The organism is Agrobacterium burrii (assembly GCF_017313405.1).
GTDB classification, from domain to species: Bacteria; Pseudomonadota; Alphaproteobacteria; order Rhizobiales; family Rhizobiaceae; genus Agrobacterium; species Agrobacterium burrii.
Map to the genome: position 1 here is coordinate 110,210 of NZ_JAFLNA010000016.1, position 49,332 is coordinate 159,541.

Below are 49,332 nucleotides of genomic sequence, written 5' to 3' on the forward strand. Positions count from 1 at the left end.
GGCATCGATAAAAAGCGCTTTTTCATTGCCGGCCATTCCAATGGCGGCACGCTGACGCTGCTCGCCGCCATGAGCCGTAAATTCCGTGCGGCGGCCCCCATGTCGGCGGGCGTCAATTCATGGCGATATTTCAATCGCTATTCGGACGAGATCTGTTTCGACGAAACCGACGAGCGTGAATTCATCATGCGCTCCTCGGTCTGTTTCGGCCCCAGCCTCAAATGCCCGGCGCTCTTGCTGCGCGGCGATGAGGAGCGGCCTTTCGATGCCGACCACCAGCTTTTTGTGGATCGTGCCCTGATGTCCGGGTTCAAGGTTGATAAAAAACTGCTGCCCGGCACCCACAATGGCGTGGTCCCGGGCGCGGTAGCGGAAAGCATCCGTTTTTTCAATCAGTTCGCATAAAAGGGCCGAAAACCACCGCTGCAGCTTTCGGCCTTCCTGCGAAATCAGACGCTCTTCTTGAAATAACCAAGCAGCCGCATGGCGTTGGCAGTCACCAGCACCGTCGCGCCGGTGTCGGCAAACACCGCCAGCCACAGGCCGGACAGGCCGGTGACGGTCGTGACCAGAAACACCGCCTTGAGGCCGAGCGAGATCGCCACGTTCTGGCGGATATTGCTCATGGTGGCGCGTGAGAGGCCGATGAGGCGGGCGGCATCGCCGACATTGTTTCGCATCAGCGCCGCATCCGCCGCTTCCATGGCCACGTCAGTGCCCGAGCCGATGGCGACGCCGACGCTGGCGGCGGCCAGCGCCGGTGCATCGTTGATGCCGTCACCCACCATCACCACGGTCTTTTTGGCGGCCAGCTTGCGGATTTCCTCGACCTTGTTTTGCGGCAAGAGTTCGCCGCGTGCTTCAAGACCCAGCTTGTTGCCGATGGCCTTGGCCGTGCGGGCATTGTCGCCCGACAGCATCAGCGAAGAAATACCCATCTCTTTCAGCGCCTTGATGCCTTCAGCCGCGTCCTTGCGCGGCTCGTCGCGCATGGCGAAGAGGCCGGTTGCCGCACCGCTGGCCATGACGACGGCCACCGTCTTGCCTTCGCTCTCAAGCGCAGTAATGCGGTCGGCCAGCTCTGGCGAGAGGGTGCCGACATCGGTTGCGAAGCGAGGCGCGCCGATGAACAGGCGCTTGCCGTCAACGATGCCTTGCATGCCACGGCCGGAAATCGCCTTGATCTCCGAACCGGGCAGGGGCTTCACGCCGGCCTTCTCGGCATGGTTGACGATGGCTCTGGCCAGCGGATGGCTCGATTCATGCTCGATGGTTGCGGCTTGCGCGATGAGGCCGGCCTCGTTGCCGTCAAGCGCTACCACGTCTGTCACGACAGGTTCGCCGAGCGTCAGCGTGCCGGTCTTGTCGAAGGCGACGGTTTCCGTGCGCGCCAGCATTTCGATAACCGCGCCGCCCTTCACCAGCATGCCGTGGCGTGCCGCAGCCGAAAGGCTGGAGGCGATGGCGGCGGGAACGGAGATGACCAGCGCACAGGGGCAGCCGATCAGAAGCAGGGCCAGACCGCGATAGATCCAGGTATCCCAGTCGCCCAGACCGACAAGCGGCGGCACGATGATGGTGAGCGCCGAAATCGCCACGATCAGCGGCATGTAATATCGCGAGAAATTCTGGATGAAGCGTTCGGTCGGCGCGCGCGCATCCTGCGCTTCCTCGACGAGCGTGATGATGCGGGCGATGGTGTTGTCTTCCGGCGCGCGGTCAACGCGGATGCGCAGCGAACCGTCATGGTTGATCGAACCGGCAAACACGCGGGCGCCTTTTTCCTTGGCGACGGGAATGCTCTCGCCGGTCATCGGCGATTCATCGACGCTCGATTCGCCGTCCATCACCACGCCATCGGCGGCGATTCTATCACCCGGCCGCGCCACGACCACCTGGCCGATGCGGACCTGATCGGCGGCGACCTGACGGAGCGCGCCGTTTTCTTCCACCAGCGCCGTTTTCGGCAGCAATGAGCCAAGCGCCTTGATGCCGGAACGCGCCCGCGCGGCCGCAAAGCCTTCAAGCAGTTCGCCGATGGAAAACAGCAGCACGACGATCGCCGCTTCTTCCGCCTCGCCGATGAAGATCGCGCCGATGGCGGCAATGGTCATCAGCATCTCGATGGTGAAGATCGCGCCGAAACGGGCGGCGTTGAAGGCATTGCGCGCAATCGGAAACAGCGTCACCAGCGTGGCGATGATGAAGGCGTAACCGCCCCAGGCCGGGAAGGTGAGTTCCGCCGCATAGGCGACAGCGACCAGAATGGTGCCGGTGAAGGTGTTGCGGGCCTTTGCCGTGCGCCACCATGCGCCCTTTTCGTCCGCGCCATGGGCGTGTCCGACTTCTGCGCTTGGGGTCACTGCCGCGGGCTGCGCCTTTTCATGCGAATGCTTGGCGTGATCATGGTCATGGCCGCCGCAATTGGCGTGGTCATGATCCGCGTGATCGTGCCCCGAATGGTCATGGCCCGAGTGATCATGATTACCGTTGCAGGACCCGTGGTCGTGCCCGTCATCTTCCACCTTGTCCCGCGCCGATTTGTCTTGCGGCAGCAAGGCGGGTTTGAAGCCGAGCTTGCGCAGCGTATCCTCGATTTTTGCGGTCGGGGTTGTGTTCTCGGCAAGCGACAGGTTCAATCTTTCGCGCGCAACCGACACCTTGACGTCGGCAACACCGGGCAGGCGGGAAAGTGCGGTTTCGATCTTTGCGGCGCAGCTGCCGCAATCCATGCCGCCGACCAAGAAGGTCAGGGCATTGTTCTGCTCGATGCTCGGTGCTGCTTCGGCAGGGTGATGACCGCCGCAGGATGAATGGTCGTGGTCATGCCCATGGTCGTGAGGTTCCGCCGCGATCTTTTCGCGCGGAGTTTTCTCCTGCGGCAGCAAAGCGGGTTTGAAGCCGAGCTTGCGCAGAGTATCCTCGATTTTTGCAACCGACGTTTTGTCTTCCGCCAGCGAAAGGTTCAGCCTTTCGCGTGCAACGGATACCTTGACGTCGGCAACGCCTGGCAGGCGGGAGAGCGCGGTTTCGATCTTCGCCGCACAGCTGCCGCAATCCATGCCGCCGACCGTGAAGGTCAGGTCTCCTGCTTCCCCGTTCAAACTGCCGCGTGTCGAAATATTCATGGTTCTCGCTCCTGAATTCCACTCGACAGCCAATCTGGCACCTCTAGCAACTAGAGGTTCAAGAGCAAAAATGCAGATTTCCGATTTTTTTTGAAAGATACACACCAGCTTCGCGCCAGCCGCGCGGTTCATCATGCAGCCATATTGGATTCCATGAAGCGGTTCAGATGACAGCACTCCTTTTGAAACACTGCAGCCGGGCGGCCTCTCTGGCGGGCCTTGCGGCTCTGCCGCTCCTGAGCGGCTGCCTTTTCGTGACGGATACGACCCGGATGGACCCGGATGTTTTCGTGCGGGAAACGGCGCCGGTCTTCAACTTCAATTCCGTCAGCTCCAACCGCCAGCCGGAATTGCCGCCGCAGCCGGGCCAGCTTTCGACGCGTCCGCCGGACCTGTTCAGAACCCGCTTCCATCAGGAATATGGCCCGCCGGTGCGCGGGCAGGGGCTAAGCGCGCCGCAGGTGCAGGGTCAGGCCGCACCGCTCTCCCCGGATCGCATGGTGACCTATGGCCTGCCGGTTTCCAATCCGCTGCATCGGGTCATGTATGGCCCGATCCGCGACGAAGACCGTTCACTTCCCGCCATTCCCTATGGCCGCATTGACCCGCGTTATCTGCGGCAGGAAGTGAGCTATCAGACGGCGGAAGCGCCGGGCACCATCATCGTGGATACCAAACAGCATTTCCTCTATCTGGTGCAGCCGGGCGGCAAGGCGATCCGTTACGGCGTCGGTCTCGGACGTGATGGTTATGCATGGTCGGGCCGCGGCAAGATCCAGTGGAAGGCGAAATGGCCGCGCTGGACGCCTCCGGACGAAATGGTCAAGCGCCAGCCGGAGCTCACCTCCATCTCGGCGGCCAATGGCGGCATGACGCCGGGTCTCAACAATCCGCTCGGCGCGCGTGCGCTTTATATTTTCAAGGATGGCAAGGACACGCTTTACCGCGTGCACGGCACGCCCGACTGGCAGTCCGTCGGCAAGGCGACGTCGTCCGGCTGCGTGCGCATGCTCAATCAGGATGTCATCGACCTTTACGAGCGTGTGCCGAAAGGCGCGCAGATTGTGGTTATCTGACCACGCTCGAAAAGAAAGAGATGTGGGCAACATTCCGCCAGCAGCTTGTGACTGGCTTTTAGCGGTCGGTTAACTATTTTCGCAATACGCATGAAACGGAACAAATGACGTACAACGGCGATATAGCCGTTCGAATGTGGGACAAACCGGCCTTATGACAAGCACCGACACAGATCTTTCCAGACGCACCTTTCTTTCCCTTCTCGGCATCTCCTCTGCTTCGCTTCTGGCGGGCTGCGCCTCATCCGGCACGGGAGACGCCATCCGCCAGCAGGCGAGCGCCATCGGCAGCGATTTCCGCCAGATGTTCTCGCCCGGCGTCAGCGATGCGGAACTGGCCGTCATGTACGGTTCGGTTGAAGACGGCGGTTATGTCATTCCCGCCGTACCCTATCAGAAAATCGACCGGCGTTATTATCGCCAGCGGGTTGTCGACCCGACCGGCGAACGCCCCGGCACCGTCGTCGTGGATACGCGCTCGCGCTTCCTCTACGTTGTGGAGCAGGGTGGCAGTGCCATGCGTTACGGCGTCGGCATCGGCCGCGATGGTTTCGCCTGGTCGGGCGAAGGTGTCATCCAGTGGCGTCAGAAATGGCCGAAATGGACCCCGCCGGACGAAATGGTCGCCCGCCAGCCGGAACTGGTCAAATATTCGTCCAAGAATGGCGGCATGCCGCCGGGCCTGAAGAACCCGCTCGGCGCACGCGCCCTCTATATCTTCCAGAACGGCAAGGACACGCTTTACCGCCTGCACGGCTCGCCGGAATGGAACTCCATCGGCAAGGCCGTCTCCTCCGGCTGCGTGCGCCTGATGAACCAGGACGTCATCGACCTTTACGACCGCGTGCCGCAGAAGGCGCGTGTGGTGGTCTGGCAGTAAGCTGAAGTCTATTCGCATTAATGAAGGCGGCCTCGTGCCGCCTTTAGTTTTTTCAGGGTTACGTGCGGGCAAGGCTGTCCTTCAACGCATTCACCCGGTCCCGCAACTGCGCCAGTTCCTCCAGCCCGCAGCCGGTGGCGCCGCCGATGGCCGCCATGATCTTCACGCCCTCTTTTTTGAGGTCGGCGCCCTTTTGCGTTAAGGCCACCAGCACCTGCCGCTCGTCCACCGTGCCGCGCTTGCGGGTGATCAGTCCGGCATGTTCGAGCCTTTTCAGCAGCGGTGACAGCGTGCCGGAATCCAGCCCCAGCATTTCGCCAAGCGCCTTGACGGTGGAAGTCTGTTTTTCCCAGAGCGCCATCATGACCAGATATTGCGGATAGGTCAGGCCAATCGGGTCGAGCAGCGGCTTATAGGCGCGTGTGAAGGCGTGCGCTGCGCCGTAAAGGGCAAAGCATATCTGCTGGTCCAGCCTCAACAGGCTTTCCATCTTCGTGTCATTGCCCTCTGCGCCCATAGTCCTGCTCCAAAATAAAACCGGTGAGGGAACAATCGGCCCCCGCTTTCGGTTCCTGCCACATGGATGTGCGGCGAAATTTCGTGAAAACTATCGCAAAAAACAAAATTTCATTCAATGCGCAAAATCATATTGCGCACAATTTAATTGTTCGCTATAAAACATCCAACACCAACCCGAAGGGAGTAAATGCCATGCCTATTCTCTACACGACCAAAGCATCCGCCACCGGTGGCCGTGCAGGTAACGCCAAGTCGGAAGACGGCGTTCTCGACGTCACGCTGACCGTTCCGAAGGAACTGGGCGGTGACGGTGCCCGCGGCACCAATCCAGAGCAGCTTTTCGCCGCCGGTTATTCGGCCTGCTTCCTCGGCGCGCTGAAGGCGGTCGCCGGCAAGCAGAAGGTAAAGATCCCCGAAGACACCACTGTGACGGCAACCGTCGGTATCGGCCCGCGCGAAGATGGCACCGGCTTCGGCATCGAAGTGTCGCTGAAGGTCAATATTCCCGGCCTGGACCGCGAAAAGGCAGAAGAGCTGGTCGCTGCCGCCCATATCGTTTGCCCTTATAGCCACGCCATGCGCACCTCCACGGAAGTGCCGGTTTCGGTGGCCTGATATTGTAGACTTAAAAAAAGAGGCCGGGGTTCATCCCTCGGCCTTCTTGTTTGTGGAAATAAATATGCTATATTCTTTCTGAAGAAAGGATGTGCGCCATGAATATTCACGCCAAGACTGCCATGGATCCTGCAGCACAGGGCCGGGTCGTCACCAAGGCCGTTATCGCCGCTGCCGAGCGGCTGGGCCTGAATGCCGCCCGCATGGCGGATATTCTCGGCGTTTCCGCCCCCACCGTCTCGCGCATGAAAAGACTGGATTTCCTGCTGGAGCCGGGCGCCAAATCCTTCGAGCTGGCGGTGCTGCTGATCCGGGTTTTTCGTTCGCTGGACGCGATTGCCGGCGGTGACGAGGCCGTTGCGAAAAACTGGCTGCGCAATCACAACGCGGCGCTGAACGCCGTGCCTGCCGAAAAACTCACCACCATTGCCGGATTGATCGATGTCCTCTCCTATCTGGACGCCCGACGCGCTCCTGTCTGAAAAACGCGCCACATCGGGAAAATACTGGCGGCTGGTGGAAGCGCAGCATCAGGTTTCCACCATGAAGCTGGTGGACACGGTGGAAGAGCAATCGCTGCTGGAAGATATTCTCGAGACGAGCAAGCGGCCGTTTCCGCCTGAATGCGCCGGTTTCGACTATCTTCTCGCCACGCCGTTCCGCTATGGCGCGGCCTATCCCTATGGTTCGCGTTTTCGCCGCGCAGGTTTCACCGAAGGTGTTTATTACGCCGCCGCCAGGGTGGAGACGGCGCTTGCCGAAATGGCCTTTTACCGGCTGCTGTTTTATGCCGAATCGCCGGGCACACCGCTGCCCGCCAATCCCGCCGAATATTCCGCCTTCGCCGCCCGTGTCGCCACCGATGCCGCACTTGACCTGACAAAACCGGAGCTCAGCCGTAACGAGGCGCTGTGGACCGATCTCACGAATTACGAGCCGTGCCAGGCGTTGGCAGAGCAGGCGCGCGAGGCAAAGGTTGAAGCCATCCTTTACCGCTCGGTTCGAGATCCCGCAGGTGGGATGAACATCGCAATCCTGTCGCCAAAGGCCTTTGCAGCCAAAACGCCGGTAGAGCGGATGAGCTGGCGAATTCACCTGTCGAAAACCGGGGTGCAGGCGTTGTGCGAATTCCCGATGCGCCGCACGGGGTTTTTGGCCTCGGATTTTGCCAATGACCCGCGTCTGGCCGGCCTGCTGGGGTAACGGCTGCTGGTTGAGCAGACGCTGCCGCTTCTTTCTTCTCCCCGCCGGGGAGAAGGTGGCCCGAAGGGGCGGATGAGGGGGCAAGTTCTCCGAATATCTCTACCCTTGCCCCCCCTCATCCCGCTGCCGCGACCTTCTCCCCGGCGGGGAGAAGAAACAAGCGGCATCCGCTCGGCTTTTTCAGGCCCGACGGTAAGCCTGAGCCCCGCTACTGCTTGCCCACACGGGCGCGCAGTTCTTCCACATGCGCTGCAATTTCCGGGGTCACCGCATCGCCAAAATCTTCCATTTCGAACAGCGGACGGATTTCGATTTCGCTGCGCTCCAGCATCGGGTTGGGGCAGCGTTTCACCCACGCCACCGCTTCATCCATGTCCTTCACATTCCACAGCCAGAAGCCGGCAACCAGTTCGTTGGTGTTCGGGAACGGGCCGTCAACCACGGTGCGGCTGTCGCCGTCGAAAACGATTCTCTTGCCCTTGGAGGAGGGATGCAGGCCATCACCGGATTGCATGATGCCGGCATTCACCAGTTCCTCGTTGAATTTTCCCATCGCCTCCATGAGTTCAGTCGTGGGCATGACGCCATCTTCGCTGCTTTTGGTGGCTTTTACAAAAACGATTGCACGCATGATCTTTCCTCCTAGATTGCGTTTTCCGGGTAGTTTCGTCTTCCAGCACGACGGCCCGATGACATTCTGGCCGATAAAAGTGGCATTATGCCGTCAGCCTTTCAGCCGAGATCGATAAGATCGCGGCGCAGCCGGTCGGGGTCGCCGCTGCCAATTTTCGCTTCGATTTCCGCATGGGTCTGTTTCCAGATGGGAAAAGCGGCGGCAAGCACGGCCATGCCATCCGCCGTCAACCGCAGGCGTTTACCGCGCCTGTCTTTCGGGTCCTGCTCGATGCTGACCAGCCCGCGCCGTTCCAGCGGCTTCAGCGCCGCCGTCAGCGTCGTGCGATCCATGGCCAGAAGATTGGCGACCGGCCCCATCGGCGGCGGCTCAGGCCGGTTGAGCGACATCAGCAGGGAAAACTGGCCATTATTGATGCCAACAGGCTTCAGCGCATTGTCGAACAACCGCGCCAAAGCCCGTGCGGCGCGCTGCGCATGCAGGCAGAGACAGGCGTCCCGCACGAAAAGAGTTGTCGAAAAAGGAATCAGGCCAGCGTTTGACATGCGATAAATATGTTGATATCAACCTAATTAGTCAAGCGGAACTTGATGCCCCGCTGATGGTTTAACTGACTTTCAATGCAGAAATAGGCGGCGCCCTCCGGTGGAGCGGAGTGGCGCCGTGGTGAAAGACGGATCCAAGGAGGAAAGATCATGTCTCATCCTGTTGTTTCGAATGAAGAGTGGCTTGCGGCTCGCCGCGATCTGCTGGTGAAGGAAAAGGAACTGACCCGCGCCCGTGACCGGCTGAACGAGGCGCGACGCGCATTGCCCTGGGAAGAGGTGACGAAAGACTATATTTTCGATGCGCCTTCCGGCCCGAAATCGCTGCAGGAACTGTTCGGCGATTGCAGCCAGCTCATCGTTTATCACTTCATGCTGGCGCCCGACTGGGAAGAGGGCTGCACCGGCTGTTCCTTTTTCGCCGACCATGTCGATGGCGCGATGATCCATCTCAAACATGGCGATGCCGGTTTCGTCGCGGTTTCCCGCGCGCCGCTTGAAAAGATCGAAGCCTATAGAAACCGCATGGGCTGGAAGTTCCCTTGGGTTTCCGCATCAGGCAGCGATTTCAACTATGATTATCAGGCTTCCTTCCGCGATGAGGATATCAAGGGCGGGGCGATCACCTATAATTATCGTGAAATCGAACCGATGGGCGACCTGAAGGACCTGCACGGCGTCAGCATTTTCGCCAAGGGCGAAGATGGCAAGATTTATCACACTTACTCGGCTTATGCCCGCGGCATGGAACAGGCGCTCGGTACGCTGATGCTGCTCGATCTGGTGCCAAAGGGCCGTAATGAAGATGGTGTAATGGATTGGGTGCGCCGACACGATCAATATGAGGACGCGCCGAAAGCTGCAGCCTGCTGCCACTGAAACGCACAGACGAGGAGGAGACAACAATGGAAATGGAAAGCGCCAAGCCGCAGAAGGAACATGAATTCCTGTCGAGAATTGTCGGTAACTGGGTCATGACCGCCAGTTCCGGCCATGGGGATTATGATGCCGACGACCCGTCGCAGCGCTTCACCGAGACGGTCCGCTCCATCGGCGGGCTGTGGATCATCGGCGAAGGCACCGGCAAGATGCCGGACGGGACGCAGATGACGGCGGTGATCACGGTCGGCTTCGACCAAGCCAAGGGCAATTTTGTCGGAAGCTGGATTGGGTCGATGATGACCTATCTCTGGGTCTACAGGGGCTGGCTGGAAGAGGACGGCAAGACCCTGACGCTGGAAGCAGAAGGCCCCGCCTTTGACGGCTCCGTCCGCATGGATACCTATCGCGACGTGCTGGTGCTGCATGACGACAATCACCGCAGCTTTTCCGGCAGCGTCAAGCAGCCGGACGGTACATTCAAGACCTTCATGACATCGGAATTCCGGCGCGAAGCGTAAAGCCCTGCCGGAATTTGCCAGAAACAGAAAAGCGCCGCCGCGTCCTGCGGCGGGCGATCACCAAATGTAGATGCCCAAACCTCCTGAGGAGACGACGATGCCCGATACACATGGAAAATTTATCTGGGTTGAACTGATGACGCCTGACATGGAAGAGGCCGCCCGCTTTTATGGCCACGTCGCCGGCTGGCAGACCAAGGATTTCGGTTCGCCGGAAATGCCCTATCTGGTGCTGGAGGCTGACGGCAAAGGCATGGGCGGTGTCATGGAACTGACCGAAGAACACAAGGGTCAGGGCATTCCGCCGAACTGGACCGGTTATGTTGCCGTCGACGATGTTGATGCCTCGGCCAGGCTTTTCGAGGAAAAGGGTGGCTCCGTCATGCGCCAGCCGCAGGATATTCCTGAAATTGGCCGGTTTGCGGTGGTCGCGGACCCCTATGGTGCGGTTCTTTGCATCATGACGCCGCTGCCGATGGAAAGCGGCGGTTTCCCCGAAGACGCGCAAAGCCTGCCCGGCCATGTCGGCTGGCATGAGCTGATGACGGACGATGTGGATGGAGCGACCGCCTTTTATGGCGAGGTCTTCGGCTGGACCAAGGACCATGATTTCGACATGGGCGAAATGGGGCCGTATCGCATCTTCGCCCATAACGGCAAGGCCATCGGCGGCATGATGAAGCGTATGCCGCAGGTTCCCGTCTGTCATTGGAGTTATTACTTCAATGTCGATGGCATTGATGCCGCCATCACCCGCGTCAGCGCCGGCGGCGGAAAGGTCATCAACGGTCCGATGGAGGTTCCCGGCGAAAGCTGGATCGTCAATTGTCAGGACCCGCAGGGCGCCTTTTTCTCGCTGTTGTCGCAGAAGAAATAACAATGCATACCCCTCCCGCCGCCCCGGATTGGCGGGAGGGGCCTTCGCTTTGAGTATGGTTATGCCGAGGCGAAAAACGCTTCCGCATCCTCGACTTCCACCAGCCGGCGTTTGTCGATCAGCCAGAAGCGGGTTCCAACCGTGCGCACGAAACTCCGGTCGTGCGAGACGAGCACGCAGCTGGCCTGGCGGCCGGTAATTTCCGCCTCCAGCGCTTCCTGCCCCTCAATGTCGAGATGGTTGGTCGGCTCGTCCAGCAGGTAGAAATTCGGCTCGGTCAGGCGCAGCGCCAGCATGGCAAGCCGCGCCTTCTGCCCGCCGGAAAGCGTCGCGATGCGACGTTTCTGCATTTCCATATCGATGCCCGCACCGGCGAGCAGCCCATGCGCGCGCTGGTCACCTATGTCGAACCGATGCGTGATGAGCGTCAGCGGCGTGCTGGCATCATCGATCTCGGCGAGCGACTGGTCGACATATCCCGCCACCAGCGAAGGGGTGGCCTTGATGCCCTCCGCCACCTGCTCGTCAGCCCTTACAGCCGCCTTCAGAAGCGAGACCAACCGCGTCTTGCCGACGCCATTATGGCCGAGAATGACGATGCGGTCGCCCTGGCGGATGAATTGCTGGCCAGTGCGGAACAGCAGGGTGCCATCCGGTGTCGAGACGGGAATATCCTCCAGCGTCACCAATACCTTGGCATGTGTGCCGCGATTGGCAAGCTGGATCTTTCCGGCAGATCGATCCTGATGGGCGGGTCGGGCTTTTTCCTCCAGCTTCTCGGCGCGCTCGCGCAACTGCTTGGTCTTGATGGTTAGAAGATCGCTGCCCGAATTGATGCCGATATTGTTGAGCTTCGCCGCCTGCCGGCGCAATTGCTGCACGGTCTTCATGTCGCGCTCGAAACGCCGCTCATCGGCGGCGTCCTCCTCTTCGAGCGCCCGCCGCGCATGGCCATAGGGCAAGCGGAAGAGCGAGGAATTTTCCGGCCGCAGGAACAGCGTGGTTTTGGTGACATTGTCGAGAAAGGCACGGTCATGGCTGACAATGACCACTGCCGTATCGCGCGGTAACTGTTGAAGAAAACCCTCCAGCACCTTGATCTTTTCAAGGTCGAGATGGTTGGTCGGCTCATCGAGCAGCAACAGGTCCGGCTCGGTGACCCATGCCCGCGCCAGCATGGCGAGCCGCTGCCAGCCGCCACTCAGAGCCTGCAGCGGCCGATGGCGATAGCTTTCCGGCACGGCCATCTCGTCAAGGATAATATCGGCCCGCCAGCTGTCGCTGTCGATCACATCCGCGGGCAGGGCGGATAATACCGCATCCCGCATTGTCCGTGTGAGAAGGGCCGGGGGCAGATGCTGGTGGACGATGGACTGCGTCAACCCGCGCAATCGGGTGATGTCGCCGCTGCTGGCATCCAGTTCGCCAGCAAGGCAATTGAGCAAGGTAGATTTGCCGCAGCCATTCGCGGCGACGATGCCGATGCGGTCTCCCGCATGGATGGTGAGGCTGAGACCAGAAAAAAGCGGCTTGCCCAGGATAATTCCGAGGTTTCGAAGCGTGATAAGGGTCATGATGTATCTCTGGCGAAACGGATCATCGACGAAGCTGGCTGCCACATGCGGGCAGGGCTGTTCAGTCGCGATGATCCGTCATGAAAACATGCGCAATGGCAGACGAGCTGCGTCCCGCGCGGCCTTTTGGGCAAACCAGAGTCTTGGAAGTTCCGGTCAGCCCTGCAAACGCATCTGCAGGGCAGAAAGGTGGCGGATCTGGCGGTAACGCCAGAAGCAGGAAATATCCATGCGAAGCCTCCTTTCTTGATGTGGGGTTGAACCGTCTGATGATTAGCAGCGGTGGTGACGGGAGGCAATGGGTTTTGCGGAGGAGCGGTGATGGGATGGTACCACGGTGCGGCACCGATTCTTCTCCCCGCCGGGGAGAAGGTGGCCCGAAGGGTCGGATGAGGGGGTAACATCAGCGATATGCGGAGAGCTCGCCCCCTCATCCCGCTGCCGCGAACTTCTCCCCGGCGGGGAGAAGAAACAAGCGGCGCGCGCTCGCCCCCCCATGGGTGCTTCAGTACATATTTACCGCTTCAAACTACCCAAAATCCCGCGCACGATCGCGCGTCCCACGGATGTCGCAACGGAACGCGCTGCACTTTTCATCGCCGCCTCGATCACCGTCTCGCGCTGGTAGCCGGTCTTGCGCGCGCCGCCATTGCGGGCGCCTGTGGTGGAGGCCGGTGCGGGCTCCTCGTCGCCGAAGCCCGGCAGGCGCCAGCGTCCGGAAGCGTTGTCGGACTGGTTGGCGGCATTTTCTTCTTCCGCGCGCTTGGCGGCTTCGGCTTCCGCCGCCTTCTGGGCGCGGGCGTTGAGGATTTCGAAGGCCGATTCCCGGTCCAGATCCTTGTCGTATTGACCGGCGACCGGGCTCAGATCCATCAGCGATTGACGTTCGGCATCGGTGAGCGGCCCGACGCGGCCGGAGGGCGGGCGCACGAGGGTGCGTTCCACGATGGAAGGCGCGCCCTTGTCATGCAGGGTGGAAATCAGCGCCTCACCCGTGCCGAGCGTGGTGATGGTGTCGGCGGTGTTGAAGGCCGGGTTCTGGCGGAAGGTGTCGGCTGCGGTGCGCACGGCCTTCTGCTCGCGCGGCGTATAGGCGCGCAGCGCATGCTGCACACGGTTGCCGAGCTGGGCAAGAACGGTTTCCGGCACGTCGAGCGGGTTCTGCGTCACGAAATAGACACCCACGCCCTTGGAGCGAATAAGGCGCACCACCTGTTCCACGCGCTCGACCAGCACTTTGGGCGCATCGTTGAACAGCAGATGCGCCTCGTCGAAGAAGAACACGAGACGCGGCTTTTCCGGGTCGCCCACCTCAGGCAGTTCCTCAAACAGTTCCGAGAGCATCCAGAGCAGGAAGGTGGCGTAAAGGCGCGGGTTCATCATCAGCCGGTCAGCCGCAAGAACGGAAACCGTGCCGCGCCCATCCGCGCCGACGCGCATGATGTCGGCGATTTTCAGTGCCGGCTCGCCGAAGAAATTTGCGGCACCCTGCTGTTCGAGAACCAGCAGCCCGCGTTGCAGCGAACCGACCGAGGCCTTGGAAATCAGGCCGAACTGGCTGGAAAGCGCCGATGCGTTTTCGCCCATATAGTTCAAGAGCGATTGCAGGTCTTTCAGATCGAGCAGCGGCAGCCCACCCTGATCGGCGATCTTGAAGGCGATGTTGAGCACGCCTTCCTGCGCTTCCGATGCGTCCATCAACCGGGCGAGCAGCAGCGGTCCCATCTCGGCGATGGTGGCGCGCACGCGATGGCCTTTTTCACCGTAGAGATCCCAGAAGATGACAGGCGACTTGCCATAGGAGAAATCGGTAAAGCCGATCTGCTCGGCGCGTTTCTGCACCCAGTCTTTCGCTTCGCCCTCGGCCGCAATGCCGGAAAGGTCGCCCTTGATATCGGCGCAGAACACCGGAACGCCGGCCTTCGAATAGCCTTCGGCGAGAACCTGCAACGTCACGGTCTTGCCCGTTCCCGTCGCGCCGGTGATCAGGCCGTGGCGGTTGCCGAATTTCAGTTCCAGATATTCGCCCTTGTTCAGGCTGTCATCCGGATTGCGGCTGGTCCCGATATAGAGCTGTCCGTCCTGCAACATCGACCATTTTCTCCTGCGGCTGATGCATGACCCTTAAAATCGGAATCGATTTAACAAAAGCCATGTCCGAATTAAAAGCGTTGCGACATTCTTTGGCCGCTCAAGGTAAAAGCGGCCTTTTCATAGTTTGGTTGTGATGATCTTATAAGGACAGTTTCAAGGCGCAACAACTGCTTGATGGCGATGAATAAAAAGCGCTTGATGAAAGTTGCCGCACCTATCCGTGGCCGCTTGAATGCGGCATGAGATTGTTTTACGTTGACGTTAACGTCAGTTATTCGATGTTGGCGTCGTTTTTTTTCAACAGGAGGCAAGAATGAACGAAATCGTTGATCAGATCGCCGCAAAGGCGGGTATCGACCCTCAACTGGCCGAAAAGGCCGTTGGCATGATTCTCGGTTTTCTCCAGCGCGAGGCGGCCGACGGACCGATCGCCAAGATGATCGAAGCCATTCCGGGCGCCAGCGATCTCGTGGCGCAATATAACGGTGAGGGCACCGGTAATGGCGGCGGCGGTCTGCTGGGCGGACTGATGAGCGCGATCGGCGGCGGCGGCATCATGGGTCTTGGCCAGCAGTTGATGAGCCAGGGCATCGGCATGAGCGAGATTTCCACGCTCGCCAAGGAAACCATCGCCGTTGCCCGTCAGCACGCCGGTGACGAAACCGTTGACCAGGTGATCGCCTCGGTTCCGGGCCTCAGCCAGTTCGCTTGAAGCGCGACTAATCCATTGTGGGGCGCGGCGGCTGTTCTTTGAAACGCCGCCGCGCCTCTTCTATGTCCGCATGGTGCGTTTCCGCCCAGATCCACACGCCGCAAAAGGCGCTGCCGAGCGTGCGGCCGAGATGGGTGAGATCATAATCCACATGCGGCGGAATGACGGGATGCACGGTGCGGCGCACCAGCCCATCGCTTTCCATCTGTCTCAGCGTTTTTGTCAGCATCTTCTGGCTGATGCTGCCCACATGTTTGCCGATCTGCGTGAAACGCAGTGTGCCGTGCTCTTCCAGCACCTCCAGAATGAGCATCGTCCATTTGTCCGCCACCTTGGCGATGATATCCTGAACCAGCGCCTCGATGACCGGATCGGTTTCCGTGGGCGGCGGAACCTTGCGCCGGCTCTCGATGGCGGGGTCGGCGGCGTGCCGTTTCATCTTACACTCTCCATTGGGTAAGTATAAATCTTTTGGGTGCCTACTTTCGATTAGAGAGTATCATAGCTAACTTCCTTTCACCCAACAAGCAAAGGATGCTGCAATGAAAATCACCGGCAACACCATTCTCATCACCGGCGGCGGTTCCGGCATCGGCCGGGCGCTGGCTGAAGCGTTCCATCAGGCCGGCAACAGGGTCGTCATTTCCGGCCGCCGCCAGGCCGTGCTCGACGAGGTGACGGCCGCCAATCCCGGCATGGCCTCGATGGTGATGGACGCGACGGACGCCGCGGGTATCCGCGCTTTCGCCGAAGCGCTGGTGAAGGCCCATCCGAGCCTCAACGCCGTTATCAACAATGCCGGCATCATGCGGCCGGAAGACATCGTCGCCGCGCCGGATTATCTCGATACGGCCGAAGAAACGATTGCCACCAATCTTCTCGCGCCCATCCGCCTGACTGCGGCGCTTTTGCCGCATTTCCTCAAGCAGCCCGCCGCCGCCGTATTGACAGTATCCTCCGGGCTGGCCTTCGTGCCCATGGTGCTGACCCCCACCTACAGCGCCACCAAATCGGCCATCCACGCCTATTCGGTCGCGCTGCGGGAGCAGCTGAGGGAGACACCGGTGGAGGTCATCGAAATCGTGCCGCCCTATGTGCAGACGACGCTGATGGGCGAGGGACAGGCCAATGACGAAAGGGCCATGCCGCTAGAGGCCTTTATTTCCGAGGTGATGGAGATTCTTGAAAATCGTCCGGACGACAGGGAAGTGGTGGTGGAACGCTGCAAGCCTTTGCGTTTTGCTGCGCAGAACGGCAATTTCGATCAGGTCTTCGCCATGATCAACCATATGCATCCTTAAGCGCCGGTGTCTGTCGCATAGGCACATCCTGTGATAGCGTCGCGCTCTTATCCGCGGAGCGCGCGCTCATGGCCCAAGGCCAGTTCCTGATGCCGAAAACCAGCATGCCCGGTGTCGCCGCCGTGGTGGCGGATAGCGATCGTTGCTTTCCGCGCCATATGCATGATCAGTTCGGCATCGGCCTCATCGAGCGCGGCGCGCAGAAATCGCTTTCCGGCCGCGGCATGGTGGAAGCGGGCGCCGGCCATGTCATCACCGTCAATCCCGGCGAGGTGCATGACGGCATTCCGCTTGGAGAGGGCGGCCGTGCCTGGCGGATGCTTTATCTCGACATCGATATCGTTCGCGATGCCGTTGCCGATGTCTGCGAGAAGGATCACGGCTCTTTCGAATTTGCCTATCCCGTTGATGCAAGGCCGCTCGCGCCCCGGTTCAGCGCCGTCTTTTCGGCTGTTACCGCAAGGCAGCGGCCGGGCGAAACCCTCCATGGCGACGAGGCCCTGCTGATGCTTTTGGCGGGTGCGATGGAGGTGGTTTCCAAACCGCGTGAAACCGCCGCGCCCGACAGCATAAAACGGGCGAAACGCAGAATTGATGACGATCCCGCCCGGCCGTTCCGCCTTGCCGATCTGGCCGGGGAGGCAGGCATGAGCCAGTTCCGCTTCCTGCGGGCCTTCGCCAGGGTAACCGGCCTGACGCCGCACAGCTATCTTCTCCAGCGCCGCGTCCATCTGGCCCGGAATGCGCTCGCCGGCGGCGCGCCACCCGCCGAGGTGGCCTTCATCGCCGGTTTTGCCGACCAGAGCCATCTGAACCGGGTTTTCGTGCGCCAGTTCGGGGTGACGCCGGCGGTTTATCGGGCGGCGCTTTCGTAGGGCAGGTTACTCCAAAAGGGGAAAGGTCTGCGCGGCATGTCTGGGGTTTCTGGGGAGCGCAAACGCACCCTCTTTCCTCATTCCTGTGCTTGTCACAGGAATCCAGCCAGCCCAAGTCTTTGGGCTGAAAGGACTCCCCCGCCGCGCAGACGCGCGTCGACTGGATTCCTGTGACAAGCACAGGAATGAGGGGGGAGGGAGCCTCCGGGCATCAACCCTGCAATTTCATCCAAGACACCCACCCCACGCACCATCATGCTCTCGTCCTCCACCCCAAGAGGACATACCCGCATCATGACACCCGAATTCCTCATCACATCCTTCATCGTCGCCGCGTCTCCCGGAACCGGCGTGGTCTACACGCTGGCCGCCGGTCTTTCGCAGGGGGCGAGGGCGAGCGTCATCGCGGCCTTCGGCTGCACGCTCGGCATTGTGCCGCATCTGCTCGCCGCCATCACCGGGCTTGCCGCCATTCTGCACACCAGCGCGCTCGCCTTCGGCATCGTCAAATATCTGGGGGTCGCCTATCTCCTCCACATGGCGTGGAACACGCTGCGGGAAGACGGTGCACTGAAGATCGACGATACGAGGGAACCCCAGAAGGCCGCCCGTGTCATCGGCGAGGCGATCCTCATCAATCTGCTGAACCCGAAACTGTCGATCTTCTTTTTCGCCTTCCTGCCGCAGTTCATCGCGCCGGATGAGGTTTTGCCGACATGGCGCATGATCGATCTCGGACTGATCTTCATGGCCATGACGTTTCTGGTCTTTGCGCTTTATGGCTGTTTCGCCGCCTCGGTCCGGCGGCATGTGGTGTCACGCCCGGCGGTCCTCGCCTGGCTGCGGCGCAGCTTCGCCGCCGCTTTCGTGGCGCTGGGTGCGAAGCTGGCCCTGACCGAGAGATAGACGGGACCAAATGGCCCCGTCGCCTCAGTCGTCCCAATCGGGCGCGAGGTGGCCGGGGCTGACGATGCGGCCATTCGGCCTGGCAAGAGCGTGGATCGCCCGCATTTCCTCTTCCGATAGCGCGAAGTCGAAAATATCGAAATTCTCCTTGAGGCGGCTTTCCGTCGCCGTCTTGGAAAGCGCCACGATATCCGGCTGCTGCACCGCCCAGCGCAGGGTCACCTGCGCCGCGGTCTTGCCGTGTTTCGCGCCGATATCCTTCAGCACAGGATCGTTCGGCACCTTGCCGTCGGCCATCAGATAATAGGCCGTCACCGACATTCCGTGCTTGCGCGCGGCGGAAATCACCTTCGTCTGGTCGAGATAGGGGTGATATTCGATCTGATTGGTCGCAAGCGGCGTGTCGGACAGTTTCACCGCCTCGTCAGTCAGCGCCACGTTGAAGTTGGAAATGCCGATATTGCGCGCCTTGCCGGCCTTGCGCACCGCGTTCAGTGCACCCATGCGTTCAGCAAGCGGCACGTCGCTTTTCGGCCAGTGCAGCAGCAGCAGATCGACATAGTCGGTCTTCAGCTTCGTAAGGCTTTCATCAACGGAGGCAAGAAAATCATCGTGACGGTAGCGGTCCACCCAGACCTTGGTGGTCAGGAAGATATCGTGCCGGGAAATGCCTGACTGAGCGATGACCTCGCCAACGGCGCCCTCGTTCTTGTAGATCTGGGCGGTATCGACATGGCGGAAGCCGAGTTTCAGCGCTTCCGGCAGAACGCGCCTGATATCGTCTTCCGGAATGCGGAAGGTGCCGAAACCGAGGGCGGGAATATTCGCGCCATTCGCGCTGACGTCATACATGGATGTCTCTCCTGTTTGCTGAAAACATGGCCGGCGCAAGAGGCCGGGCGGGAAGCCGTCTTTCATTAACTGCCATCCGCGCGATCGGTTTCAACCGTTTTGACACGATCACCCATCCGCGCCATTGCGGGCGGAGAAGCGCGGCGATAACAGTCGGCGGCAGAAGATCATATCGCGGTGTGGATTTGAATATGCGGATGGAAGGAAATGTCGCATGTCACGCTCAGAACGGCTTCTCGATCTGTTGCAGATCCTGCGCTCTCACCGCATGCCGGTCAGCGGTGCGGCCCTTGCCGCGCAGACCGGCGTCAGTCTGCGCACGCTCTACCGCGATATAGCGACGCTTCAGGCGCAGGGCGCGGATATTGAGGGCGAGGCGGGCGTGGGTTATGTGCTGCGCCCCGGCTTCCTTCTGCCGCCGCTGATGTTTTCCGGGCAGGAAATCGAGGCGCTGGTGCTGGGTTCGCGCTGGGTGGCGGGTCGCGCCGATGCCGGGCTTGCCGAGGCCGCCCGCGCCGCACTCGTCAAGATCGCGGCCGTTCTGCCCGATGCCCTGCGCGAAGAACTCGACAATTCCACGCTTCTCGTCGGCCCCGGCCAAAGCATGGCAACCATCCGCGTCGATCTCGCCGCCATTCGCGATACGATCCGCGAGCAAAGCAAGGTCGTGATGACCTATCGTGATGAACGGGGAGAGTTGACGGAGCGGGTGATCTGGCCCTTCGCGCTCGCTTTTTTCGATCTGGTGCGGGTGGTGCTGGCATGGTGCGAAACGCGGCAGGATTTCCGCAGTTTCCGGGCCGACCGTATCGAAACTTTCCGCCCGATGGACAGCCGTTATCCCCGCCGCCGGCAGGCTTTGCTGAAAGAATGGCGTGAGCGTGAAAAACAACGGCGTCGGCAACACCATGCTGACAAAAACTGACAGCAGGCGGGTCTAGATATCGTTCATCCGCAACACAGGAGAACGACCATGACCCACCCCGATTTCACCATCCTCTATGTCGATAACCCGCCGGCCAGCACGGAATTTTACAAGACCCTGCTGGGTACAGAGCCGGTCGAAGCCTCGCCGAAATTCTCCCTGTTCATTCTTCAGAACGGCATGAAGCTCGGCCTCTGGTCGCGCCACACGGTGGAGCCGAAGGCATCGGTTACGGGCGGTGGCGGTGAGCTTGCCTTCCGTGTCGGAAACGACGCACAGGTGGATGAGACTTTCGCCGGATGGCAGGCAAGAGGTGTTCCCATGCTGCAGCAGCCCGCGAAAATGGAATTTGGCTACACTTTTACGGCCGCCGACCCCGACAACCACCGTCTCAGGGTCTATGCCTTCGCTGGTTGACGCTACTTTTTCACCGCCACCACAAACAGCCGTGGAAAGCGCAGCAGCAGGCGGCCGTCCGCCATCGGCGGATAGGCCGCCTTGATACGCTGCGTATAGTCGGTGAGGAAGGCTTCGCGGTTTTCCTCACCGGCGGCGGCGAGATAGGGGCGCAGCCCCGTGCCCTTCACCCATTCGACGATGCTTTCCGCATCCTTCATCGGGTGGTTGTAGATGGTGTGCCACACATCCACGCGGGCGGCTTTCGGCGCCAGCGCGTTGAAATAGTCCGATGGCGCGGGCAGGGGTTTGCGCCGCAGTCTGCCGTCAGTAAACGTATCCTTCCACGGGCCGTTCGCGCCGGTCGCTTCCATGGCGCGATGTGTCGGTTCCTGCAGATTATCCGGCATCTGCACCGCCAGAACCCCGCCGCTGTCCAGCTGGTCCATCAATTGCGAAAGAACGACAAGATGATCCGGCACCCACTGGAAAACCGCATTGGCGTAAAGCAGGTCGGCCTTGTGGGCCGGCCGCCACTGCGAAAGATCGGCCTTGCCGAAGTTGGTATTTGGCAGCCGGTCCGCCGCCTTGGCCAACATGTCGTCATCGCTGTCGATGCCGGTGATGACATTGACGCCGTAGCGGTCGGTCAGAAGCTCGGTGGAATTGCCCGGCCCGCAGCCGAGATCATAGCCGTTCAGCACCCGCTCCAGCGGCACCTGCGCCAGAAGGTCCCGGGCGGGACGCGTCCGCTCATCTTCGAATTTCAGATATTGCTGGGCGGACCATGCCATGATTTCCTCCTGCCAGAGAGCTGTAAGACCGTGAGCATTGCACGGGCGAAATAGCGCCGCCATCATCCGATGCATGAATTATTGTGATGAACCTATTCACCAACCTTTTGTTTCGCCTCATAAAACATCTTTATCGGTGCGTCGCTTTGTTATTTTCCATCAAAATCAGAAATCGTGGCAATTAAAACTTGACCTCATCAGGCGAGAGGCATTCACTCCGGCCGATTTTCCAAAGCATTTCCAGCAAAAGTGCGAAGCGGTTTTGCGTCCGGAAATGCGACCAGAGACAAGCAGCCCATTTCCAGCAAAATGCAAAGCGTTTTGCGTCCTGAAATGCGACAGGCAAAAAGACGGAGCGTTTTCGCCTTACGGAAACGCTTGAAAACAGGAGCCCGCCATGAGCGTCGATACCGCACCCCGATCAACCACCTGGACCTATGTTGACGGTCAATGGCTGCCCGGCAACCCGCCGCTCATCGGCCCGACCTCGCATGCCATGTGGCTGGCCTCCACGGTGTTCGACGGCGCACGCTGGTTCGACGGCGTCGCTCCCGATCTTGATCTGCATTGCCAGCGCGTCAACCGCTCGGCCGTCAATATGGGCATGAAGCCGACGATGACGGCGGAGGAGATCGAGACCCTGGCGCTGGAAGGCGTCAAGAAATTCGATGGCAATATGGCGATCTATATCAAGCCGATGTATTGGGCCGAACACGGCATGCCGGGCAGCGTCGTGGCGCCGGATGCCAGCTCCACCCGTTTCGCGCTCTGCCTGTTCGAAGCGCCGATGGATGCCGGCAAGCCGCTGACGCTCACCGTCTCGCCGCTGCGCCGTCCCTCGCCGGAAACCGCGATGACCGACGCCAAGGCCGGCAGCCTCTATCCCAATAGCGGCCGCGCCATTATTGAGGCCCGCGCGCGGGGCTTCGATAACGCCCTGATGCGCGACATGAATGGCAATGTCGCCGAATCCGCATCCGCCAACGTCTTCATGGTCAAGGACGGCGTAGTCCTCACCCCCGTTCCGAACCGCACCTTCCTTGCCGGCATCACCCGGTCGCGGGTGATGGGCCTGCTGCGCCAGGCCGGTTTCGAAGTGCGCGAAGCAACGCTCTCGGTCGAGGATTTCCGCGAGGCGGACGAAATCTTCTGCTCGGGCAATTATTCGAAAGTCTCGCCTGTCGTGAAGCTCGATGACCGCGTGCTGCAGGCAGGCCCGGTGGCGCGCAAGGCGCTCGATCTTTACCTGGACTGGGCGCGTCTCGGCACAGACGTCTGAGACCCGGTACCCCGTTTTGAAAAGCTGCGGCAGGGTCATGACCCTGCCGCAGCTTTTTTTGAATTGTGATATTTCCCCTGAAAATCGAGGGGCAATTTAATCCAATTTTAGAAAAACTCCCTGTAGCTTGCGGCATTATCGGTTTGGGCTACGGGGGCCACCAATGTCTTTCAGCATACGCAATATACTTGTTGGTTTTTTTCTGCTTGTCGGCATTGCACTGGCCGGCTTCGTGGGCAATGCCATGTGGCAATCCGTCTATCGAGCCCGCACTTTTTCCGATGTCGCGCAGCTCGTTTCGCTCGACAGGCTGCTGTTTAACGCCCTGCTGAACTTTCGGAGCGAACGCGGCAACAGCGCTTCGGCGCTGACCGTTGATCCGGCGAAGACGGCGAGTACCATCGCCAGCGTGCAGGCATCGCGCCAGAAGGTGGATGCGGCCATGGGCGGATTTCTCGAACAGTCCGCAGCACTTGGCCAGACCGGGCTGCAAGCGCCGCTTGCCCGCGTGAAAGACATCTACGCGCAGGTTCTGGATTTGCGCAAAAAGATCGACGCCAACGTCACCTTGCCGCTCGACCGCCGCGAAAGCGGGCTGGACAAGGCCGTGCTGGCGCTCGGGGCGGATTTCCTGACCGCGCTCGAGACGGGATCGACGGCGGTGGAAGGCGAGGTCCGCTCGCTGGATCAGAGCCTGACGGGCCTCATACAGCTCCGGTCCTATGGCTGGTCGGCGCGCGCACTTGGCGGCAGCGCCACCGTCGTCATCAATGCGGTCGTGGCCCAGCAGCGGCCGCTGACCCCGCAGGAAACCCAGCAGCTTGGCAATTTCGATGCCGGCGCGGCCTTTGCGTGGAAAGCCACCGGCGAACTCGTCGCGCATGAATCGACGCCGCAGGCCCTGAAGGATATCTACGCCGTTGCCGACCGGACCTATTTCAAGGGCGATTTCATCACCCAGCGCGCCAAGCTGATCGACGATCTGAATAACGGCCGCACGCCGTCCTTCACCATCGACACGTGGCGCAACACAGTCACGGCCAACCTCGACACGGTCGCGAAAATCGCTTCCGAAGCGATGGACGTTCTCAATGCCAATGCCGAAAAGGCGAAACAGGACGCCCTTGTCGGCGCGATCATTTATCTCGCGGCCTTCATCGTCACGCTTGGGGTCTGCATTCTCTGTCTCGCCGTCATCATCGGCCGCGTTACCCGCCCGATCAGCCGCTTGACCAATTCGATGATGGAACTCGCCAACGGCAATCTTTCCATCGACGTGCCCGGTGCCAAACGCAGCGATGAAATCGGCGAGATGGCCCGCGCGGTGGAGATTTTCCGTGAGGCGGCAATCCGTAACCGGCAACTGGAGACGGATGCCGTCGGCAATCGCGAAAAGGCCGAACGGGATCGTATCGAGTTGCAGCAACGCACGGAAGCCGAGGCCGAGGAACGGCTCACGCAGGCCACCGGTTCGCTGGCTGGCGGTCTTCGCCGGCTTGCCTCCGGCGACATGGTCTGCGAGATCGCCACGCCGTTTGCGCCGCAGTTCGAAGCATTGCGACATGATTTCAACAGTTCCGTCGTTCAGCTGCGCGAGGCGCTGGCAAGCGTCGGCAATTCCGTCCAGACCGTGAATGGCGGCGCGCACGAAGTGTCGTCCGCCTCCGACGACCTTTCCCGCCGCACCGAGCAGCAGGCCGCCTCTCTGGAAGAAACCGCCGCCGCACTGGAAGAAATCACCGCCAATGTGTCGTCAACCTCCAAGCGGGCGAGCGAGGCGCGCGATACGGTGCGCGAGGCGCGCACCAAGGCCGACCTTTCCGGCAAGGTGGTGCGCGATGCCGTCTCCGCCATGGAGCGTATCGAACATTCCTCGAAACAGATCGGCCAGATCATCGGCGTCATCGATGAAATCGCCTTCCAGACCAACCTTCTGGCGCTGAATGCCGGCGTCGAGGCCGCACGCGCTGGTGAGGCAGGCCGGGGCTTTGCGGTCGTGGCGCAGGAAGTGCGCGAACTGGCGCAGCGTTCCGCCAAGGCCGCCAAGGAGATCAAGCAGCTCATCAACACCTCCGCCGCAGCAGTGGGTGAGGGCGTGAAGCTGGTCGCCGATACCGGCGTCGGCCTCTCCGAGATCGAGCAGCTGGTGCTATCCGTCAACGCCCATATGGATGCCATCGCGACGGCGGCGCAGGAACAATCCTCGGGTCTCGCGGAGGTCAACACCGCCGTCAACCACATGGATCAGGCCACGCAGCAAAATGCCGCGATGGTCGAGGAAATGAACGCCGCCGGTGCCGGTCTGGCGCAGGAATGCGCCAATCTCCAGTCGCTGCTTTCGCAATTCCAGCTCGGCCAGCAGGCCTTGGCATTGCGCGATACGGCAAGGCAAATGCAGCGGGCCGCAAGCCCGGCGCGTGCTCCGGTCTCTCCAGCCGCGCAGGCTCAAAAAGCCCGCCCGGTCGTCGCGTCGCGCGGCAATGCGGCACTGGCCGTGAAGGGCGACGACTGGACGGAGTTTTGAATTGCGCAAGCTCGCGCCATCAAATGGCGCGGGTTCCGCAAACTCAACGTCGTCCTCGGGCTTGACCCGAGGATCCACGGTCGCACGGGCTTATGGGTCCTCGGGTCAAGCCCGAGGATGACACAGGAGAAATCGAGCCCGCGCCTGAAACCGGCGCGGGCCTCATCGTTTCCGCAAGTCCGGCAACGCACCGGCAAGTGCCCGCAGCGGCGCGGTCATGTGCTTGTCGCGCCGCAGTGCCAGCGCGATCCGCCGTTCGAGCGGCGGTTCGAGGGAGCGCCACTCCAGCCCCGATGCCGCCCCTTCATGCTCCATGGCCATGCGTGGCACGATCGCGAGGCCGAGGCCCGCGCCCGCGAGCTTCTTGATGGCTTCGACGCTGCCCAGTTCCATGGCCGGCTGTACCGTGCGCCCGCTCGCCGAAAACCATTGATCCACGAGCCTGCGCGTATTGCCGCCCTCGTAGAGGAGCAGCGGCTGCGTCGACAGCGTTTCGGCATTCAGCACCGTTGCCTCGGAAACGGAGCCGTGCGGGAAAACCGCGACCAGTTCGTCGAGATGGATATCCCTGATATCGAGGCTGCGGCCGCTGGCGGGCAGGGCCACCACGGCCGCATCGATGGTATTTGCTTCCAGAAGCCGTAAAATATCGTGGGTATTGCCGGTCTGCACGACGATGTCGATGCCCGGCATCGCCTGGCGGATACGGCCGAGCACCGGCGGCAAAAGGTAGATGCAGGCGGTGGCGCCCGTGCCGATGCGTAAGCGTCCCGTCACCCCGCTGCGATGCGGCGCGACGGTATCGATGGCATGCGCCACTTCTTCAGCGATGCGTCTTGCATGGATGAGAAAATCCCGGCCCGCCGCCGTCGGCTGCGCCCGCCTGCCGACGCGTTCGATCAGCCGCACGCCGAGCTGCTTTTCCAGCAGTCTGATGTGAAGGCTGATGGCTGGCTGCGTCAGCCCGACTTTGTCGGCGGCGGCGGAGAAGCTGCCGAGATCGGCCACATCCATGAAGCTGCGCACCTGCCGCAGATCGAGGTCCATCATCAAAGAAAACCTTATCGTTTGTATAAGACAGATAATCTTTATTTTGATTGCGCCGCAATGCACAATGAGGCCGTGAATGACCGCAGGACAGCAAGAATGACCCTTCCCACCGTTTCCAGCCTTTTAATCCGCCCCTGTGAAGAGGCGGATATTCCAGCCATTACCGAAATCTACCGGGATGCCGTGCTCCATGGCAGCGCCAGCTTCGAGATCGACCCGCCGACCGTGGAAACCATGATCGAGCGCCGCCGCCTTCTGGTGGAGGGCGACTATCCCTATCTCGTCGCTGAGTGCGATGGAAAGGTAGCCGGATATGCCTATGCCGGCGCTTACCGGGCGCGGCCGGCCTATGGCGCGGCGGTCGAGGATTCCGTTTATATCGATCCGGCCATGAAGGGCATGGGTATCGGCCGCAAGCTGCTCGATGCGCTGATCGAAGATGCAACCGCGCGCGGTTTCCGGCAGATGATCGCCGTCGTCGGCGATAGCGCCAACGCCGCTTCGGTCGGCGTCCACCGCGCCGCCGGGTTCGAGCTTGTCGGCACGTTCAAGTCCATAGGCTGGAAACACGGCAAATGGCTGGACACGGTGCTGATGCAGCGCGCGCTCGGCGAGGGCGACACCACGCCCCGCTTCTGAGCGATCAGGGCTTAGTCGAGCCGGGGATTTCGACCTTCAGCGTATCGCCGGCAAGTTCGCTGCCCAGTTCCACGGCCTTGGTCTTCTTGTCATAGACGCAGATATGGCTGACCGTCGCATCCGTGCCTTTCGCCTTGCCGGTGAGGATGGCGAGACCGTAATTTTCGCTGCCGACGGGATCAACCACCGCCTTGGCATCCTCGATCATGTCCTTGGCCACGCCAAGGCAGGCGGTCTGCACATCCGCCACGAATTCCTTCCACGCATCATCCGACGATGCGGCGGCGGGTAGCGCCAGCGATGAGAAGGCGGTAAAGAACAGAACGTTTCGGGCGATGAAGCGCGTCATGGAATTTCCTTCCTGCATTTTCGGCAAAAGCGAACCGATAGGGTGGAAAACGGTACGCCAGGGTTGTGAAACAAATGTGGTGGCGGCTGGCTCGAGACGAATTTTCTCTTTTGTCGGAACATTTTGATATTTCGCAGGTTGCCCAAACAGAGGTTCGCTCCTATGGTCCGCGCACACGGTTTCAAGGAGCGGTCCAGCCGCTGCAACAAGGAGTAAAACCATGGCCTTCGAACTTCCCGAACTCCCCTACGACTACGACGCGCTTGCACCTTACATGTCGCGCGAGACGCTCGAGTTCCATCACGACAAGCACCACAAGGCATATGTCGACAACGGCAACAAGCTGGCGGCCGAAGCCGGTCTTTCCGACCTGTCGCTCGAGGAAGTCGTGAAGAAGTCCTTTGGCACCAATGCCGGCCTCTTCAACAATGCTGCCCAGCACTACAACCACGTTCATTTCTGGAAGTGGATGAAGAAGGACGGCGGCGGCAACAAGCTGCCGGGCAAACTGGAACAGGCATTCGCTTCCGATCTCGGCGGTTACGACAAGTTCAAGGCTGATTTCATCGCTGCCGGCACCACGCAGTTCGGCTCCGGCTGGGCGTGGCTCTCCGTCAAGAACGGCAAGCTCGAAATCTCCAAGACCCCGAACGGTGAAAACCCGCTGGTTCACGGTGCAGAGCCGATCCTCGGCGTCGACGTCTGGGAGCACTCCTACTACATCGACTACCGCAACCTGCGCCCGAAGTACCTCGAAGCCTTCGTTGATAACCTCATCAACTGGGACTACGTCCTGGAGCGTTACGAAGCCGCTGCCAAGTAAGTAGCAAAAAGCGTGGTTGCCGGCAGTTAAGGCGGCTTCTGCACGCGCGACGTCATCCTCGGCCTTGTGCCGAGGATCTGCCGATATTGCATAGACCGCGACCTCAGCAGATGCTCGGGACAGGCCCGAGCATGACGACGATAGGTTTACGCCAGCATTCATTGAACACCCGGCTGTAACGCCGGGTGTTTTGTTTTTGTGGTTTTGGTTTCCACATGTCACAAGCCTGTCATCAGCCGGGTTTATCGCGGCGCATCATGACTGAAAAAAGCAAGCCTCTCTTCTCCTTCGGCATCGTCGCCGATCCCCAATATGCCAATGCCGATCCCCGTCCGGACATGGGTCGCTATTATGCCGAAAGCCCGAAAAAGCTTTCCGAAGCGGTGGCCGCCTTCAACGAAGAGGACCTCGCCTTCGTGGTGACGCTCGGCGACATCATCGACCGCGGTTTCGACAATTTCGATGCGATCCTCAGCGTTTATGACGGGCTTCGCCATCCCTCGGTCCTGTTGCCGGGTAATCATGATTTTTCAGTTGCGCCTGAACATCTGACCGCCATCCATGCCCGCCTCGGCATGCCGGCCCCCTGGCATGACTTCGCCATCGGCAATGTCCGCTTCGCCGTGCTTGATGGCAACGAGGTCAGTCTCTTCGCCCCGCCGCCCGGCGATCCGCGTCGCGCACTTGCGCAGGAGCGGCTGAAGCACCTGCAGGAAGCGGGCGCGATCAATGCACAGGACTGGAACGCCTCGCTCAGCGACGAGCAGTTCGAATGGCTGCAAAGCCTCCTGCAAAAATCGGATGCGGCCGGCGAAAAAGTGGTCGTGCTGTGCCACTATCCGCTTTATCCGGAAAACGCTCACAACATGTGGGATGCACCGCGCATTCTCGATCTTCTCGACGCCCATGCTTCGGCCGTCGCATGGTTCAATGGCCATAATCACGAAGGCAATTACGGTGTGCTGGGTAACACCCACTTCGTCAATTTCAAGGGCATGGTGGACACGCCCGACCAGAACACCTTCGCTATATCAGATGTTTTCGAAGACCGGATCGTCATTCGCGGTTTTGGCCGCGAGGAGGATCGTCTCTTACAGCTGTGAGGATGGACTGCCCGGCTGGTTGCTCTGCCAGCCGCTCATCCACAATTGCCGCAGCTTTTCACCTTCAAGCTTGAAAAAGCTGCCGGTGCTTTCGCAGGTCAAAACCCGGTCAGAGCGGAAGTTACGGATTGCCCGCCGTAATTCACACCAGCCGACGATATTCACCGTCTCCGAATAATAGATCACGGCAATGGGCCGGATCTGCCGCCGGGTCTCTGCGCCGGTTTCATCGCGATAGCTGATGTCCAGCCTCTCTTCATCGCGCACCGCCCGCCGGACGGTGGCAAGATCAATGCCGGCAGGTGCTGGCGCGATGCTGCCCCAGGCATGCAGGGCATTGGCCGACAGGGTTTTGGACAGGGGTTCGGGCAGCGAGGCGGCAATCTTGTCGCTCGCTTTTCTCGCCGCCTGCCGCAATTCGGTATCACCGGAACGGCCAACCATGGCGAGCGCCAGCACGATTGCCTCGGTCTCATCAATGGAAAACATCAGCGGCGGCAGGCTGAAGCCGGGGCGCAGAATATAACCGACGCCGCGCTCGCCTTCGATGGGCACCCGCATGGTCTGGAGGGCGGCTATGTCGCGATAGACCGAACGCGCCGTCACTTCCAGCTTTTCCGCAATCATCTGGGCGGTAACGGGCCGGCGCGCCAGCCGCAGGATCTGAATGATCTCGAACAGTCTCGACGCCTTGCGCATTGACATTTCCCCGGCGTTTTTTCAAGACAACTGACATAATGCTGTCAGTTGGCTTTTTCTATAAACGGCAAAACACATTGAGAAACATGCATATTCCTAAATGTGCCATGAACCGTCTGGGGAGATACTGACATGAGTTACGCCGAAAATCTCTGGCTTTTCTTTCTGGTCCTGTTCGGCATCATCATCCTGCCGGGCATGGACATGCTGTTCGTGCTGGCAAGCGCGCTGACGGGCGGCAGGAAAACCGGCCTTTCGGCCGCAAGCGGCATGAGCGCCGGCGGCATCGTGCATTCGCTTTATGGCGCGGCCGGCGTTGGCCTGCTCGCCGCCTGGATGCCGTCGCTGTTTCTGCCGCTTCTCATTGTCGGCGCTGCCTATATGGTCTGGATCGGCATCGGCCTGATGCGCAGCGCAATCGTCGTGAATGGCGATGAGGCGCAGGCAAGCGCCTCGTCGAAAAAAGCGTTCTGGCGAGCGGTGCTGACCTGCCTTTCCAATCCGAAAGCCTATCTGTTCATGATGGCGGTCTATCCGCAATTTCTCAAACCGGCCTATGGTCCGATCTGGATGCAGGGGCTGGTGATGGGCGTGATGGTGGCGGTAACGCAGTTTACCGTTTATGGCGCGCTGGCGTTGACGGCGGATAAAAGCCGACAATGGCTGGTTTCTTCACCCGGCGCCACGATCTTCATCGGTCGCGCTGCCGGTTTCATGCTGGTTGCCGCAGCGCTGCTGACATTTTGGGAAGCTCTGTCGTGGAGCCTCGGCGAATAACAGGAACAGGTTGCGCCGCTCCAGGGAGGCTATTCCCTGGCAAGCCAGCGAATGCTCTCCTTTGGCCCGTTGTTTTGTCACGGGTTCTTGTCGGAAAACCTTCGGACAGTTTTCGGCCTGATACTCTAGACTTCTGTTTTCACGGCGGAATTCACCGCAATGTGACTTCTTTTCGCCATGCGGAAAGGGCATCCTCGCGCCGTTCCATCAAGCGTCCGGCACCCGGCCGGAATCAAGGAGAGAGTGTATGAAACTGAAAACCATCGCGGCGGCCATGCTTTTCGGCTGTCTTTGCGCCGGAGCGGTCTTCGCTGCCGGCGAAGTCGAAAAACGTGAAGGCATGATGAAGCAGATCGGCGGCTCCATGGGCGCGCTGGCTGCCATCTCCAAGGGCCAGAAGCCCTTCGACGCCGAGGCCGTCAAGGCTGCCGTGACGACCATCAGCACCAATGCCAAGGCTTTCCCTGATCAGTTCCCGAAGGGTTCCGAGACCGGCAGCGCGGCTGCCCCCGCCATCTGGGAAAATTTTGAGGACTTCAAGGCCAAGGCGGCCAAGCTCGGTGCTGATGCCGATAAGGTTCTTGCCAATCTCCCCACCGATCAGGCGGGCGTCACCACCGCCATGAAGACGCTCGGCGCCGATTGCGGCACCTGCCACCAGACCTATCGTCTGAAGAAATAAATCATGAATTTCAAAGCGCCGCTTCCCGGCGGCGTTTTTTCACTTTGAAAGACACCTGATCACTCGGGTGAGAATGGGGAGAGGGGTATGTCTTCCATTTGGACGAAGCTTGTGGGCGGGGCCGTGATCGCGGCCATTGCCGGCTACGGCATTTTCGCCTGGGTCACCGCGCCGCAGCGGCAGGCGCCCAGCCATTGGGTCAGCCTCGGAGAGCCGGATCTGGCCAATGGCGAAACGCTGTTCTGGGCGGGTGGCTGCGCAAGCTGTCATGCAGCACCGGATGCCACGGGTGACGCGATGCGGACGCTTGCCGGCGGGCAGGCGCTGAAAAGCCCCTTCGGCACCTTCCATGTGCCCAATATTTCCTCTGATCCACAGCACGGTATCGGCAGCTGGACACTGGCGGAATTCGGCGATGCCATGACGCGCGGGGTGGGAAAGAACGGCGAACATCTTTACCCGTCCTTCCCTTACGCCTCCTATGCGCGCATGACGCAGAAGGACGTGAACGACCTGTTCGGTTATCTGAAAACCCTGCCGGCCAGCCAGAATGATGCGCCGGATCACGACTTACCGTTTCCCTTCAACCTGCGCATGGCGCTCGGCGGCTGGAAATTCCTGTATTTCGACACTTCCGCACCGCCGCGCGTCGAGCTTGCCAATGCCAATGCCGAATTGCTGCGCGGCCAATATCTGGTCGAAGGGCCGGGCCATTGCGGTGAATGCCACACCCCGCGCAATGCGCTCGGTGGTTTTCTGGAGGGCAAATGGCTGGCTGGCGGCCCCAATCCCGAAGGTGAGGGCCGCATTCCCGATATCACGCCGGGTTCTGCGAGCATCGGATCGTGGACGACGGCGGATATTGCCGGCTATCTGGAAACCGGCTTCACCCCGGAATTCGACAGCGTCGGCGGCTCCATGGTCAAGGTGCAGCAGAACATGGCGCATCTCACCGCCGAAGACCGCAATGCGATTGCGGCCTATCTGAAGGCGATCCCGTCTCGATAACTGGGCATGGCTTGGGTTGGCGCTCACCACATGCTTCACGTCGTGCTGGTGCCAAGGAGCCGCCACCATTGACTCCCGCACCCACCCGGCCGATAACATGTCCGTGATGGTTCCTTCCGGGCGTTCCGGAAGGTGAAAAGGGAACACGATAGGGAGAAATCCTCATTCGTGGCTGCCCCCGCAACTGTGAGCGGAGAGCCTGAAACGAAATGCCACTGGCAAGCCATCTCGCCCTTTTTTTACGGCGAGGGCGATGCCGGGAAGGTGTTTCAGGTTTTGACCCGTAAGCCAGGAGACCTGCCATCACGGAAATGTCCATGCCGGCGGGGTGTCCGGAAGAGCGGAATGTCAGGGTCGTCGGTTCGATGCCCCTGTGTCAGTCTCGTATCCCCGTGGTGAAGTGTATCATATGCGGTCTGTTGGCTTTTTGCCGTTCGGCCGCATCTTATGGCGCGGGGTCGCGCCGGGAGAGGGGTCACCATGTCTATCCAGCAGAATACGGCCAATGCTGCCGTTTCAGCAAAAACGGGCAGCTTCGCGCAATCGCTGACGGCGATCGTGCTTGGCCTGTTCGTCGTCGGTTTTGTCGGCTTTTCGCATGTGGAAGCCGTTCACAATGCCGCGCATGACACGCGTCATGCCAATGCCTTCCCCTGCCATTGAGGGGAAACGGCATGTCATTTTTTCGCAATATCGTCTTTACCGCGGTTCTGGTCGGCATCGTTGGCGGTTTGGCCGTCTCGGCCATGCAGGCTTTCGGCACCACGCCGCTCATCCTTCAGGCGGAAACCTTTGAAAGCGCCGGCGGCGAAGCGGCCCATAGCCATGATGCGGCAGCACCCGGCGCTGCGGTTCCCGCCCATGAGCACAATGACGAGGCCTGGACTCCGGCCGATGGTTTCGAACGCACCGCCTATACTGTCGCTGCCAATGTGCTGACCGCCATCGGTTACGCGCTGGTGCTGACCGGTCTCATCTCGCTGCGCGGCACCGATGCCGGCTGGCGCGAAGGTCTTCTGTGGGGCGTTGCCGGTTTTGCCGCCGTCATGCTCGCGCCGATGATCGGCCTGCCGCCGGAATTGCCGGGAAGCCCGGCCGCAGCACTTGAGGCGCGGCAAATCTGGTGGCTCTCGACGGTTGCCGCAACCGCGGGCGGCATTGCGCTGATTGCGTTTCGCCGCGAGCCCTGGGCCATCGTTCTTGCTCTGGTCCTGATCGTCGCGCCGCATGTGGTGGGCGCACCGCTGCCGCCGGAAGGCGAACATGCGCTGGCACCGCTGCCGCTGGAACGGCAGTTCATCGTTGCCGCCACCATCACCAGCTTCGTTTTCTGGGCGCTGCTTGGAACACTGAGCGCGTTTTTCCTGAAACGCTTCCAGTCGGCGTAAATGCATGCAGGACGCAGCGGAATGGAGTGACGAACTCGATGCGCTGCGTTTTGTCGTTCCCGGTCACGGTGCGTTCTGCGCCGTGCACCGTCTTGCCTTCAAGGCAGTCCTCGGGCCAGACCCGGTGCGCGAGGCGGCTCTCGCCTATTTTCATGAAAACGAGGCCGGCTTTATCGTCGCAGCCCTTGCCAAGATAAAACGTTCAAACTTGCCTGCCGGCCGCAGCTTGCATTTGAACAGCCGCGATATTCGCCGTGCGATTGCCGGGGAAGGCGAGGGCGCCACGCCCCGTGTTTGCCGGGTGCTTGATCGGCACTGACTGGCCTGAAGTTCCCACTTCCATCATACCGGCTCAAGGCCGGAATGACGGGGAAGTGGAGAGTGCATGGCATCAAGACGGCTGCGTCTTACCGATGCTCCGCCGCGAAAATTCCAAGTTCCGCCTCGGCTTCCGGACCAAAGAGGCCGAGGTTTTTCAGAATTTCCACCGCGAAGCTGACCGGCGCGCTGCCGGATGCCGTGATGACGCCGCCATCGCTGACCGCCTTCGGCTGGTCACGATAAAGACCATCGCCGCTATAGGCCGGATAGGCCTTGTGTGAGGCGAGCGAATTGCCGGTATGGGCGACATGGTTCAGGATACCCGTGCCGGCCAGCGCGCTTGCCGCCGCACAGATACCGGCAACCAGCCGGTCTTTTTCGCGAAAGCGCTGCACCAGCCCGCCAAGATCGGCGGCCGTACCCTTTTCCCAGCTGAGACCGCCGGGAATGACGAGCGCATCGATGCTGTCAGGATCAAGCGCGTCATAGGAGGTTTCGGGCGACACATTCAGCCCGCCCATCGATGTTACCGGCCGCCCGTCCGGGGTGGCATGAACGATCTCGACGCCGAGATAGCTGCGTGCCGCCGCCGCAAGCAGCGCCGGTTCCCAGTCCGCAAAATCCTGCGCCAGCGCAATCGCGATACGTGTCATGGCCGTCTCCGTCGGTTTTGATCAGGCGATGGACTGCATGTAGCGCATGCCGGTGACCGGACGCGGCGCGAAATCCATGTTCTCGTAGAAACGATGCGCCGCCACATTGCCGGTCGTGGCGCTGACGGATAGATAGTCGCAACCCAGCCGCTTGGCGATATCGCGGGCGCGGGAAACCAGATGCTGGCCCGTGCCGTGGCCGCGATGGCCGTCACGCACGAAGAGATGGTGCAGTTCAAGCCCACGCCGGCCTTCCTGCGCCCTGTAGAGCGGCAGAAGCAGCGCGTAGCCGATCAGCGCGCCATCGGCTTCGGCGACAAGACCATGCACCCAGGGCAGGGGGCCGAACAGGTCGCGCTCAAGCTTGGCCGGCGTGATTGCCGCCGCATCGCCGTGGTAGGAGGCAAGCAGCGTGATCATCTCGTTAAGCTCGGGCAGATCGGTCTTGCGCGCGCCGCGAATGATGACGACGGGCGGTCTTTCCAGTGTAAGGGAGCTATCTTCGGTCATTTTTTTCGGTCCTTTGGTCTTATTGGTGCCGTCAGGACGTTTGAAAACAACAAAGCCGCCTGACGGCGGCTTGTTGACAATATGATCTGTCGAGCCGCCCTTAAAGGTAGGCCCAAAAGTACGAGCAGGAGATGGGTGCGCGTTCGTTGATCATGTCATTGCAATGCGCCCGAATCCGTAATCTGTCAAGCGGCTTCAATTTGCAAATCGTGCGATCGCTGAAACAATCGCATCCTCCATCCCCGCATCACCGGTGGAATGCCCGGCTTCACCTATGGCAATCAGTTCGCTTCCCGGCCATGCCGCAGCAAGTTCGTAAGCGGTGACGGGTGGTCCCTGCAGGTCGCGCATGCCCTGGATGAGCATGCCGGGGATGCCCGCGAGCACGCCGGCATTGCTCAGAAGCACGCCGTCCTCCAGCCAGGCCGCATGGTGGAAATAATGGGCGCAGAGTCGGGCGCGGGTCAGAATATAGTCGGCATCACGCCATTTTTCTGGAAAGTCCGCGCTGGACTCCGCGCTGATCGAACCCGCCTCCCACAAATGCCATTCAAGCGCCGCCATCCGGCGGATGACCGGGTCAGGATCGTTCAAAAGCTGGAGATACGCGCCGACGGGATCTTCCTTCGCCAGGTGATCCGGGATGGCCGTGATGAAGCGCTGCCATTGCTGCGGCAGGAACATCGCCAGCCCCTTGTAAAGCCAGTCGATTTCCTTTTGCCGCGTGGTGGTGACACCCGCCAGCACCATGGCGCGAACGTGTTTTGAGTGGCGCTGGGCATAGGCAAGCGCAAGTGTGGAACCCCATGAGGTGCCGAACACCAGCCAGTCATCGACGCCAAGCGCCACACGAATGGCCTCCATGTCGTCGATCAGATGCTGGGTGGTGTTGTGCTCGAGGCTGACGGCGGCATTTGGCGTGCTTTGCCCGCATCCGCGTTGGTCGAACTGGATGATTCGGTAACGCTCAGGATCAAAATAGCGCCGCGCAGTGGCCGATATTCCGGAGCCGGGGCCGCCGTGCAGCAGGATCGCGGCCTGTCCCGCCGGGTTGCCGGCAATCGTCACATGCAGCCGGTGACCTTCGGAAACATCGATGAAAACTGTGTCGAAGGGAGGGATTTCGGGCATTCGTCAGGTCTTTTTGAAAGAGATGGGACGCGCATATATCGTGCGGATGACAGCTGGATGTCACCATCTCGATCCTGCCGGCGTCTCAATGCTCGCCTTCGCACATGCCGTGGTCGGAAAGCGCGCGGATGACGTAACAATCCTCGATGGAATGGCCGTGGCAATGGGAGACGATACGCTCCAGCTCGTGTTCGAGCTTCTTCAGGCTGGCGATTTTTTCGCGGACATGGGCGAGATGTTCGGCGGCGATACGGTCCGCCCCCTCACACGGCATTTGCCGGTGCTGGCTGAGCGCGATGAGTTCGCGAATGGCATCGATGTTGAGACCAATATCACGGGCATGGCGGATAAAGGCCAGCCTTTCGAGGTCGGTTTTTTCGTAACGGCGCTGGTTGCCTTCCGAACGGTCTGCCTCGCGGATGAGGCCCATCTGCTCATAATAGCGGATCGTCGGCACCTTGACGCCGGTACGCTTGGACAGTTCACCGATGGACAGCATGGCTTTCTCCATATCTCTGGCGCAGCGGCGGCAGAGCGGGGTAGTTCCGCCGCTCATGGTCCGATGCTCTAGTCTCTAGAGATATGGCTTTTCAGCCCGTTGTTCAATGGCTTTCAGGTCAATGGGTATCAGGCGGCGTCGTCCACACCGAGCGCCTGAGCCAGCGCTTTCACAACCTCTGCCTCGAGGCTGGATGTGGCTTCAGGCTGGGCGGAGGATGCGGCCATCTCCAGCACGGGCGTAGCTGTGGCGGAGGCGCCGCTGTCGAGGTTCCACAATGCGGCGGCAAGGCCGGCCGACACGCTGGCGGCAGCCGGCGCGACCGCGGTGGCGACGCTCTCGGCGCTCGAGATGACGCGGTGTGCCGCGCGGGTCAACTCCAGCAGGGCTTCAGTGGTGGAGTGGGTTTCCTTGTTTTTCGTCGGCTCAAGGGTCCGGACCGGAGAAGCATAATAGCTGGTGGTGGTTGCTGCGATAGTCGTCATGACTGAGTCCCCAAGTTCTGATGGAGCATTTTTAGGGGCCGAAACATTCGCGAGGATTGCGTCACGCAGGACTTGAACGAAAAATCAACACAATATAGTATACCCCCCTATACTATATGAGGTGCTTATGTCCCATACGATCCGCAACAAGGAGAAGCTTCTGGCCCGCATCCGCCGCCTGAAAGGGCAGATGGAGGCGGTGGAGCGTGCGCTTGATGACGCCAAGCCCTGCGGCGAGGTGCTGCAATTGCTGGCTTCGGTGCGCGGCGCGCTTTCCGGCCTGACGGGAGAGGTGATGCAGGAGCACCTGCACGAACATGTGGTGCACGCCGAAAATGAAGACGAGCGGGCGCGGGCGGCGGAAGAGCTGGCCCAGGTGCTGAAGACCTACATCCGCTAGCAAGCCCTCCAAAGTGTCCGCTTTGGGAAAAAGCCATGCGTGGAACGACTACCTTGAAGATCGAACAGGATAAGCGACATGACGACGACATCCGAATTCCCTGCCGCGACCGGCCACGACCATGTTTTTCTCGGCCAGAACCATGAGCGCAATGAAAAGCGCGTGTGGATGGTCATCGCGCTGACTACCGTGATGATGGTGGCAGAGATTGTCGCCGGCAACTGGTTCGGCTCCATGGCATTGACGGCAGATGGCTGGCACATGTCCACCCATGCGGGCGCGATGCTGATTTCGGCGCTGGCCTATCTTTATGCCCGGCGCGAGGCGCGCAACCCGCGCTTCACTTTCGGCACCGGCAAGTTCGGTGATCTCGCAGGCTTCGCCAGCGCCATCGTGCTGGCGGTGGTGGCGCTGCTGATCGCCGTTGAAAGCGCGATGCGCCTCTTTAATCCGGTGCAGATCGACTTCAATCAGGCGATCCTCGTCGCCGTCATCGGTCTTGCCGTCAATCTCGTCAGCGCCGTGCTTTTGAAAGATGACCATCATCATGATCACGGGCATGGACACGGCTCGCATGCCCATCATGATCACGGATCGCACGCGCATCATGGAGACCATGGCGCAGCAAAGGGCGGCAGGGACAATAATCTGCGGGCCGCCTATCTGCATGTGCTGGCGGATGCGCTGACCTCGGTTCTTGCGATCGTCGCGCTACTGCTCGGCAAATGGAACGGCTGGTCTTTCCTTGATCCGGCAATGGGTATCGTTGGCGGTCTAGTCATCGCCCGCTGGTCATGGGGTCTGGTGCGCTCAACGGCGACAACCCTGCTCGATGCCGTGCCGCAGACCGAAGATCTGCCGCAGGAAATCCGTGAAAGCGTTGAGACGGAAGAGGACCGCATCACCGACCTGCATGTCTGGCAGGTGGGGCCGGGCCATCACGCCGCAATCGTGGCGATCCAGTCGCAGGCGCCGAAAGCGCCGGCTTTCTACAAGCAGAAACTTGCCGCCATACATGAACTGTCACATGTGACAGTGGAGGTCAGCCCGGCAAGGGCCTGAGAAGAATCGCCTATTCGTATTCGGAATAGGCGCTGCGCACCCACTCGGCCTGCGCTTCCGCCTTGTCCTCGGCGGAAGCGGCCGCCGCCGTGTCCTGATAGGCCGGCGCGTTGCCATTCCCAACGGCCCACAGCACATTTGCCAGCGATTGCGAAAGAATGGTGCTGGAAACGGTGGGGTTGCCCGGGCCGCGTTTGACGGCCTGCTCCTCCGGCGTGCTCTGCGCGCTGCCGGTTTTTTCGATCTCGCGGATACGTCCCTGATAATTGTATCCGCCGATATTGCTTTCGATCTGCATGTCGGTGATTCCGCGTTCAAAAGTTAACGAAGGGTTAACGGCGGCGACTTGCCTGAAACTTGCGCTTGCTGCGTTGCAATGACGTTCCCAGCTTGACAGGCGGTGAAGTGGTGCTTCGTTTTTGCGGGAAGGGGATAGGGTGGTGGCGGGAAGGCTGGATTGCCGGCCTCCACACATTCGGCGTCATCCTCTGGCTTGCCCCGAGGATCTGCAACGTATTGATTTTATTAAACGTGATTGGATCCTCGGCACAGGGCCGAGGATGACTTCGAAAGAATTCGCACCCTTCGTCACTCCTGAAGGGGTCTTCGGCCTGCCCGGAAATTTAAACCGGACAGCAGTGGGACAAGCCCAAGGATGACGGAAACGATGTCAGGATAGCCTGATTACGCCGTTTCCTTCTCCACCGGCAAAACCGCCTCCCGCACCTTCGCGGTCTCCTCCACGGACTCAGCCTCCTGCGGCATGGGCGTTGCCTCAACCGTCGCGTCCGGCTCCTGCGCGGCGGGTGTCACCATGGCCGCCACCAGCGTGTCGAGGCCGATCGAACCGACCGGCTTGCCGTCCTCGTCCACCACATGCGCCTGAGTCTCGTTGGCCTCCGACATATCGCGGGCGATGGTTTCCAGCGTCGCACTTTCCAGAACGGACATGCCCTGAGGTTTGCTATCCAGCGGCTCCATGACAGTGGTAGCCTGCAGCACACGGCTGCGATTGACGTCGCGAACGAAGTCGGTGACGTAACCATCGGCGGGCGAGAGGATGATGCTCTGGCCGTCGCCCTGCTGCACCACTTCGCCGTCCTTCAGAATGGCGATGTGGTCGCCCAGCCGCAAAGCCTCGTCCAGATCATGGGTGATGAAGACAACGGTCTTTTTCAGCTCCTGCTGGAGATCGAGCAGCATCGTCTGCATGTCGACGCGGATCAGCGGATCGAGCGCCGAATAGGCCTCGTCCATCAGGAGAATATCGGCGTCGTTGGCAAGCGCGCGGGCAAGGCCTACACGCTGCTGCATGCCGCCGGAAAGCTGGTTCGGATAATAATCCTCGTAACCGGAAAGCCCGACACGCTCCAGCCAGTAACGGCCCTTTTCTTCGCTTTCCTTGCGCGGAACGCCCTGAATATCGAGGCCGTAGACGCTGTTTTCCAGCACGGTGCGGTGCGGCAACAGGCCGAATTTCTGGAACACCATCGCCGTCTTGAGGCGGCGGAATTTCCTGAGCGCCGAGGTGCTCATGCCGCAAATGTCGTCGCCGTCATAAAGAACCTCGCCGGCGGTCGGGTCGATCAGCCGGTTGATGTGGCGGATCAGCGTCGATTTGCCGGAGCCGGACAGCCCCATGACGACGGTAATCTTGCCGCCCGGCATGGTGATGTTGATGTTGTTGAGGCCAAGCACGTGGTTGTGTTTGTCGTTCAACTCCACCTTGTCCATGCCGGATCGCACCGCTTCGAGGTATTTCTCGGGATGCTTGCCGAAGATCTTGTAAAGATTCCTGATTTCGATGCTTTTAGCCATGGGAGACCTCGCGGTATTTCTGCAGGCGCTTGCCAAAAGCCTGGCTCGCCCTGTCGAACATGATGGCGATGGCGACCAGAGCGAAACCGTTCAGGAAGCCCACCGTGAAGAACTGGTTGTTGATGGCCTGCAGCACGTTCTTGCCGAGCCCGCCGACGCCGACCATGGAGGCGACGACGACCATGGCGAGCGCCATCATGATGGTCTGGTTGATGCCGGTCATGATGGTGGGCAGCGCCAGCGGCAGCTGCACGTTGAACAGCTTCTGGCGGTTGGAAGACCCGAAGGCGTCGGCCGCCTCAAGCACTTCGCGATCCACCAGACGGATGCCGAGGCTGGTCAGGCGAATGACCGGCGGAATGGCGTAGATCACCACCGCAATCAGGCCCGGTACCTTGCCGATGCCGAAAATCACCACCACGGGGATGAGATAAACGAAGCTGGGCAGGGTCTGCATCACGTCCAGCACGGGGTTGATGAGGCGCTGCAACCGTTCGGAGCGTCCCATCAGGATGCCGAGCGGCAGGCCGATGACGATGGCGATCAACGTGGCGATGGCGACGATGGAAAGCGTCGTCATGGCGTCGCGCCACAGGCCGACCGCGCCGATCATGAGGAGCGAGATGGCGGTGCCGCCGGTGATCTTGAAGCTGCGCCCGGCCAGATGCACGATGGCCAGAATAACCAGCATCGTCACGATCCACGGGGTCTGGATGAACAGCCGCTCCGAGGCGTTGAGAAAGAGTTGCAGCGGATGCACGATCACATCGATCGCATCGCCATAATTGCGCACGATGTCGCGAAAACCGTCATCGATGGTTTTGCGTGCCACACGCATCGTGGAGTTGTCGATGGCCGGGAACTTGCAGAGCAGGTCCGGCAGGTAATTGCAGAGGGCCATTATTGTTGTTTTCCCTTTGGGTTTTGGGATGAGCGGCGGAGGTTGGAGTGCGCGGGGCACCCCCCTCTGTCCTGCCGGACATCTCCCCCACAAGGAGGGAGATCGACAAGCGGCGAGATATCGCCCATCACACACGTTGCGGATTCAGCAGAAGGGTGCTTCCTGTCGATCTCCCTCCTTGTGGGGGAGATGCCCGGCAGGGCAGAGGGGGGTAAAGCCACGGATACCAACCGAAACTTTCCCCTCCCATCAACCAATCACATCGAAGCCTTGATCTTCTCCGCCACCTCGGCCGGAACCCACTTCGTCCAGATTTCCTCATGATTTTCGAGGAAATACTCCGCCCCATCCTCGTTGGTACCCTGGTTTTCATCCATCCAGGCAAGGATTTCGGCGACCATCTTGTTGTCCCAGTTGCGGGCCTTGAGATAATCCATCGTCACACCGGCCTTGCCTTCGAAATCCTTGGTGATGACGGTGAAGACATCGGCTACCGGATAGGCATTGACCTTGGGATCCGCACAATCGACCTTGGCCGTGCACTCGTCGAAATGGGCGCGGTCAAGCTCAACGCCGTCATCCAGCTTCACCATCTCGTATTTGCCGAGAATGGCGGTGGGCGACCAGTAATAGCCGAGCCAGCCCTGCTTCTTTTCGAAAGCATTGGCGATCGAGCCGTCGAGGCCGGCGGCCGAGCCGGTATCGACGAGGGTAAAGCCCTTTTTGTCGCCTTCGCGCGCCTTGTAGAGATTGGTAGTCGTCACCTGGCAGTTCCAGCCGGACGGGCAATTGTGCACGGCGCCCTTGCTGGCGTCCTCCGGGGCGGGGAACAGTTCGGGATGTTTCAGCGCATCCTCGACGGTCTTGATATCAGGATGTTCGTCGGCGATGAATTTCGGGATCCACCAGCCTTCGATGCCGCCTTCGGAAAGGATTTTGGAGGCTTCGATCAGCCGGCCTTCCTTAACGGCAGCGTCAAGCGGCTCGCGCACGGCATTCACCCATAATTCGGGCGCCATATCAGGCTGGCCCTTGTCGTTCATGGAGGCGAAGGTCGGCATGGTATCGCCGCTGATGACGTTGACCGTGCAATCATAGCCGTTTTCCATGATGAACTTGTCGACGTAAGCCGCGACACCGGCGGATGCCCAGTTCATTTCGGCGATGGTGATGCTGCCGCACTCTTCGGCGGCATTGGCGGAATTTGCTGCTCCGGCAGCGATGATAAAGCCCGTTACGAGAATGGTCGAGGCTAGGAGTTTCTTCATGGTGTAAGACCCCCAAGTCTGATGCAGTGTTTTCAATTGGCAAAGCGGGAGCACTGCAAAGCCCGGATTGCCAAGGGCGAACTGACATGGCGCGTGAAAAAGCCGAAAAAATCCGGCATCAAGAATATCCGCAAGACGTGCTGCAGGATTGCCGCGGGAAGGGCGGCGAAAAGGCGCATGAATATGTCAACGACCGGCATAATACGGCCAAAAAGTGATATTGCAACGCGAAATGGCGCATCGCAGCCATGCGTTCGATTTTCGGAACATTTTCCAATATCGAGTAATACATGGGAGTTATTTGGATTTACCAATGATATATTTTAAGTTGCAGTAACTGGAAATAAAAATTCATTAGTTTGGAAAGTGGCATTTATAGAAAAGGTGCAGTTGAGATTTTGTGGAAAAAAATATTCAGAAAGAGGTTTTTGCGGGTATTTTCGTCTCGAACGAGGTCGGGCGGCGATTGAAATGCCGCCCGACCGCAATCAAAGTCTCACACGGCGTCCTTGCCCGCCACCTTCAGAGCGAAGGCATATTCGAAGGCGATTTCTTCCAGCCGCTGGAAACGGCCCGACTTGCCGCCGTGGCCCGCCGCCATGTTGGTCTTCAGCAGGATCGGCGCTTCACCCGTCGTCTTTTCGCGCAGCTTCGCCACCCATTTGGTCGGCTCCCAATAGGTCACGCGCGGGTCGGTGAGGCCGGAAAGCGCCAGCAATGGCGGATAGGGTTTCTCGCTGACATTGTCATAGGGGCTGTAGGCGGCGATCCACTGATATTCCTCTTCCGATTCCAGCGGGTTGCCCCATTCGGGCCATTCCGGCGGGGTCAGCGGCAGGGTGTCGTCAAGCATGGTGGTCAGCACGTCCACGAAGGGAACGGCGGCGATGATGCCGGCGAATTTCTCCGGTGCCATGTTGGCCACAGCCCCCATCAGCATGCCGCCGGCCGAGCCGCCTTCGGCGATGATGCCGGCATAAGAGGTGAAACCTTCCTGAACCAGATGATCGGCGGCAGCGATGAAGTCCTTGAAGGTGTTCTGCTTGCCTTCCATCTTGCCGGTTTCGTACCACTCGAAACCCTTATCCTTGCCGCCGCGAATATGGGCGATGGCATAGATGAAACCACGGTCGGCCAAAGACAGCGTGGTGGTGGAGAAGGAGGCGGGAATGCTGATGCCGTAAGCGCCATAACCATAAAGCAGGCAGGGGGCGGAACCATCAAGCGCCACATCCTTGCGGTAAAGCAGGGAGACCGGCACCAGCTCACCATCATGGGCGGACGCCATGATGCGGCGGGTGATGTAATCATCCGGATTGTGGCCCGATGGTACTTCCTGCGTCTTCAGAAGCGTGCGCTCTCGCGTCACCATGTCGTAGTCGAACAGCTGGCTCGGCGTCGTCATTGAGGAATAGGAGAAGCGGATGACATCGGTGTCATATTCCGCCGCGCCATGCAGGCCAAGCGAATAGGCCTCTTCGGCAAAGGCGATGGAATGTTCCTCGCCCGTGCGGCGATCGCGGATGACGATGCGTGGCAGGCCGTCGCGGCGTTCCAGCCAGATCAGGTGGCGGGCATAGGCATCGACGGAAAGAATGAGACGACCCGGCTCGTGCGGCACGGTCTCTTTCCAGTTTTCCTTGCCCGGTGCGGTAACCGGCGCTTCCACAATGCGGAAATCCTTGGCGTCGCCGTCATTGGTGAGGATGTAGAAAACGTCGCCGCCCTCGCACATCGAATATTCGATGCCCTCTTCGCGCTCCGCCACCACGGCAGGCTCGGCGGTCAGGTCCTTGGTGGAAAGAATGCGATATTCGCTGGTCTCATGGTCATGAATGTCGATGAAGATGAAATCGTCGAGAACAGACGCGCCGACGCCCATGAAGAAGCCGGGGTCTTTTTCCTCGTAGACCAGCCGGTCGGCCGATTGCGGCTCGCCGATGATATGGTGGAAGACCTTGGAGGGACGGTGGTTCTCGTCCTGCAGCGTATAAAAGAAGCTCTTGCCATCAGGCGCCCATGCGCCGCCGCCACCGGTGTTTTCCACGACATCGGCAAGGTCTTCGCCGGTTTCGAGGTTGCGGATGCGCAGGGTGAAATATTCCGAGCCCTTGTCGTCATAACCCCAGATGCCGTGGCTGTGATCGGAGGACTGGTCGAGACCGGCCAGACGGAAATAATCCTTGCCTTCCGCTTCCTTGTCGCCGTTCAACAGCACGTGTTTTTCGCCCCCATCACGCGGGGTGCGGAAATAATGCGGCTGCTCGCCGCCGGTCACGAACAATGTCCCGTAAGCATAAGGCCCATCATTCACAGGCACGGAAGAATCGTCCTGCTTGATGCGGCCCTTCATTTCTTCGAACAGCTTTTCCTGAAGCGCCTTGGTGTCGCCCATGGCCGCTTCCATATAGGCGTTCTCGGCCTCCAGATGGGTGCGGATGGCCGGGTCGAGCAGGGTAGGGTCCTTGAACATGGCCTGCCAGTTATCGGCCCGGAACCATGCATAATCGTCGGTGCGGGTAATGCCGTGATGCGTGTCCTGAACGGGCCGTTTTTCGGCGGTCGGGGCGGCGGGCAGGTTCTTGAAAATCGGCAAGGGAAACTCGCTTTCGTATGAAAAATCCGTGGTCGCTACCAAGGTGCGGCACCAAGATGTAGAGTGACCCTCCCGGCCGATCAAGTTTCAAATCTCCACAGATGAAATGAGGCTTCGGCACAATTTCGTCGGCTTTCGATCACATTTTGGCAATATCTGGCAAATCGGCGATGATGCGCGGCGGTTGCCGGCCGGACGTCCTCTGCTCGAAACAGACCAAAAGACAAGAACAAACGAAAAAACTGACAGGATCCCATGCGAAAGCTTCTTCCCGCTGCCCTTTCTGCCTTTTTCCTTGGCTTGCAGGCCTTAACCCCCGCTTTTGCGATCGACGCCAGCGTCATGCGGCAGCTGAATGCGCTTGCCCCTGAAGAGCGTCTGGAACAGCGCTGCGATATCGAGGCGATGGAGAGGATAGCGACGGAGCAGAAGGGCATGCGGCCGGATAAGGTCATCGCCTATACCTTTGGTGATCCGGAAGTCGGCAAGAACTCCATCAAGGCGCCGGGTGCGGTCTTCAGAAGTTCCGGTGAATGGTACAAGCTCAAATACAAATGCCAGCTGAAGAGCGACAGCCTCAGCATCCAGACCTTTGATTACCGCGTCGGCGACAGGATTCCCGAAGAGCAGTGGAAGAAGTTGTATCTTTATGACTAAGCAAGGATTTTTTCGGTTGCGGGCAGGGGTTTAGCCGCCACTTTTCTTGCCGCTCCGCCACTGGCTCTGTAACCCTGCTTGCCGATCAAAGCGAGGGAGACGGGCATGGCGACACGATTCAAGGGACTTTCGGCTTTTCCGATCACGCCGGCCGATGAGGCCGGGCGGGTGGACACGCAGGCCTTCTCCGCCCTGATCGAACGGCTGGATGCGGCGGCGGTCGATTCCGTCGGCATTCTCGGCAGCACCGGCATCTACATGTACCTCACGCGGGAAGAGAGACGCCGCGCCATCGAGGCGGCAGCTTCGGTCCTCAAGGGCAAGCGCATATTGATGGCCGGCGTCGGCGCCTTGCGCACCGATGAAGCGGTGGCGCTGGCCAGGGATGCGGAAGCTGCCGGCGCCGATGCCCTGTTGCTGGCGCCCGTCTCCTACACGCCGCTGACGCAGGAAGAGGCCTATCACCATTTCGCCGCCGTGGCCGGCGCAATGGCCCTGCCGCTCGCCATCTACAACAATCCGACGACCACCCGCTTTGCCTTCAGCGACGAGCTTCTGGTGCGGCTTGCCTATATCCCGAATATCCGCGCCATCAAAATGCCGCTGCCGGCCGATTCCGATTATGCGGGTGAGCTCGCGCGGCTGAGGCCGAAGCTGTCGGATGATTTCGCCATCGGCTACAGCGGCGACTGGGGCTGCGCCGAGGCGACACTTGCCGGCGGCGACACCTGGTACAGTGTGGTTGCCGGCCTGCTGCCGGTTGCAGCCCTGCAATTGATGCGGGCGGCTCAGGCCAAGAATGCGGAAGAGGCAAAAAGGATCGATGCGGCCTTCCAGCCGCTCTGGGCGCTGTTCAAGGAATTCGGCAGCATCCGCGTGGTTTACGCCGCCGCCAACATCCTGCAATTGACGGTGAGCGAACCGCCCCGGCCGATCCTGCCGCTCACCAGCGCGGAACGCCAGCGGGTGGAAGAGGCGCTGGAAGCCCTGTCCGCGCTGGAAACCGCGCCATAATTCGGGCGCTTTGCGGGCGGATTGCCACGGGATTATACGCTACTACACTGCGGAAAACGAAAATGATGCGTCGCGTCCTCCTTGCTGTCTTGTTTGCCTCCGCCTCATCCGCCGCGTTCGCGGGCACCGGCCTTGTCGAGCCGACGCTGAAAATGACGCCACGACATGACGGCAACGTGCGGGTGGCGATGACGCTTGATGCCTGCATGGGCAAGACCGATCACCGCATCCTCGATACGCTGGTGAAGGAGCGCATTCCGGCAACGATCTTCGTCACCGCCCGCTGGTTAAAACACAATGGCGAGGCGCTCGCCGTGCTTACGGCGCATCCAGACCTGTTCGAGATCGAAAACCACGGCGAAAACCACGTGCCGGCGGTGGATAAGCCGGTGTCCATTTACGGCATCGCCGCTGCCGGTTCGGAAGCGGCGGTCGAGCAGGAAGTGGAAGGCGGCCGCCAGGCGATCGTCGCTGCCACCGGTCTCCAGCCGCAATGGTTCCGTGGGGCGACGGCCAAATACACCAGGTCCTCCATGGCCACCATCAACCGGCTCGGCATGCGGGTGGCCGGTTATTCCGTCAATGGCGATGGCGGCTCGCTGCTGGGGGCGGCCATGACAGCAAAACACATCGCCTCCGCAAAGGATGGCGACGTCATCATCTCCCACATCAACCAGCCCACCCATGAGGCGGGCGAGGGCGTGGTGAAAGGCCTTCTGGCGCTGAAGGCGCGCGGCGTGGTGTTTACGAGGCTGGACGACCCATCTTTTTCGCCGCCGGGGAACTGAAGGGGAAGCTCTTTCCTCATTCCTGTGCTCGTCACAGGAATCCAGCCAGCCCAAGTCCTTGGGCTGAAAAGACTCCTTCCTCCGCGCAGACGCGCGTCGACTGGATTCCTGTGACGAGCACAGGAATGAGGGAAATGAGCCACATCCACGCCCGTTTTTCGGCGGCGCAGACCCAAAAATTGCGCTAGCATCCCCCCATGATGCTGTTCAAACGCCCCGACACCGAAACGCTGTATTCCGCCCTTGTGAACAAGGACCCCGCCTATGAAGGCGTGGCCTATGTCTGCGTGACCTCGACCAAGATCTTTTGCCGCTTCACCTGCACGGCGCGAAAACCGAAGATCGAAAATTGCCGGTTCCGCGAGACCATCGCCGAATGCCTTGAGGCGGGTTTTCGCCCCTGCAAGCGCTGCAAGCCGATGTTGTCCTATGGCGCTCCGGACGAGACCGTCACCTCGCTTCTGACGGCGCTGGAAAACGAACCGGCGCGGCGTTGGTGCGAGGAGGATGTGGTGGCGCTGGGACACGATCCCTCCACCGTGCGCCGCACCTTCAAGCGTCGTTTTGGCATGAGCTTTCTGGAAATCGCCCGGCTGCGCCGGCTCGGAGACGCGGCGACGAGCCTTGCCTCGGGCGAGGCGGTGATCGGCGCGCAGATCGATGCGGGTTACGAATCCGGCAGCGGCTTTCGCTCGGCGATCAACCAGTTCTTCGGCACGTCGCCCGTCGCCATGAAGGGTAAGGGGTTTTTGAAGGGTGACTGGATCGATACGCCGATCGGCCCGATGCTGGTCGTTGCCGACGATCATGCCCTGCATCTGCTTGAATTCGCCGACCGGCCGGCCCTTCCGGCCGAGCTGAAGCGGCTGAAGGCCCGCACCGGCGCGGATATGGTGCTGGGCCGCACCGCGGTGACCGGCCAGATCGCGGCGGAACTTGCCGCCTATTTCGCCGGCAGTTCGGCTGCCTTCGAAACCCGGCTCGCCGGCCACGGCACGCCCTTCGAGCGCGATGTCTGGCGCAACCTGCGGGAAATTCCGGTGGGTGAGATCGTCAGCTATTCCTCGCTGGCAACCAGCATGGACAGGTCATCCGCCGTGCGCGCCGTGGCCCGCGCCAATGGCGCCAACCAGATTGCGATCGTCGTGCCCTGCCATCGGGTGCTGGGGGCGGATGGCAGCCTGACCGGTTATGGTGGAGGCCTGTGGCGGAAGAAATGGCTGATCGAGCATGAGCGCCGCATGGCGGGCGCGCAGGGGGAGGGGCAGAGAATGCCGCTCGCTTCCTGAGGGTCTTGGCTGTTGGATTTTGGGGGGTTGTTCATTTAGTTGAGCGGGGTGTGTGGGGCTTTACCCCCCTCTGCCCTGCCGGGCATCTCCCCCACAAGGAGGGAGATAGGCAAGACGCTCTTCCACCACCTCATACTCTAACGTCGAGATGAACGAGACACAGCCGCGAATCGATCTCCCCCCTTGTGGGGGAGATGCCCGGCAGGGCAGAGGGGGGTAAACCACACGCGCCCTCCGCCCGCCGTCAACTGACACCCCCTTAAACCGACATCTGGAGCGGTTTCGCGTTTCCGGCCAGAAAACCGCCGCTCAA

The 49,332-nt window shown here is 60.5% G+C and carries 54 protein-coding genes and 1 riboswitch (1 of these 55 running past the window's edge); of the genes, 32 read left to right on the forward strand and 22 right to left on the reverse strand.

Going from position 1 to position 49,332, the window contains the following annotated elements:
- Positions 1-405: the 3' end of an alpha/beta hydrolase family protein gene (locus tag JZX89_RS24350; RefSeq protein ID WP_207135584.1), read on the forward strand. It extends 561 nt beyond the left edge of the window; only the last 405 of its 966 coding nucleotides appear in the window; the start codon falls outside the window, past its left edge; its stop codon occupies positions 403-405.
- 44 nt (positions 406-449) lie between these two features.
- Here the strand turns inward: JZX89_RS24350 and JZX89_RS24355 are convergent, their stop codons facing one another.
- A complete protein-coding gene (locus JZX89_RS24355) occupies positions 450-3,128 on the reverse strand; it encodes a heavy metal translocating P-type ATPase (protein WP_207135585.1) in 2,679 nt (892 codons plus the stop codon).
- A gap of 167 nt (positions 3,129-3,295) precedes the next feature.
- Here JZX89_RS24355 and JZX89_RS24360 point away from each other — a divergent pair, with 167 nt between their 5' ends.
- Both JZX89_RS24360 and JZX89_RS24365 read left to right on the forward strand, forming a co-directional pair.
- The gene (locus JZX89_RS24360) at positions 3,296-4,204 is read left to right on the forward strand and encodes a L,D-transpeptidase (protein ID WP_207135586.1); all 909 of its coding nucleotides are present in this window, start codon (positions 3,296-3,298) and stop codon (positions 4,202-4,204) included.
- 154 nt (positions 4,205-4,358) lie between these two features.
- Positions 4,359-5,084 (forward strand): L,D-transpeptidase, encoded by a 726-nt coding sequence (locus tag JZX89_RS24365; RefSeq protein ID WP_003494344.1) that lies wholly within the window; start codon positions 4,359-4,361, stop codon positions 5,082-5,084.
- A 58-nt stretch (positions 5,085-5,142) separates the two neighbouring features.
- Here the strand turns inward: JZX89_RS24365 and JZX89_RS24370 are convergent, their stop codons facing one another.
- Positions 5,143-5,601 (reverse strand): MarR family winged helix-turn-helix transcriptional regulator, encoded by a 459-nt coding sequence (locus JZX89_RS24370; protein ID WP_207135587.1) that lies wholly within the window; start codon positions 5,599-5,601, stop codon positions 5,143-5,145.
- A 194-nt stretch (positions 5,602-5,795) separates the two neighbouring features.
- Here JZX89_RS24370 and JZX89_RS24375 point away from each other — a divergent pair, with 194 nt between their 5' ends.
- From JZX89_RS24375 to JZX89_RS24385, 3 genes are all read left to right on the forward strand, one after another.
- Positions 5,796-6,218: an organic hydroperoxide resistance protein gene (locus tag JZX89_RS24375; RefSeq protein WP_207135588.1), complete on the forward strand. Its 423-nt coding sequence runs from the start codon at positions 5,796-5,798 to the stop codon at positions 6,216-6,218.
- A 98-nt stretch (positions 6,219-6,316) separates the two neighbouring features.
- On the forward strand, positions 6,317-6,700 hold the full coding sequence (locus JZX89_RS24380; protein ID WP_207135589.1) for an MbcA/ParS/Xre antitoxin family protein: 384 nt from the start codon (positions 6,317-6,319) through the stop codon (positions 6,698-6,700).
- On the forward strand, positions 6,660-7,421 hold the full coding sequence (locus JZX89_RS24385; protein WP_207135590.1) for an RES family NAD+ phosphorylase: 762 nt from the start codon (positions 6,660-6,662) through the stop codon (positions 7,419-7,421). The genes JZX89_RS24380 and JZX89_RS24385 overlap by 41 nt, the downstream gene beginning before the upstream one ends.
- A 208-nt stretch (positions 7,422-7,629) precedes the next feature.
- Here the strand turns inward: JZX89_RS24385 and JZX89_RS24390 are convergent, their stop codons facing one another.
- Positions 7,630-8,052 carry a YciI family protein gene (locus tag JZX89_RS24390; RefSeq protein ID WP_174372925.1) on the reverse strand — a complete coding sequence of 141 codons (423 nt, stop codon included), beginning with the start codon at positions 8,050-8,052 and terminating at the stop codon, positions 7,630-7,632.
- Between the two features lie 101 nt (positions 8,053-8,153).
- A complete protein-coding gene (locus JZX89_RS24395) occupies positions 8,154-8,600 on the reverse strand; it encodes a MarR family winged helix-turn-helix transcriptional regulator (RefSeq protein ID WP_153513346.1) in 447 nt (148 codons plus the stop codon).
- 150 nt (positions 8,601-8,750) lie between these two features.
- On the opposite strand from JZX89_RS24395, the gene JZX89_RS24400 reads away from it, so the two are divergent.
- The 3 genes from JZX89_RS24400 (at position 8,751) to JZX89_RS24410 (ending at position 10,877) form a co-directional block, all read left to right on the forward strand.
- Positions 8,751-9,479 (forward strand): DUF899 domain-containing protein, encoded by a 729-nt coding sequence (locus JZX89_RS24400; protein WP_149898800.1) that lies wholly within the window; start codon positions 8,751-8,753, stop codon positions 9,477-9,479.
- A 26-nt stretch (positions 9,480-9,505) separates the two neighbouring features.
- The gene (locus JZX89_RS24405; RefSeq protein WP_207135591.1) at positions 9,506-10,000 is read left to right on the forward strand and encodes a DUF1579 domain-containing protein; all 495 of its coding nucleotides are present in this window, start codon (positions 9,506-9,508) and stop codon (positions 9,998-10,000) included.
- A gap of 97 nt (positions 10,001-10,097) precedes the next feature.
- The gene (locus JZX89_RS24410) at positions 10,098-10,877 is read left to right on the forward strand and encodes a VOC family protein (protein ID WP_207135592.1); all 780 of its coding nucleotides are present in this window, start codon (positions 10,098-10,100) and stop codon (positions 10,875-10,877) included.
- A gap of 59 nt (positions 10,878-10,936) precedes the next feature.
- Here JZX89_RS24410 and JZX89_RS24415 read toward each other — a convergent pair whose 3' ends face one another.
- Together JZX89_RS24415 and JZX89_RS24420 are read right to left on the reverse strand one after the other, a co-directional pair.
- The gene (locus JZX89_RS24415; RefSeq protein ID WP_153513348.1) at positions 10,937-12,451 is read right to left on the reverse strand and encodes an ABC-F family ATP-binding cassette domain-containing protein; all 1,515 of its coding nucleotides are present in this window, start codon (positions 12,449-12,451) and stop codon (positions 10,937-10,939) included.
- A gap of 516 nt (positions 12,452-12,967) precedes the next feature.
- Positions 12,968-14,542 carry a helicase HerA-like C-terminal domain-containing protein gene (locus tag JZX89_RS24420; protein ID WP_207135593.1) on the reverse strand — a complete coding sequence of 525 codons (1,575 nt, stop codon included), beginning with the start codon at positions 14,540-14,542 and terminating at the stop codon, positions 12,968-12,970.
- 316 nt (positions 14,543-14,858) lie between these two features.
- Between JZX89_RS24420 and JZX89_RS24425 the strand changes: the two genes are divergently transcribed.
- Entirely contained in the window at positions 14,859-15,257 is a 399-nt protein-coding gene (locus JZX89_RS24425; protein ID WP_046798576.1) for a DUF937 domain-containing protein, read from the forward strand.
- Between the two features lie 7 nt (positions 15,258-15,264).
- Here the strand turns inward: JZX89_RS24425 and JZX89_RS24430 are convergent, their stop codons facing one another.
- Positions 15,265-15,696, reverse strand: a complete 432-nt coding sequence (locus JZX89_RS24430; protein WP_207135594.1) for a winged helix-turn-helix transcriptional regulator — start codon at positions 15,694-15,696, stop codon at positions 15,265-15,267.
- Positions 15,697-15,799: 103 nt separating this feature from the next.
- On the opposite strand from JZX89_RS24430, the gene JZX89_RS24435 reads away from it, so the two are divergent.
- The 3 genes from JZX89_RS24435 (at position 15,800) to JZX89_RS24445 (ending at position 18,339) form a co-directional block, all read left to right on the forward strand.
- Positions 15,800-16,558, forward strand: a complete 759-nt coding sequence (locus JZX89_RS24435) for an SDR family oxidoreductase (protein ID WP_207135595.1) — start codon at positions 15,800-15,802, stop codon at positions 16,556-16,558.
- 68 nt (positions 16,559-16,626) lie between these two features.
- The gene (locus JZX89_RS24440; protein WP_207135596.1) at positions 16,627-17,433 is read left to right on the forward strand and encodes a helix-turn-helix transcriptional regulator; all 807 of its coding nucleotides are present in this window, start codon (positions 16,627-16,629) and stop codon (positions 17,431-17,433) included.
- Positions 17,434-17,727: 294 nt separating this feature from the next.
- On the forward strand, positions 17,728-18,339 hold the full coding sequence (locus tag JZX89_RS24445) for a LysE family translocator (protein WP_207135597.1): 612 nt from the start codon (positions 17,728-17,730) through the stop codon (positions 18,337-18,339).
- Between the two features lie 24 nt (positions 18,340-18,363).
- On the opposite strand, the gene JZX89_RS24450 is transcribed toward JZX89_RS24445, so the two are convergent.
- Positions 18,364-19,191, reverse strand: coding sequence for an aldo/keto reductase (locus JZX89_RS24450; protein ID WP_207135598.1), 828 nt, complete (start codon positions 19,189-19,191; stop codon positions 18,364-18,366).
- 214 nt (positions 19,192-19,405) lie between these two features.
- Between JZX89_RS24450 and JZX89_RS24455 the strand changes: the two genes are divergently transcribed.
- A complete protein-coding gene (locus JZX89_RS24455) occupies positions 19,406-20,116 on the forward strand; it encodes a helix-turn-helix transcriptional regulator (RefSeq protein ID WP_207135599.1) in 711 nt (236 codons plus the stop codon).
- Between the two features lie 48 nt (positions 20,117-20,164).
- The gene (locus JZX89_RS24460; protein ID WP_207135600.1) at positions 20,165-20,533 is read left to right on the forward strand and encodes a VOC family protein; all 369 of its coding nucleotides are present in this window, start codon (positions 20,165-20,167) and stop codon (positions 20,531-20,533) included.
- A gap of 2 nt (positions 20,534-20,535) precedes the next feature.
- Here JZX89_RS24460 and tam read toward each other — a convergent pair whose 3' ends face one another.
- On the reverse strand, positions 20,536-21,306 hold the full coding sequence (gene tam / locus JZX89_RS24465; protein ID WP_207135601.1) for a trans-aconitate 2-methyltransferase: 771 nt from the start codon (positions 21,304-21,306) through the stop codon (positions 20,536-20,538).
- Positions 21,307-21,703: 397 nt separating this feature from the next.
- Between tam and JZX89_RS24470 the strand changes: the two genes are divergently transcribed.
- Together JZX89_RS24470 and JZX89_RS24475 are read left to right on the forward strand one after the other, a co-directional pair.
- Entirely contained in the window at positions 21,704-22,585 is an 882-nt protein-coding gene (locus tag JZX89_RS24470; protein ID WP_153513358.1) for a branched-chain amino acid aminotransferase, read from the forward strand.
- Between the two features lie 163 nt (positions 22,586-22,748).
- Entirely contained in the window at positions 22,749-25,109 is a 2,361-nt protein-coding gene (locus JZX89_RS24475; protein ID WP_207135602.1) for a methyl-accepting chemotaxis protein, read from the forward strand.
- A 162-nt stretch (positions 25,110-25,271) separates the two neighbouring features.
- Here the strand turns inward: JZX89_RS24475 and JZX89_RS24480 are convergent, their stop codons facing one another.
- A complete protein-coding gene (locus tag JZX89_RS24480) occupies positions 25,272-26,159 on the reverse strand; it encodes a LysR family transcriptional regulator (protein WP_207135603.1) in 888 nt (295 codons plus the stop codon).
- A 96-nt stretch (positions 26,160-26,255) separates the two neighbouring features.
- Between JZX89_RS24480 and JZX89_RS24485 the strand changes: the two genes are divergently transcribed.
- Positions 26,256-26,798: a GNAT family N-acetyltransferase gene (locus tag JZX89_RS24485; RefSeq protein ID WP_246746792.1), complete on the forward strand. Its 543-nt coding sequence runs from the start codon at positions 26,256-26,258 to the stop codon at positions 26,796-26,798.
- Positions 26,799-26,802: 4 nt separating this feature from the next.
- Here the strand turns inward: JZX89_RS24485 and JZX89_RS24490 are convergent, their stop codons facing one another.
- Complete coding sequence (locus JZX89_RS24490) at positions 26,803-27,147, reverse strand: hypothetical protein (protein WP_207135605.1); 345 nt, start codon at positions 27,145-27,147, stop codon at positions 26,803-26,805.
- Positions 27,148-27,367: 220 nt separating this feature from the next.
- Between JZX89_RS24490 and JZX89_RS24495 the strand changes: the two genes are divergently transcribed.
- Complete coding sequence (locus JZX89_RS24495) at positions 27,368-27,970, forward strand: superoxide dismutase (RefSeq protein WP_077982731.1); 603 nt, start codon at positions 27,368-27,370, stop codon at positions 27,968-27,970.
- Positions 27,971-28,227: 257 nt separating this feature from the next.
- Positions 28,228-29,073 carry a metallophosphoesterase gene (locus tag JZX89_RS24500; RefSeq protein ID WP_207135606.1) on the forward strand — a complete coding sequence of 282 codons (846 nt, stop codon included), beginning with the start codon at positions 28,228-28,230 and terminating at the stop codon, positions 29,071-29,073.
- Here JZX89_RS24500 and JZX89_RS24505 read toward each other — a convergent pair.
- Entirely contained in the window at positions 29,062-29,772 is a 711-nt protein-coding gene (locus tag JZX89_RS24505) for a helix-turn-helix transcriptional regulator (RefSeq protein ID WP_207135607.1), read from the reverse strand. The genes JZX89_RS24500 and JZX89_RS24505 overlap by 12 nt on opposite strands.
- A gap of 132 nt (positions 29,773-29,904) precedes the next feature.
- Here JZX89_RS24505 and JZX89_RS24510 point away from each other — a divergent pair, with 132 nt between their 5' ends.
- The 6 genes from JZX89_RS24510 to JZX89_RS24535 all read left to right on the forward strand — a co-directional run bounded on the left by JZX89_RS24510 (position 29,905) and on the right by JZX89_RS24535 (position 33,946).
- A complete protein-coding gene (locus JZX89_RS24510) occupies positions 29,905-30,549 on the forward strand; it encodes a LysE family translocator (protein WP_149898820.1) in 645 nt (214 codons plus the stop codon).
- A 247-nt stretch (positions 30,550-30,796) separates the two neighbouring features.
- Positions 30,797-31,231, forward strand: a complete 435-nt coding sequence (locus tag JZX89_RS24515) for a c-type cytochrome (protein WP_207135608.1) — start codon at positions 30,797-30,799, stop codon at positions 31,229-31,231.
- Positions 31,232-31,318: 87 nt separating this feature from the next.
- Entirely contained in the window at positions 31,319-32,239 is a 921-nt protein-coding gene (locus tag JZX89_RS24520; RefSeq protein ID WP_207135609.1) for a cytochrome c, read from the forward strand.
- A gap of 90 nt (positions 32,240-32,329) precedes the next feature.
- Positions 32,330-32,558: riboswitch (cobalamin riboswitch) on the forward strand.
- Between the two features lie 161 nt (positions 32,559-32,719).
- Entirely contained in the window at positions 32,720-32,902 is a 183-nt protein-coding gene (locus JZX89_RS24525) for a CbtB domain-containing protein (protein WP_046798597.1), read from the forward strand.
- An 11-nt stretch (positions 32,903-32,913) separates the two neighbouring features.
- On the forward strand, positions 32,914-33,627 hold the full coding sequence (locus JZX89_RS24530; RefSeq protein ID WP_207135610.1) for a CbtA family protein: 714 nt from the start codon (positions 32,914-32,916) through the stop codon (positions 33,625-33,627).
- A 4-nt stretch (positions 33,628-33,631) separates the two neighbouring features.
- Positions 33,632-33,946: a hypothetical protein gene (locus JZX89_RS24535; protein WP_207135611.1), complete on the forward strand. Its 315-nt coding sequence runs from the start codon at positions 33,632-33,634 to the stop codon at positions 33,944-33,946.
- An 88-nt stretch (positions 33,947-34,034) separates the two neighbouring features.
- Here the strand turns inward: JZX89_RS24535 and JZX89_RS24540 are convergent, their stop codons facing one another.
- The 5 genes from JZX89_RS24540 to JZX89_RS24560 all read right to left on the reverse strand — a co-directional run bounded on the left by JZX89_RS24540 (position 34,035) and on the right by JZX89_RS24560 (position 37,226).
- On the reverse strand, positions 34,035-34,601 hold the full coding sequence (locus JZX89_RS24540; RefSeq protein WP_207135612.1) for a type 1 glutamine amidotransferase family protein: 567 nt from the start codon (positions 34,599-34,601) through the stop codon (positions 34,035-34,037).
- Between the two features lie 21 nt (positions 34,602-34,622).
- Positions 34,623-35,111, reverse strand: a complete 489-nt coding sequence (locus tag JZX89_RS24545) for a GNAT family N-acetyltransferase (RefSeq protein ID WP_003509304.1) — start codon at positions 35,109-35,111, stop codon at positions 34,623-34,625.
- Between the two features lie 195 nt (positions 35,112-35,306).
- Positions 35,307-36,242 (reverse strand): prolyl aminopeptidase, encoded by a 936-nt coding sequence (gene pip / locus JZX89_RS24550; protein WP_207135613.1) that lies wholly within the window; start codon positions 36,240-36,242, stop codon positions 35,307-35,309.
- 85 nt (positions 36,243-36,327) lie between these two features.
- Positions 36,328-36,741: a MerR family transcriptional regulator gene (locus JZX89_RS24555; protein ID WP_035218370.1), complete on the reverse strand. Its 414-nt coding sequence runs from the start codon at positions 36,739-36,741 to the stop codon at positions 36,328-36,330.
- A 128-nt stretch (positions 36,742-36,869) separates the two neighbouring features.
- Entirely contained in the window at positions 36,870-37,226 is a 357-nt protein-coding gene (locus tag JZX89_RS24560) for a hypothetical protein (protein ID WP_207135614.1), read from the reverse strand.
- A gap of 127 nt (positions 37,227-37,353) precedes the next feature.
- On the opposite strand from JZX89_RS24560, the gene dmeR reads away from it, so the two are divergent.
- Positions 37,354-37,626, forward strand: coding sequence for a Ni(II)/Co(II)-sensing transcriptional repressor DmeR (gene dmeR / locus JZX89_RS24565; protein ID WP_003509296.1), 273 nt, complete (start codon positions 37,354-37,356; stop codon positions 37,624-37,626).
- Positions 37,627-37,704: 78 nt separating this feature from the next.
- The gene (gene dmeF / locus JZX89_RS24570) at positions 37,705-38,688 is read left to right on the forward strand and encodes a CDF family Co(II)/Ni(II) efflux transporter DmeF (protein WP_149898827.1); all 984 of its coding nucleotides are present in this window, start codon (positions 37,705-37,707) and stop codon (positions 38,686-38,688) included.
- A 10-nt stretch (positions 38,689-38,698) separates the two neighbouring features.
- Here dmeF and JZX89_RS24575 read toward each other — a convergent pair whose 3' ends face one another.
- The 5 genes from JZX89_RS24575 to JZX89_RS24595 form a co-directional block, all read right to left on the reverse strand.
- Positions 38,699-38,986, reverse strand: coding sequence for a hypothetical protein (locus JZX89_RS24575; RefSeq protein WP_207135615.1), 288 nt, complete (start codon positions 38,984-38,986; stop codon positions 38,699-38,701).
- A gap of 386 nt (positions 38,987-39,372) precedes the next feature.
- Positions 39,373-40,506: a quaternary amine ABC transporter ATP-binding protein gene (locus JZX89_RS24580; RefSeq protein ID WP_207135616.1), complete on the reverse strand. Its 1,134-nt coding sequence runs from the start codon at positions 40,504-40,506 to the stop codon at positions 39,373-39,375.
- Positions 40,499-41,407: an ABC transporter permease gene (locus tag JZX89_RS24585; protein ID WP_149898830.1), complete on the reverse strand. Its 909-nt coding sequence runs from the start codon at positions 41,405-41,407 to the stop codon at positions 40,499-40,501. Before JZX89_RS24585 ends, JZX89_RS24580 begins: the two co-directional genes overlap by 8 nt.
- Positions 41,408-41,664: 257 nt before the next feature.
- The gene (locus tag JZX89_RS24590; protein WP_207135617.1) at positions 41,665-42,675 is read right to left on the reverse strand and encodes an ABC transporter substrate-binding protein; all 1,011 of its coding nucleotides are present in this window, start codon (positions 42,673-42,675) and stop codon (positions 41,665-41,667) included.
- A gap of 496 nt (positions 42,676-43,171) precedes the next feature.
- Entirely contained in the window at positions 43,172-45,271 is a 2,100-nt protein-coding gene (locus JZX89_RS24595) for a S9 family peptidase (protein WP_207135618.1), read from the reverse strand.
- Positions 45,272-45,526: 255 nt separating this feature from the next.
- Here JZX89_RS24595 and JZX89_RS24600 point away from each other — a divergent pair, with 255 nt between their 5' ends.
- From JZX89_RS24600 to JZX89_RS24615, 4 genes are all read left to right on the forward strand, one after another.
- Entirely contained in the window at positions 45,527-45,928 is a 402-nt protein-coding gene (locus JZX89_RS24600; protein ID WP_207135619.1) for a DUF930 domain-containing protein, read from the forward strand.
- Positions 45,929-46,033: 105 nt separating this feature from the next.
- Positions 46,034-46,942, forward strand: a complete 909-nt coding sequence (locus tag JZX89_RS24605; RefSeq protein WP_207135620.1) for a dihydrodipicolinate synthase family protein — start codon at positions 46,034-46,036, stop codon at positions 46,940-46,942.
- Positions 46,943-47,004: 62 nt separating this feature from the next.
- Positions 47,005-47,730, forward strand: a complete 726-nt coding sequence (locus JZX89_RS24610; protein ID WP_207135621.1) for a polysaccharide deacetylase family protein — start codon at positions 47,005-47,007, stop codon at positions 47,728-47,730.
- Positions 47,731-47,927: 197 nt separating this feature from the next.
- Entirely contained in the window at positions 47,928-49,019 is a 1,092-nt protein-coding gene (locus JZX89_RS24615) for a bifunctional transcriptional activator/DNA repair enzyme AdaA (RefSeq protein ID WP_149898837.1), read from the forward strand.
- Positions 49,020-49,332: the final 313 nt, after the last annotated feature.

Excerpts from the sequence above, each read along its gene's own strand:
- JZX89_RS24535 (WP_207135611.1), top strand. The coding sequence starts at position 33,632 with ATGCAGGACGCAGCGGAATGGAGTGACGAACTCGATGCGCTGCGTTTT.
- JZX89_RS24615 (WP_149898837.1), top strand. The coding sequence starts at position 47,928 with ATGATGCTGTTCAAACGCCCCGACACCGAAACGCTGTATTCCGCCCTT.
- JZX89_RS24490 (WP_207135605.1), bottom strand. The coding sequence starts at position 27,147 with ATGACGCGCTTCATCGCCCGAAACGTTCTGTTCTTTACCGCCTTCTCA.
- JZX89_RS24560 (WP_207135614.1), bottom strand. The coding sequence starts at position 37,226 with ATGACGACTATCGCAGCAACCACCACCAGCTATTATGCTTCTCCGGTC.
- JZX89_RS24515 (WP_207135608.1), top strand. The coding sequence starts at position 30,797 with ATGAAACTGAAAACCATCGCGGCGGCCATGCTTTTCGGCTGTCTTTGC.
- JZX89_RS24355 (WP_207135585.1), bottom strand. The coding sequence starts at position 3,128 with ATGAATATTTCGACACGCGGCAGTTTGAACGGGGAAGCAGGAGACCTG.
- dmeR (WP_003509296.1), top strand. The coding sequence starts at position 37,354 with ATGTCCCATACGATCCGCAACAAGGAGAAGCTTCTGGCCCGCATCCGC.
- JZX89_RS24520 (WP_207135609.1), top strand. The coding sequence starts at position 31,319 with ATGTCTTCCATTTGGACGAAGCTTGTGGGCGGGGCCGTGATCGCGGCC.
- JZX89_RS24455 (WP_207135599.1), top strand. The coding sequence starts at position 19,406 with ATGTCACGCTCAGAACGGCTTCTCGATCTGTTGCAGATCCTGCGCTCT.
- JZX89_RS24410 (WP_207135592.1), top strand. The coding sequence starts at position 10,098 with ATGCCCGATACACATGGAAAATTTATCTGGGTTGAACTGATGACGCCT.
- JZX89_RS24585 (WP_149898830.1), bottom strand. The coding sequence starts at position 41,407 with ATGGCCCTCTGCAATTACCTGCCGGACCTGCTCTGCAAGTTCCCGGCC.
- JZX89_RS24505 (WP_207135607.1), bottom strand. The coding sequence starts at position 29,772 with ATGCGCAAGGCGTCGAGACTGTTCGAGATCATTCAGATCCTGCGGCTG.
- JZX89_RS24415 (WP_153513348.1), bottom strand. The coding sequence starts at position 12,451 with ATGACCCTTATCACGCTTCGAAACCTCGGAATTATCCTGGGCAAGCCG.
- JZX89_RS24380 (WP_207135589.1), top strand. The coding sequence starts at position 6,317 with ATGAATATTCACGCCAAGACTGCCATGGATCCTGCAGCACAGGGCCGG.
- JZX89_RS24485 (WP_246746792.1), top strand. The coding sequence starts at position 26,256 with ATGACCCTTCCCACCGTTTCCAGCCTTTTAATCCGCCCCTGTGAAGAG.
- JZX89_RS24385 (WP_207135590.1), top strand. The coding sequence starts at position 6,660 with ATGTCCTCTCCTATCTGGACGCCCGACGCGCTCCTGTCTGAAAAACGC.
- JZX89_RS24590 (WP_207135617.1), bottom strand. The coding sequence starts at position 42,675 with ATGAAGAAACTCCTAGCCTCGACCATTCTCGTAACGGGCTTTATCATC.
- JZX89_RS24460 (WP_207135600.1), top strand. The coding sequence starts at position 20,165 with ATGACCCACCCCGATTTCACCATCCTCTATGTCGATAACCCGCCGGCC.
- JZX89_RS24610 (WP_207135621.1), top strand. The coding sequence starts at position 47,005 with ATGATGCGTCGCGTCCTCCTTGCTGTCTTGTTTGCCTCCGCCTCATCC.
- JZX89_RS24475 (WP_207135602.1), top strand. The coding sequence starts at position 22,749 with ATGTCTTTCAGCATACGCAATATACTTGTTGGTTTTTTTCTGCTTGTC.
- JZX89_RS24395 (WP_153513346.1), bottom strand. The coding sequence starts at position 8,600 with ATGTCAAACGCTGGCCTGATTCCTTTTTCGACAACTCTTTTCGTGCGG.
- JZX89_RS24440 (WP_207135596.1), top strand. The coding sequence starts at position 16,627 with ATGGCCCAAGGCCAGTTCCTGATGCCGAAAACCAGCATGCCCGGTGTC.
- JZX89_RS24365 (WP_003494344.1), top strand. The coding sequence starts at position 4,359 with ATGACAAGCACCGACACAGATCTTTCCAGACGCACCTTTCTTTCCCTT.
- JZX89_RS24495 (WP_077982731.1), top strand. The coding sequence starts at position 27,368 with ATGGCCTTCGAACTTCCCGAACTCCCCTACGACTACGACGCGCTTGCA.
- JZX89_RS24605 (WP_207135620.1), top strand. The coding sequence starts at position 46,034 with ATGGCGACACGATTCAAGGGACTTTCGGCTTTTCCGATCACGCCGGCC.
- JZX89_RS24375 (WP_207135588.1), top strand. The coding sequence starts at position 5,796 with ATGCCTATTCTCTACACGACCAAAGCATCCGCCACCGGTGGCCGTGCA.
- tam (WP_207135601.1), bottom strand. The coding sequence starts at position 21,306 with ATGGCATGGTCCGCCCAGCAATATCTGAAATTCGAAGATGAGCGGACG.
- JZX89_RS24530 (WP_207135610.1), top strand. The coding sequence starts at position 32,914 with ATGTCATTTTTTCGCAATATCGTCTTTACCGCGGTTCTGGTCGGCATC.
- JZX89_RS24400 (WP_149898800.1), top strand. The coding sequence starts at position 8,751 with ATGTCTCATCCTGTTGTTTCGAATGAAGAGTGGCTTGCGGCTCGCCGC.
- JZX89_RS24525 (WP_046798597.1), top strand. The coding sequence starts at position 32,720 with ATGTCTATCCAGCAGAATACGGCCAATGCTGCCGTTTCAGCAAAAACG.
- JZX89_RS24435 (WP_207135595.1), top strand. The coding sequence starts at position 15,800 with ATGAAAATCACCGGCAACACCATTCTCATCACCGGCGGCGGTTCCGGC.
- JZX89_RS24370 (WP_207135587.1), bottom strand. The coding sequence starts at position 5,601 with ATGGGCGCAGAGGGCAATGACACGAAGATGGAAAGCCTGTTGAGGCTG.
- JZX89_RS24420 (WP_207135593.1), bottom strand. The coding sequence starts at position 14,542 with ATGTTGCAGGACGGACAGCTCTATATCGGGACCAGCCGCAATCCGGAT.
- JZX89_RS24470 (WP_153513358.1), top strand. The coding sequence starts at position 21,704 with ATGAGCGTCGATACCGCACCCCGATCAACCACCTGGACCTATGTTGAC.
- dmeF (WP_149898827.1), top strand. The coding sequence starts at position 37,705 with ATGACGACGACATCCGAATTCCCTGCCGCGACCGGCCACGACCATGTT.
- JZX89_RS24600 (WP_207135619.1), top strand. The coding sequence starts at position 45,527 with ATGCGAAAGCTTCTTCCCGCTGCCCTTTCTGCCTTTTTCCTTGGCTTG.
- JZX89_RS24555 (WP_035218370.1), bottom strand. The coding sequence starts at position 36,741 with ATGCTGTCCATCGGTGAACTGTCCAAGCGTACCGGCGTCAAGGTGCCG.
- JZX89_RS24390 (WP_174372925.1), bottom strand. The coding sequence starts at position 8,052 with ATGCGTGCAATCGTTTTTGTAAAAGCCACCAAAAGCAGCGAAGATGGC.
- JZX89_RS24510 (WP_149898820.1), top strand. The coding sequence starts at position 29,905 with ATGAGTTACGCCGAAAATCTCTGGCTTTTCTTTCTGGTCCTGTTCGGC.
- JZX89_RS24425 (WP_046798576.1), top strand. The coding sequence starts at position 14,859 with ATGAACGAAATCGTTGATCAGATCGCCGCAAAGGCGGGTATCGACCCT.
- JZX89_RS24545 (WP_003509304.1), bottom strand. The coding sequence starts at position 35,111 with ATGACCGAAGATAGCTCCCTTACACTGGAAAGACCGCCCGTCGTCATC.
- JZX89_RS24360 (WP_207135586.1), top strand. The coding sequence starts at position 3,296 with ATGACAGCACTCCTTTTGAAACACTGCAGCCGGGCGGCCTCTCTGGCG.
- JZX89_RS24430 (WP_207135594.1), bottom strand. The coding sequence starts at position 15,696 with ATGAAACGGCACGCCGCCGACCCCGCCATCGAGAGCCGGCGCAAGGTT.
- JZX89_RS24540 (WP_207135612.1), bottom strand. The coding sequence starts at position 34,601 with ATGACACGTATCGCGATTGCGCTGGCGCAGGATTTTGCGGACTGGGAA.
- JZX89_RS24500 (WP_207135606.1), top strand. The coding sequence starts at position 28,228 with ATGACTGAAAAAAGCAAGCCTCTCTTCTCCTTCGGCATCGTCGCCGAT.
- JZX89_RS24480 (WP_207135603.1), bottom strand. The coding sequence starts at position 26,159 with ATGATGGACCTCGATCTGCGGCAGGTGCGCAGCTTCATGGATGTGGCC.
- pip (WP_207135613.1), bottom strand. The coding sequence starts at position 36,242 with ATGCCCGAAATCCCTCCCTTCGACACAGTTTTCATCGATGTTTCCGAA.
- JZX89_RS24450 (WP_207135598.1), bottom strand. The coding sequence starts at position 19,191 with ATGTATGACGTCAGCGCGAATGGCGCGAATATTCCCGCCCTCGGTTTC.
- JZX89_RS24580 (WP_207135616.1), bottom strand. The coding sequence starts at position 40,506 with ATGGCTAAAAGCATCGAAATCAGGAATCTTTACAAGATCTTCGGCAAG.
- JZX89_RS24405 (WP_207135591.1), top strand. The coding sequence starts at position 9,506 with ATGGAAATGGAAAGCGCCAAGCCGCAGAAGGAACATGAATTCCTGTCG.
- JZX89_RS24445 (WP_207135597.1), top strand. The coding sequence starts at position 17,728 with ATGACACCCGAATTCCTCATCACATCCTTCATCGTCGCCGCGTCTCCC.
- JZX89_RS24575 (WP_207135615.1), bottom strand. The coding sequence starts at position 38,986 with ATGCAGATCGAAAGCAATATCGGCGGATACAATTATCAGGGACGTATC.